Here is a 55135-nt window from a genome sequence, read left to right as displayed (position 1 = left end):
CAGGCCTTCCACTCGACCACCAAGTCCATGTGGAACCCGCCGGGTTCGGGCGGCTGTGTCAACATGCGGCCGGCCGACGCGAAGGCGTACTGGAACCTCCTCAGGAACGGCGACGACGTCTTCGTCTACGGGCGCAAGCCGGGAACCTGACCCCGGCTGTCAGTCCCCTGCGGTAGCTTCCCTCTCACCGGCACCGAACGGGTGCCGGTGAGGGGTGAGTGGGGTGTGGACCCGATGAGTGACGCCGCGACCGCGACGACCGACGAACTCGACAAGTACCGCAGGGAGCTGACCGGTTACTGCTACCGGATGCTCGGATCCTCCTTCGAGGCGGAGGACGCGGTGCAGGACACCATGGTGCGGGCCTGGAAGGCCATCGAATCGTTCGAGGGCCGCTCCTCGCTGCGGTCCTGGCTCTACCGCATCGCCACCAACGTCTGCCTGGACGCGCTGAACGCCGGCAACCGGAGGGCACGGCCGATGGACCTGACCTCGCCGACCCCGGTCGCGCAGGCGCAGCTCGTCAAGCAGCCGGAGATCACCTGGCTGGAGCCGATCCCCGACGGGCGCGTGCTGCCCTCGGTCGCGGACCCGGCGGAGACGGCCGTCTCCCGGGAGACCGTGCGGCTCGCGTTCGTCGCCGCGCTCCAGCACCTGCCGCCCAAGCAGCGGGCCGTCCTCATCCTGCGCGAGGTGCTCGCCTGGAAGGCGAGCGAGGTCGCGGAGCTCCTCGACACCACCGTCGCCTCGGTCAACAGCGCCCTCCAGCGGGCCCGCGCGACCCTCGCCGAGCAGGCGCCCGCCGCCTCCGACACGGCGAACCCACTGGACGAGGAGCAGAAGGCCCTCCTGGAGCGTTACGTCGCGGCCTTCGAGGGCTACGACATGAAGGCGCTGACCGCGCTCCTCCACGAGGACGCGACCATGTCCATGCCGCCGTACGACCTCTGGCTCCAGGGGCACGACGACATCGTGGGCTGGATGCTGGGCGTCGGCGACGTGTGCCGGGGCTCGAAGCTGGTCGCCACCGTGGCCAACGGCTCGCCGGCCTTCGCGCACTACCACCCGACCTCGGACGGCGGTTTCAGCCCCTGGGCGCTCATCGTGCTGGAACTGCGCGACGGCAAGGTCGGCGGGATGGACTTCTTCCTGGACACCGAGCGCTGGTTCCCGCTCTTCGACCTGCCGGCACGACTGGAGGCCTAGGGTCTGTCGTCACGACAGGCCCTAGAGCTCCAGGGTGCCGTCGAGTCCGGTGAGCAGGAGCAGGGCCCGCAGCTCGGGGCCCGCTCCGTGGAAGCGGATGCGGTGGCCCCGGCGGGTCGCGGCGAGTTTCAGCCGGGCCAGGGCGTCGACGGCGGCGAGATCGGCGCACACGAGTGCGCCGATCTCGCAGACCACCTCACCGGGCTGGGCGGCACCCAGCTCGGCACAGAGCAGCGCCACCTCGCCCCGGGAGGGGCGGGCGGTCAGGGTCACGACAAGCGGTTGAGTGGTGTCCACGTGCGTTGAGACCGGGCGGGAGCCCGGAACTCATCGCGGGGCCGCCGTCCCGCCTCGCAGCACCGGCACCGCGCCCCGGCACCGGCACCGGCACCGGCACGCCGAACGGGACCGGTGGGGGTCCACCGGTCCCGTTCGCCCGAAGGTGTCAGCGGTCCACGGCCCTGCTCAGGCGATGCGGTCCAGGACGATCGGGTTCGGGGTGAAGGTTGTGCCCTCGGCCGCGATGTCCCAGGCCGAGCCCAGCGACTTCAGGGCGTAGTCGAACTTCTCCGGGGTGTCCGTGTGCAGGGTCAGCAGCGGCTGGCCCGCCGTCACCGTGTCACCGGGCTTCGCGTGGAGCTCGACGCCCGCGCCCGCCTGCACCGGGTCCTCCTTGCGGGCACGGCCCGCGCCCAGCCGCCAGGCGGCGATGCCGATGTCGTAGGCGTCGAGGCGGGTGAGGACACCGGTCGACGGGGCCGTGACGACGTGCTGCTCCCGGGCGACCGGGAGGGCCGCGTCCGGGTCGCCGCCCTGGGCCGCGATCATCCGCCGCCAGTGGTCCATCGCCGAGCCGTCGGCGAGCGCCTTCGCCGGGTCCGCGTCCTTGATGCCGGCCGCCGCGAGCATCTCGCGGGCGAGCGCGATCGTCAGCTCGACGACGTCCGCCGGGCCGCCGCCCGCCAGGACCTCGACCGACTCGCGGACCTCCAGGGCGTTGCCCGCGGTGAGGCCGAGCGGGGTCGACATGTCGGTGAGCAGGGCGACCGTCTTCACGCCGCTGTCGGTGCCGAGGCCGACCATCGTGGAGGCCAGTTCACGGGCGTCCTCGATGTTCTTCATGAAGGCGCCGGTGCCGACCTTGACGTCGAGGACCAGGGAGCCGGTGCCCTCGGCGATCTTCTTCGACATGATCGAGGAGGCGATCAGCGGGATGGCCTCGACGGTGCCGGTGACATCGCGGAGCGCGTACAGCTTCTTGTCGGCGGGGGCGAGCCCGTCGCCCGCCGCGCAGATGACCGCGCCGGTGGTGTCGAGGACGTGCAGCATCTCCTCGTTGGAGAGCAGCGCCCGCCAGCCGGGGATGGACTCCAGCTTGTCGAGGGTGCCGCCGGTGTGGCCGAGGCCGCGGCCGGAGAGCTGCGGCACGGCCGCGCCGCAGGCGGCGACGAGCGGGGCCAGCGGCAGGGTGATCTTGTCGCCGACGCCGCCGGTGGAGTGCTTGTCGGCGGTCGGGCGGGAGAGCGAGTCGAAGTTCATGCGCTCACCGCTGGCGATCATCGCGGCGGTCCAGCGGGCGATCTCCGTGCGGTTCATGCCGTTCAGCAGGATGGCCATGGCCAGGGCGGACATCTGCTCGTCGGCGACCGCACCGCGGGTGTACGCGTCGATGACCCAGTCGATCTGCTCGGGGCTCAGCTCGCCCTTGTCCCGCTTGGTGCGGATGACGGAGATGACGTCCATGGTGGTGCCTCTTTCTACGCGCATAGAGGGGGAAAGGGGGAGCGACCCTTCCCATCGTGCCGGAAGGGCCGCTCCGAGGATTACTTCGACAGGTGCTCCGGGCCGAAGGCCTGCGGGAGCATCTCGGCCAGGGTCAGGAACCCCGCCGGGGTCTCCAGTACGAGGTCGGGGCCGCCGAACTCGTACAGGAGCTGCCGGCACCGGCCGCACGGCACCAGGGACTCGCCCCGGCCGTCCACACAGACGAAGTGCGTCAGCCGGCCGCCGCCGCCCGCCTGGAGCGCCGAGACCAGCCCGCACTCGGCGCACAGGCCGAGGCCGAACGAGGCGTTCTCCACGTTGCAGCCGGAGACCGTCCGCCCGTCGTCGACGCGGGCCGCCGCGCCGACCGGGAAGCCCGAGTACGGGGCGTAGGCGCGGGACATGGCCTCGCGGGCCGTGACCCGCAGGGCCTCCCAGTCGGCCTCGGCCAGGCCGCCCGTCACTTGCCCTGGCCCTTGCGGTACGGCAGGCCGTCCGCCTTCGGCATCCGCAGGCGCTGCGCCGAGAGGGCGAGCACCAGCAGGGTGGTGATGTACGGGGCGGCGTCGACGAACTGGCTCGGGACCTCGTCGGTCAGGAAGTACCAGAGGAAGAAGGCGGCGGAGAAGGCGGCGGAGACGACCGCGACCACGTACTTCTTCTTGTACAGCTGCCACAGCGCGGCGATCACCAGGAGCAGCGCGACGAGCAGCAGCAGCGCGTGGACGTTCTCGGCGCCGCCGCGCAGCTTGAGGCTGTCGGTGAAGCCGAAGAGGCCGGCGCCGAGCGCCATGCCGCCGGGCATCCAGTTGCCGAAGATCATCGCGGCGAGACCGATGTAACCGCGGCCGCCGGTCTGGCCCTCCTGGTAGATGCCGGTGGCGACGATCGCGAGGAACGCACCGCCGAGGCCCGCGAGGGCGCCGGAGGTGGTGACGGCGATGTACTTGTACTTGTACACGTTCACGCCGAGGGACTCGGCCGCGACCGGGTTCTCACCGCAGGAGCGGAGCCGCAGGCCGAAGGACGTGCGCCAGAGCACCCACCAGGTGGCCGGGATGAGCAGGGCGGCCACGATCGTCAGCAGCGACAGGTTGGTGACCAGGCCGCCGAGGATGCCGGCGATGTCCGAGATCAGGAACCAGTGTTTCTGCTGGAGATCCATCAGCCAGTCGGAGAGCCCTGGGATGGTGATGTCGGTGATCGGATCGATGCGCGGGGACTGCTTGGAGGAGCCGCCCTCGGCCTCGGCGAAGGTGAAGTTCGACAGGTACTGGGTGAAGCCCACCGCGAGGATGTTGATCGCCACACCGGAGACGATGTGGTTCACGTTGAACGTGACGGTGATGATCGCGTGCAGGAGGCCGCCGAGCGCGCCGCCGAGCAGACCGAAGAGGACGCCCACCCAGGGGCCCCACTGGTAGCCGGCCCAGGCACCGAACCAGGTGCCGAGCACCATCATGCCTTCGAGGCCGATGTTGACGACGCCCGCGCGCTCGGCCCACAGACCGCCGAGACCGGCCATGGCGATCGGGACGGCGAGCTGGAGCGCGCCGGAGACCTGGCCCACGGAGGTGAGGTCGTCGGCCCCGGAGACGACCCGGACCAGCGAGAAGAGCACGAGGCCGGCCGCGACGATCAGCATGATCCAGGGCCAGGTGAGCTTGCGGCGTCCGCCCTTGGGCGCGGCGCTCGGCTTGGCAACGGTGGTGGTGCTCATGCCGCCACCTCCTTGTCGGTCTTGATGGCGCCGCCGGCGGCGAGTTCCTCGCCGACCTTCTGCTGCTGGCGGCGGATGCCGTAACGACGGACGAGCTCGTACGAGACCACGACGGCGATCACGATGATGCCCTGCATGATCTGCGTGATCTCCTTCGGGTATCCCGCGACGTCGAGTGTCGAGGACGCCTTTTCCAGGAACGCGAAGAGGAGCGCGGCGAAGAGGATGCCGACCGGGTGGTTGCGGCCGAGCAGGGCGACGGTGATGGCGGTGAAGCCGACGCCGACCGGGAAGTCGAGGCTGTACGTGTGGGTCTCGCCGAGCAGCGTCGGCATGCCTGCCAGACCGGCGAGGGCGCCCGAGAGCAGCATCGAGGTGAGGATCATCCGCTTGGCGTCGACGCCGCTGGCCTGCGCGGCGGACTCGCTGGCGCCGGTGGCGCGCAGGTCGAAGCCGAAGCGGGTGCGGTTGAGGACGAACCAGTAGACGACGCCGAGGGCGAGCGCGACGAAGGTGAAGCCGTAGATGACTCCGTTGCCCTCACCCATGTCGATGCCGGGGAACCACCCGGACTCCGCGATCTTGCCGGTGGTGAGGTTGTTGGAGCCGGGCGGCTGGACGCCGAAGTTCTTCGGCAGGATCAGCCAGGCCACCAGCGAGGTCGCGATGGCGTTCAGCATGATCGTCGAGACGACCTCGGAGACACCGCGGGTGGTCTTCAGGATGCCCGCGATGCCGGCCCAGAAGGCGCCGGTCAGCATCGCGACGAGCACGATCACCAGGATGTGCAGCGGGCCGGGCAGCTCGATCGAGGCGCCGACCAGGGCCGACACCATCGCGGCGAGCCGGTACTGGCCGTCGACACCGATGTTGAACAGGTTCATCCGGAATCCGATGGCGACGGCCAAGCCCGCCAGGTAGAGGATTCCGGTGTAGTTGACGATCAGGACCTGGGTGTCCGAGTACCCGGCGTTCTCGATCATCAGCCGGATCGGCTCGATCGGGTCGAGGCCCGTCGCGAGCAGCACCAGCACGGTGAGCACGAACGAGGCGACCAGCGCGAGCACCGGACCGGCGGCCCCGATGATCAGCTTGTCCTTGTCGATCTTCATCATCGGGCGTCACCGTCTTCGGACTGCTCTTCGGTGCCCTCGAGTCGGCCGGTGGCCGCGCCGGTCATGGCGGAACCCAGCTCCTCGGGCGTGATGGTGGCGGGGTCGGCGTCCGCGACGAGCTTGCCGCGGTACATCACCCGGAGGGTGTCGGAGAGGCCGATCAGCTCGTCGAGGTCGGCGGAGATCAGCAGCACCGCGAGGCCCTCGCGGCGGGCGTCCCGGATCGCGTCCCAGATCTGCGCCTGCGCGCCGACGTCCACACCGCGGGTGGGGTGGGCGGCGATCAGGAACTTCGGCCCGTGGCTCATCTCGCGGCCGACGATCAGCTTCTGCTGGTTGCCGCCGGAGAGGGAGGACGCGGTGACGTCGATGCCGGGGGTGCGGACGTCGTACTCGCGCACGATCCGCTCGGTGTCCTTGCGGGCGGCCTTCGGGTCGAGGATGCCGCGCTTGGAGTTGGGCGCCTCGGAGACATGGCCGAGGATGCGGTTCTCCCAGAGCGGGGCCTCGAGGAGCAGGCCGTGGCGGTGCCGGTCCTCGGGGATGTAGCCGATGCCGCCCTCGCGGCGCTTGCGCACCGAGACCTTGGAGATGTCCTGGCCGTCGAGCGTGATGACGCCCGCGTCGGGGGTGGACATGCCCATGAGGGTCTCGATGAGCTCGGTCTGGCCGTTGCCCTCGACGCCCGCGATGCCGAGGATCTCGCCCTTGTGGATCGTGAGGGAGATGTCGTCGAGGAGCTTGCGGCCCTCGACGGCCTCCTCGTGCACGGTGACCGCGCTCGACGGGTCGGCCGGGGCGGCCGTGGTGAGCGGGGCGCCGGCGGCGCCGCTCTCGACCAGCGTCAGGTTCTCGACCCGGAGCATGGGGACCTCGGTGACCGTGGACTCGCGGGTCTCCGGCGAGGGCAGCTCGCTGCCGACCATCAGCTCGGCGAGCTGCTTGGTGGTGGCGGTCTTCGGGTCGGCGGTGCCGACCGTGGTGCCCCGGCGGATGACGGTGATGTCGTCGGCCACCTTCAGGACCTCGCCCAGCTTGTGCGAGATGAAGATGACGGTCAGGCCCTCGGCCTTGAGCTCGCGCAGGTTGTCGAAGAGCGCGTCGACCTCCTGCGGGACGAGCACGGCGGTCGGCTCGTCGAGGATGAGGATCCTGGCGCCGCGGTAGAGGACCTTGAGGATCTCCACGCGCTGGCGCTCGGCGACGCCGAGGTCCTCGACGAGGGCGTCGGGGCGGACCCCGAGGCCGTACGCGTCGGAGATCTCCCGGATCTTCTTCCGCGCCTTGGCGCCGATGCCGTGGAGCTTCTCGCCGCCGAGGACGACGTTCTCCAGGACGGTGAAGTTGTCCGCGAGCATGAAGTGCTGGTGCACCATGCCGATGCCGCGCGCGATGGCGTCACCGGGGCTGGAGAAGGTGACCTGCTCGCCGTCGACGGCGATGGTGCCCTCGTCCGGCTTCTGCATGCCGTAGAGGATCTTCATAAGGGTCGACTTGCCGGCACCGTTCTCGCCGATGAGGGCGTGCACGGTGCCCTTGCGGACCGTGATGGCGATGTCCCTGTTGGCGACGACGCCGGGGAATCGCTTGGTGATGCCGTGCAGTTCTACGGCAGGGGGGCTGGACGCGTTGATGACGCACTCTCCTTGGCCGGAAGGAGTGGGAGCGGGAGGGCAGGGCGGGGCGAAGTTATCGTGCCAGGGAGACATCTACACGCGTAGCGCTGCCGAAAAATGAAAACCCGTACGGGAATGGGGCCCGGCCCCGGTGGGGGTCCCACCGGTGCCGGGCCTTGGGTCAGTGACCTGTGCGTCCTTACGGAGCGGTCTTGACCGTGATCTTGCCGTCGACGATGTCCTTCTTCGCCTTCGCCACGGCGGCGGTGACGTCGGTCATCGCCTTGTACGCCGGGTTGGAGTCGGCCAGGCCGACGCCGTCCGTGGCGAGGCCGTAGCGGATCTCACCGGTCTGCGGCTTGCCGTCCTTGACCGACTTGATCAGGTTGAAGACGGAGTCGGAGACGTCCTTGGTGACCGAGGTCAGGATCTGGGCCTTGTACTTGGCCAGACCCGCCTGGTTGTACTGGTCGGAGTCGACGCCGATGGCCCACTTGCCCGCGGTCGAGGCGGCCTCGATCGAGCCGGAACCGGCGAGACCGGCGGCGGCGTAGATCACGTCGGCGCCCTTGTCGAGCTGGCCCTGCGCGGCGGCCTTGCCCAGGTCGGGCTTGGAGAAGCCGTCGAAGTTCGGCGGCTGGGTCAGGTACTGGACGAGCACCTTCGCCTTGGGGTTGGTGTCCTTGACGCCCTGCGTGTAGCCCGCCTCGAACTTCTTGATCAGCGGCACCTCGACGCCACCGATGAAGCCGACCGTGCCGGTCTTCGAGGTCTTGGCGGCGGCGACGCCGGCCAGGTAGGAGCCCTGCTCCTCGTTGAAGACGAGGTTGGCGATGTTCGCGCCGGTCACCGACGTGTCGTCGATGATGCCGAAGGTGGTCTTCGGGTAGGCCTTGGAGACCTTCTCGATCGCCGGGGCGTAGGCGAAGCCGACACCGATGACCGGGTTGTTCCCGGCGCGGGCCAGCGCGGTGAGGCGCGCGACCTTGTCGGCGTCGCCCTCACCGGCGGAGGGCTCGGCCTCGGCGCCCTTGACGCCGAGCTCGTCCTCGGCCTTCTTCAGACCCGCGTAGGCGGCGTCGTTGAAGGACTGGTCGCCGCGACCGCCGATGTCGTACGCGATGGCGGCCTTGGTCGCCTTCGAGTCCGAGCTCGGGCTGGAGCCGGCGTCGTTCGAGGACTTGCCACACGCGGTGGCGGAAAGGGCGAGCGCGGCGGAGGCGATGCCCACGGTCGCGATCCTGGTGATCCGGCGCAAGAGGAGGGTCCCTTCGAGACTGACCGAAAGCGCCTCTTCCGGCGCTGGTTTCGCGGCGATCGTAACGCGCGTAGATGTCAGTTAAAGACCCGTTCATGAGTCGTTATCGGATCGTCGCGAACCGGCCAGCCGAGGCGACCGGGGGCGTTCGGCCCGGCACAGCCGGTTATACCCCCTGGAAGAACCGCTCGACAGGGCATTCGAGAGGACACGCCGGGCGTGTGGGCCGGACGGCCGAGGGCACCTTCCGGCACCCGTCGCCCGGCCCCCGCCGTACGAATTCCGTTCCCCCGGCCCCGCGTCGTACGGCTCCCGTTCACCCGGCCCCGCCGCCCCGCTCCCGTTCGTACGCCCCGCGCTCAGGTCTTCCGTGCCGCGTCGAGCAGGGCGGCGGCCGTGAACAGCTCCACCCCGGCCTCGATGCACCGCTCGTCCACGTCGAAGTCTCCGGCGTGCAGATCGCGGACCCGCGTGTCGCCGGGGGTGCGGACCCCGAGGCGGGCCATGGCTCCGGGCACGTGCTCCAGGTACCAGGAGAAGTCCTCGCCGCCGAGGCTCTGCTCGGTGTCCTCGATCGCATGCGGTCCGCGCCGGGCCGTCATGGCGTCGCGGAGGAGTTCGGTGACGACCGCGTCGTTGACGACCGGGGGGACGCCCCGGACGTAGGTGACGGTCGACTTGGCGCGGTGCAGGGTCGCGATCTCGTCGATGGCGGCGTGGACCTGGTCGGGCGCGTCCCGCCAGGTGGGCAGGTCGAGGCAGCGGACGGTGCCGGACAGCTCGGCGTGCTGCGGGATGACGTTGCAGGCGTGACCGGCCTCGATACGGCCCCAGGTGACGGAGAGTCCCGAGCGGGCGTCGACGCGGCGGGCCAGTACGGCGGGCACGTCGGTGGCGACCCGGGCGGCGGCGGTCACCAGGTCGGTGGTGAGGTGCGGGCGGGCGGTGTGGCCGCCGGGCCCGTCCAGGGTGACTTCGAGCCGGTCGCAGGCGGAGGTGATGGCTCCGGGCCGCAGGCCGATCGTCCCGGCGTCGACCCTGGGGTCGCAGTGCACGGCGATGATCCGGCCGACGCCGTCCAGGACGCCGCACTCGACGAGGTCGGCGGCGCCGCCGGGGAGGACCTCCTCGGCGGGCTGGAAGATCAGCCGCACGGCGGCGGGGAGGAGGCCCTGCCGGTCGAGTTCGGCGAGGACGAGTCCGGCGCCGAGGACCGTGGTGGTGTGGACATCGTGTCCACAGGCGTGGGCGCGGTCGGCCACGGTGGAGCGGTAGGAGACCGTCTTGACGTCGGGGATGGGCAGCGCGTCGATGTCGGCGCGGATCGCGAGCATGGGCCGGTCGCGGTCCGGGGTGCCGATGTCACAGATGAGCCCGGTGCCGGCCGGAAGGACCTTCGGCGCGAGGCCGGCCGCCTCCAGGCGGGCCTTGAGCGCGGCGGTCGTACGGAACTCCTGGTTCCCCAGCTCCGGATGCATGTGCAAGTCCCTGCGGAAGGCGATCAGTTCGACGCGCAGGGATTCGGACAGCGTTCCGGGCAGGGTGGCGGAGCCTGGCTCACGGGACTTCAACTGGTTCACCCTTTGAAGGGTAGGCCTCCCGGGAGGTCAACTGCCCGTTGATCACGAAAAGTTCAGCCCGTTAGGGGAAAGAATCTCGGTTTTCCAGGTATGAAGGCCGTTCCATATGGGTAGGCTCAGCCGAATTCGAGCCGGTCGGTGCCGTTCGCCGCACGCGTGGTGAGCCGGTCGACCTCGTGGGCCGCCGTGCCCGCCACCCCGGACAGGAAGCCCTGCGCCCGCGGTGAGGCGCTCTCCCGCAGCCACTCGGGCGCGATCTCGCAGACCGCGACCCGCACCCCGGTGCCCGCCAGGGCCAGCGGCAGGGTGTGCACGACCGTGGACGGGAAGCTGACGACCGTACGGCCGATGGGGCCGCGCCGGGCGATCAGCTCCAGCGGCAGATCGGGCCGGACCACCTGGAGCCCCGTCTCGACCGCGATCCGGTGCAGCTTCTCCGCGCTCTCCCTGCGGTGCGCGAAGTAGCGGGTGGCGCCGTGGGCGCGGGCCAGCTCGGCCACCACCCGGTCGTAGTGCTCGGCGTCGACCACGCCCGTCTCCACCAGCGAGGTCCCCACCAGGTCCGCGCCGCCGGTGAGCAGCGGCGGCCCGAAGCGGGACCGGGTCCAGGCGAAGGAGTTCTCGGTGACCGTGACGCCCTCGGGCGCCTCGACGGGCAGCGAGGTGAAGATCTCGACCGTACGGCCCCGGCTCGGGGCGAGCCGCCGCCGGGCCAGCGAGGTCACCGGGGCGAGGACCAGCTCGCGCGGGCCCAGGCTGCCCTTGCGGTGCCAGCGGACCAGGCGTTCGCCCCGGCTGAGCTGGGCGGCGAACTCCATGGTGGCGGTGCCGTCGTCGACCACCGTGAGGTGCCGGGGGCCGAAGAGGGTCAGGAGCAGCTGGACGTACCGGGAGAACGGGTCCCCGATGATGACCCGCTCCGCCGAGCGCAGCGGCGGGGCGAGCTGCCGCAGGGTGCGGACGAGCGCGCCCCGGCCGCCGCGGGCCTCCTGCCAGCGGACGGTGAGGCCCTCGTCGCGGGCCAGCTGGGCCATCCGGCGCAGCTGGCCACGCGACATGGGGTCGGTCGGCGAGAGGACGACGACCGTGAGATCGGGTGCGGCCTGCGCCGCCCCGGGGGCGGTGGCGTCCGTCGGCCGGAGCGCCCGCGCGGCGGACCCGCCGACGGTCGCGGGGCCGGACGCCGTGGTGGGCGCGGCGTCCGCGCGGCCGGGCGCCCCGGTGGGCGCGCCGGCCCGCGCGGCGGAGGGCGTGCCCGTGGCCGCGGCCCGGGTGTGCGCCCATTCCAGGACGTTGAGGAGCTGGACCGGGCTCTCGACGAACGCCAGCTGCCCGGTCATGCGGCGACGAGCCCCTGGACCCGGCGGAGCTTCTTCATCGGGCCGAGCTCCGACTCGTAGACCTTCTTGACGCCGTCACCGAGGGCGGTCTCGATGGTGCGGATGTCGCGGACGAGGCGCTGGAGGCCCTGCGGCTCGACGGAGGCGGCCTGGTCGGAGCCCCACATGGCGCGGTCGAGGGTGATGTGGCGCTCGACGAAGGTGGCGCCGAGGGCGACGGCGGCCAGGGTGGTCTGGAGGCCGGTCTCGTGGCCGGAGTAGCCGATCGGGACGTTCGGGTACTCGTCCTGGAGCGTCTGGATGACGCGCAGGTTGAGCTCCTCGGCCTTGGCCGGGTAGGTCGAGGTGGCGTGGCAGAGCAGGATGTTGTCCGAGCCCAGGACCTCGACCGCGTGGCGGATCTGCTTCGGCGTCGACATGCCGGTGGAGAGGATGACCGTACGGCCGGTGCCGCGCAGCGCGCGCAGCAGCTCGTCGTCGGTGAGGGAGGCAGAGGCGACCTTGTGGGCGGGGAGGTCGAACTTCTCCAGGAAGGCGACGGCCTCGGTGTCCCACGGGGAGGCGAACCAGTCGATGCCGCGCTTCTCGCAGTGCTCGTCGATGGCGCGGTACTCGTCCTCGCCGAACTCCACGCGGTGGCGGTAGTCGATGTACGTCATCCGGCCCCAGGGGGTGTCGCGCTCGATGTCCCACTGGTCGCGCGGGGTGCAGATCTCGGGGGTGCGCTTCTGGAACTTGACGGCGTCGCAGCCGGCCTCGGCGGCGATGTCGATGAGGGCGAAGGCGTTGTCGAGCTCGCCGTTGTGGTTGATGCCGATCTCGCCGGTGATGTAGACCGGCCGGCCCGGACCGGCGGTCTTGGAGCCGAAGGTGCGGAGTCGGGTGCTGCTCATGGTGCTGTTCCTTAGGAGTTGGGGGTGTTGAGCTCGGGTCCGAGGAGCCAGGCGGCGATCTCGCGGATCGCGCCGGAGCCGCCCGGGGTGACGGTGACCGCGCGGGCCGCGGCCCGTACGGAGTCGTGGGCGCTGCTCACCGCGACGGGCCAGCCGACGAGGTGGAAGCAGGGGAGGTCGTTGACGTCGTTTCCGGCGTAGAGCACGCGCTGCGGGTCGATGCCCTCCGCGTCGCACCACTCCTTGAGGGCCCGGTCCTTGCGGTCGATGCCGTGCAGGACGGGGATCTTGAGCTTGCGGGCGCGGGCGGCGACGACGGCGTTCTGCTCGGTGGAGAGGATGAGGACCGGCAGTCCGGCGCGGCGCAGGGCGGCGATACCGAGGCCGTCGCCGCGGTGCGCGGAGACGAACTCGCGGCCCTCGGCGTCCAGGTGGACCCGGTCGTCGGTCTGGGTGCCGTCGAAGTCGAGGACGACGGCGTCGACGTCGGCGAAGCCGGGGGTGGCCGGGGTGTCGAGGAGCGGCGCGAGGGCGCGGGCGCGGGCCAGGTCGTGCGGGTCGTCGATCTCCAGGACCCGGGCGGGGTCGGTGACGACGAGCGCGGTGCGGCCGAAGAAGCGGTGCTTGTGGGTACGGAAGCCGGCCGCGTCCATCGCGTAGACGGCTCCGGTCTCCAGGTACTCCGGCTCCCGGTCCTGGCGGCGGGGGCGGTGGGCCTTGTCGTGGTTGACGCCGGTGGCGCCGTCCTGGACGGTCTCGCGCCAGAGGAAGCCGTGCGTGGGAGCCGCGGTGAAGGCGGTGTCGGCGGCGCCCGAGGTGATGCGCTCGACGGTCTCGGCGACCTCGGCGGAGCTGAGGAAGGGGCTGGTGCACTGGACGAGGAGGACCACGTCGACGGGGCGGCCGTGGGCGGCCTCGAAGGCGTCCATCGCGTGCAGGACGGCGGCCTCGCTGGTGGCGGTGTCCCCGGCGATCTCGGCGGGGCGCTGGACGGCCTCGGCCCCCGCGGTACGGGCGGCAGCCGCGATGCCGGCGTCGTCGGTGGAGACCACGACGTGGGTGACGGGGCGGGCGCCGAGGCAGGCGTGGACGGCGCGGGCCACCAGGGGGACTCCGGCCACCGGGGCGAGGTTCTTGGCGGGGACGCCCTTGGAGCCGCCGCGCGCGGGGATCACGGCGAGCACGGTGGGTGCGGTGGCGGGGGCTGCGGCCGGGGCGGCGGTGGCCCGCTCGGCGGGCGTGGCGGTGGCGCTCATCAGAGTTCTCCCAGGCGGCGGATGACGGGGGCGACGCGTTGCACGCCGTGGCGGTACGCGCCCCGCGCGGCCTCCCGGACGACCCGGCGCACTCCGCTCTCACGGGGCTCCGGCGCGGTGACGTCCAGGCGGTGGCGGGCGAGGATCCCGGGCAGGTAGCCGGGGGCCGTCTCCGCGGTGTAGTAGGGGGTGATCGGGGGCAGCGCGGGGAGCGCCAGGAGGGCGGCGACCCGGTCGCGGGCGGCGTCGAAGGCCGACTCGTACGGGCTGTCGGAGGCGACGCCCTGCCGGCCGAGCCAGGTCTCGTCGGGCGTCGGCGCGAGCCCCTTGTCGAGCCGGTCGAAGGAGGCGAGCAGCCCGGAGCCGACGAAGTGGTGGTTGCCGAGCGCCTCGCGGACCCCGAGGTCGGTGAGGATCGCGGTGGGGATGCGCCGGTGGAGGGCTTCGAGCGCGGCCGTGGAGGAGACCGTGACCAGGAGGTCGGTACGGTCGAGGACCTCGCCCATGTGTCCGTACACGAGACGGAAGTTGGGCGGCGGGTCGAGTTCGCGGACCAGCTTCTGGAACGGGAACTCCTCCAGGTGCGTGGTGTGTTCGCCCGGCTTGGAGCGGAGCTTGAGGAGGACCTCGCGGCCCGGGTGGAGGCGGGCGTGCTCGATGAGGCGGCGGAGCACGTAGGCCCGTTCGGTCCGGGTGGCGGGCACGGACGGCTGGGCGGCGAAGACCAGGGTGTCGCGGCCTGTCTCGGGGGTGTGCGGGGCGCCGCCGAGAAAGGGCAGCGCGGCTTCGACGACCGAGTCGGCGCCCGCGCCCACTCCCTCGTACACGGCGCGGAAACGCTCGGCGTCGTGGCGGGAGTTGGCGAGGACGACATCGGCGCCGTGGCGCAGCAGGAGTCCGTCGGTGAGCTTCTCGTAGACGACGCCGACATAGCCGGTGACGATCACGGGGCGCCGTTCGAGCTCCAGGTCCGCGAGGCCCTGGAGGACGGCCCGTACGGTGCCTCCGACCAGGGCGAGCACCACGAGGTCGTACGCCTCGCCGCGCGCTTCCGCGTCCCGTATCGCGCGCAGGAACTCCGCGCCCGTCACCTCGCTCGGGGTGGTCGTGGACACCCCGGTCTCGGCGAGTTGCCGGGCGGTGGGGGTGGCCCGTCCGCGCAGGACGAATCCGGTGGGTTCGGCGGTCGCCGTGGTGATGCGGCGCGCCGTGAGGGCGCCCCATTTCCACCGGGTGTCGGAGTCGGCGAGTACGGCGACCCGTATCGCTTCTCTGGTACTTGCTGGCACGCCGAGGACGCTAGAAGGGCATTCCGCTTTTCGGCCCAACTGAGCCACAACAAACGGTGAACAGCGCCTCTCCGCCTGCTGAAGTGGGTCGGCATCCGGACGCGGGGCGGCTGATTCCCCTTGCGGGGAAAGGCGGTTAAGCGGCCCGCCGCCTGGTGTTCACCGAACAGCTGCCCACCGGTCGGTGGGAATGCCGGGTCGGCGCCTAGCGTCGGCCGGGTGGTCAAGCTCTCCGTCGTCGTGCCGTTCTTCAACGTGCAGACATACGCCCCCGACACCCTCACGAGCCTGCGGTCCAACGCCCGCGAGGACTTCGAGTTCCTGCTCGTCGACGACTGCTCGTCGGACGGGACCCCGCAGCTCCTCGAACGTGCCGCGCGCGAGATCCCGGGTGCCGTACTGATCAGGCACGAACAGAACGAGGGCCTCGCCACGGCGCGGAACACCGGGCTCGACGCGGCCCGGGGCGAGTACATCGCCTTCCTCGACGGGGACGACTGGCTCGCCCCCGGGTACTACGCCCGCCTGGTCGCCGCCGCCGAGGAGCTGGGCTGCGACTTCCTGCGGACCGACCATGTCTCCGTCACCGGCCGGAACCGCTCGGTCCGCCGGGCGCCGGTCCCCCGGCGCGGGGAGGTCCTGAACCCCCGGGACGCGATCCTGCCGGCGCACCGGACGACCTCGGTCGACTATCCGTACGCCTGGGCGGGGATCTACCACCGGCGGCTCGTGGACCGGGGGCTGCTGCACTTCACGCACGGGCTGCGGACCGCCGAGGACCGGCCGTGGATCTGGAAGCTGCACCGTGAGGCGGAATCGTTCGCGGCGATCGGTGAACTCGGTGTGTTCTACCGGCGCGGGGTGGCGACCTCGCTCACCCAGATCGGTGATGTGCGGCAATTGGATTTCCTTCGCGCTTTCGACCAGGTGATCGAGGAAACGGCGAAGGACGCGGACGCGGATCTTCTTCTCCCGAAGGCCGTCCGCACGTATTGCGCGGTGATTTCCCATCACATCGGATCGATCGAACGATTCGAACCCGAGGTGGCCCGGCAGCTGAAGGCGATGAGCGCGGGCGCGCTGCGGCGGATGCCGCAGGACGTGCTCGACGAGGCGCTCGCGGCGATGGGCGGGGACCGCGCGACGATGCTGCGCAGGCTGCGCCGCCGCCGCCCGGCACCACCGCCGGCACCGGGTCCGGGGGCAGGTCCGGGGTCGGGTCCGGCCACCGGCCCGGGTCCGGCGACGGGTCCGGCCGCCGCCTCGACGTCCGCCTCCGCCTCGGCCTCCCCGGAGGTGGCCGCGTGAGCGCCCGCCGTACCACCCAGATCTTCTGCGCCTCCACCCTCTACGGCGCGGTGACGCTCGCCGCCGCCCTCGACAGCGGCTGCTTCCGGCCCGCCGGCCGGCGCATCCTCCTGGTCACCAACAACGCCGCCGTCCCCGAGACCACCCCGCCCCTCGACGAGGCCGAGGGTTTCGCGCGGCTGCGTGGCCGCTTCGACTCCGTCCTCTCCTGGAACGAGACGATCTCCCCGCTCCACCCGGCCGGCTGGACCCCCCGGCCGGGCGACCTCCCGATGCTCCAGCGCCATCTGCGCAAGCTCTGGGACCTCGGCGACGACCACGTCGAACTCGCCCTGGAATCGCTCCAGGTGACGCCCGCGCTCGCCATCGCCCAGCTGCTGCCCGACGCTCCGGTCACCGTGTACGCGGACGGTCTGATGAGCTACGGGCCGACCCGCAACAAGATCGACCCGCTGATCGGCGGGCGGGTCGGACGACTGCTCCACCTGGACCTCGTCCCCGGGCTCGCGCCGCTGCTCCTCGCCGAGTTCGGGGCGGAGCCGGAGCCCGTACCGACCGAGGCGTTCACCACGTGCGTCGACGAGCTGACCGGGCCCGCCGCCGGGCCCGAGGACAGGCCCGCGCTGCTCCTCGGCCAGTACCTCGCGGCGATCCATCTGATGACCGCCGCCGAGGAGGAGGAACTGCACCTGCGGATGGTCCGGGGCGCGGTCGCCCGGGGCCACCGCCGGCTCGTCTTCAAGCCGCACCCGACGGCCCCCGACGCCTGGTCGAAGGCGCTGGTGCGCGAGGCGGAGGCGCTCGGCGCCGAGCTGACGGTCGAGGACCGGCCCGTACTCGCCGAGGTCCTCTACCGGGAGCTGCGGCCCGCGCTCGTCGTCGGCTGCTTCTCCACGGCGCTGCTCACCGCGAAGACCTTCTACGGGCTGCCGGTCGCCCGGGTCGGGACGCGCGCCCTGCTGGAGCGGCTCACCCCGTTCCAGAACAGCAACCGCATCCCGCTCACCGTCGTCGACGCGGTCGTCCCGCCCCTGGAGGACGGCGGGGAGGACGGGGACACGGTCGGTACGGCGGAGCTGAACGACCTGGTCGCGGCGGTCGGCTTCGCCATGCAGCCGAAGATCCGCCCGGAGCTGCGCGAGCCCGCGGTGCGGCACCTTTCGGGACCGCTCGCCGAGCGCACCCGGCACCACTTCACCCGCCGCCGCCTCACCGTCCTGAACCTGCCGGGCGGCATCCCGCTCCCCCGCCACCCGAGGGTCCGCCGCCTGGCGCGGCGGGCGCTGCGGCTGCGGAAGGCGCTGAAGAGGTAAGCGGACCGGCCGAAGAACGGCGGGCCCGGGAACCCGTGCGGGGGTCCCGGGCCCGCAGGCGCGAGGAGGCTCAGTCGCGGACGATCGGCTCCTGGATCTCGGCGACCCAGCCGGCCGGGTCCTCCGGGCACTCCAGGTACAGCTCACGGGCGTAGCCGGCCGAGCGGTAGCCGTTGGTGTCGATCCAGGCGGCCAGGGTCTGCACGGTCGGCAGGATCCCGTCCATCGAACCCCGGTGGACGATGGTGGCCGCCTCCTCGATGCCGGGCAGGACGTGCACCTCGACACCTTCCGCGGCCGTGCCCTCCGGCACGGTCGTGGCGGCGTGCACCCGGACCGAGCCGTCCCCCTTGCCCGCGTCCTCGTAGTACGCGACGGCCGGGCCGAAGCCGGTGACGCCCGCGGACTCCAGCCGGCCGCACAGCTCCTCGTACAGCGGTCCGATGACCGGGGTGATGTCCTCCGGGCCGAAGCTCGCGGCGACCGCGCTCAGCTCGGCGACCCGGACGGCGGGAACCTTCTTCACGACGACGTCCTGCGTGGACATGCGTCCCTCACTCTCGATGGCTCGGAGCCGCGCGCCGACCTGGGCGAGCCGTGCCCGCGCCGCTTCCAGGGCCGCTTCCAGCTCGGCCCGGCGCAGACGCAGCATGCCCCGCAGCTCGTCCGCGTCGATCCTCTCGTCGAGGATGGCCCCCACCTGTTCGAGGGTGAAGCCGAGGTCCTTGAGCGCGATGACGCGGTTGAGCCTGGCGAGCTGGTCCGCCGTGTAGAAGCGGTAGCCGGTGTGCGGGTCGACCCGGGCCGGGCGCAGCAGTCCGACGGCGTCGTAGTGACGCAGCATCCGGACCGACACCCGCCCGTGCCGGGCGAAGTCTCCGATGGTGAACATGACGACTCCTACGGAACGGCCTCACACGGTGTGAGGGTCAAGCGGACCGGCCGGAGAAGCCGTCAGGCGCTGCTGAGGGAGAGCTTCGCGGCGAAGCCGAGGAAGAGGGCGCCGGCGGCGGAGGTCGCTCCGGCGGAGAGGCGCCTGCGGCGGCGGAACGCGGAGGCGAGGCGGGTACCGCCGAATATCAGCATCGTCAGGTAGAGGAAGCTGCCGATCTCCAGCAGGGTGCCGAGGACCAGGAAGGAGAGGGCCGGGTAGGCGTACGACGGGTCCACGAACTGCACGAAGAAGGAGATCAGGAAGAGGATCGCCTTCGGGTTGAAGAGGCTGATGACGAGGGCCCTGCGGTACGGGTTCTCGCCCGGCGCCGCCAGTACCGGCTCCGGCTCGTCGGTCACCGTCTCCGCGCGCGAGCGCCACATCGCCCAGGCGGACCGCAGCATCCCGTACGCCATCCAGGCCAGATACCCGGCGCCCGCGTACTTCACGACCATGAAGAGCAGCGGCGTGGTCTGGAGCAGCGAGGCCGCACCGAGCGCGGCCAGCGTCATGAGGACCGCGTCGCCGGTGAACACCCCGGCGGCGGCCTTGTATCCGGTCCGGGTGCCCTTGCGGGCGGCGACGGACAGGACGTACAGCGAGTTCGGCCCCGGCAGCAGGATGATGAGGACGAGGCCCGCGAGATAGGTCGGAAGATCGGTGACACCCAGCATGGGCGGAGTGTCGCACACGGGTGCGACACTCCGCTGTGACCTGCGTCTACGGCCCTGGAAGAACTCGGGGAACGAAGGACTAGAACGCGTCGGTCGGGACGTACGTGCCCCAGACCTCCCGCAGCGCGTCGCAGACCTCGCCGACCGTCGCGCGCGCCTTGAGGGCCGTCCGCATCGGGTACAGGACGTTGTCCGTCCCCTCGGCCGCCTTCTTCAGCTCGACGAGCGCCGCGTCCACGGCCGACCGGTCGCGTTCCTGCCGGAGCTTCGCCAGGCGCTCGGCCTGCTGGGCCTCGATCGCCGGGTCGACGCGGAGCGGCTCGTAGGGCTCCTCGACGTCGATCGTGTAGCGGTTGACGCCGACGACGACCCGCTCGCCGCTGTCGGTCTCCTGCGCGATCCGGTAGGCGGAGCGCTCGATCTCGCCCTTCTGGAAGCCGCGCTCGATCGCGCTGACCGCGCCGCCCATCTCCTCGACCCGGCCCATCAGCTCCAGGGCCGCGGCCTCGACGTCGTCCGTCATCTTCTCGACGACATAGCTGCCGGCGAAGGGGTCGACGGTCGCGGTGACGTCGGTCTCGTACGCCAGGACCTGCTGGGTGCGCAGGGCGAGGCGGGCGGACTTGTCCGTCGGCAGGGCGATGGCCTCGTCGAAGGAGTTGGTGTGCAGCGACTGGGTGCCGCCGAGGACGGCCGCGAGGCCCTGCACGGCGACCCGCACCAGGTTGACCTCGGGCTGCTGGGCGGTGAGCTGCACGCCGGCCGTCTGGGTGTGGAAGCGGAGCATCAGCGACTTGGGGTTCTTCGCGCCGAACTCCTCCTTCATGACCCGCGCCCAGATCCGGCGGGCCGCCCGGAACTTGGCGACCTCCTCCAGGATCGTCGTACGGGCCACGAAGAAGAAGGAGAGGCGGGGCGCGAAGTCGTCCACGTCCATGCCGGCGGCGACGGCGGTCCGCACGTACTCGATGCCGTCGGCGAGGGTGAACGCGATCTCCTGCGCGGGCGAGGCACCGGCCTCGGCCATGTGGTAGCCGGAGATCGAGATGGTGTTCCACTTGGGGATCTCGGTCCGGCAGTACTTGAAGATGTCCGCGATCAGCCGCAGCGAGGGCTTCGGCGGGAAGATGTACGTCCCCCGGGCGATGTACTCCTTCAGCACGTCGTTCTGGATGGTGCCGGTCAGCTTGTCGGCCGGGACGCCCTGCTCCTCGCCGACGAGTTGGTAGAGCAGCAGCAGGAGGGCACCGGGGGCGTTGATGGTCATCGACGTGGAGACCTTGTCCAGCGGGATGCCGTCGAACAGGACGCGCATGTCGTCGATCGAGTCGATCGCGACGCCGACCTTGCCGACCTCGCCGGAGGCGATCGGCGCGTCCGAGTCGTGGCCCATCTGCGTCGGCAGGTCGAAGGCGACGGAGAGCCCCATCGTGCCGTTGGCGATGAGCTGCTTGTAGCGGGCGTTGGACTCGACGGCGGTGCCGAAGCCCGCGTACTGCCGCATCGTCCACGGCCGGCCCGTGTACATCGACGGGTACACACCGCGCGTGAAGGGGTACGCGCCCGGCTCACCCAGCTTCTCGGCGGGGTCCCATCCGTCCAGGGCGTCCGGTCCGTAGACCGGCTCGACGGGCAGCCCCGACTCCGACTCGCGCGCCATGCGTTGTGCCTCCCGATAGCTGTGTACTCAGCGGTACCGACCCTCGCGACGGACTGTAGCGGCGGGTGTCCGGGCGATGGAGGGCAGCGCGCTGGGACCTTCCTCACAGCATGCGCGGTCCGCCTCCCGGGAGCGCAACCGCACACGCGCGGGAAGCATCCCTAGCTACACACGACTCGTCCCGGGGGCAACGATGAAGCGGTCTTCTTCCGTCATACGCAGAGCGGTACTGGCAGCGGCCTCGGTGGCCCTCGCGGCGGGCTGTACGGCCCAGGCGGCGGGCGGCGGAGGCTCCGCGGGTCCGACGAAGGCTCCGGCACGGACATCGGCCCCGGCCGCGCCGAGCGCGACCGGCACCCCGGGCGACGACGGCAAGGCCCCGTCCCCCACCGCGACGACCGCCCCGCCCACCGGGTCCGCCACCCCCACCACGCCCGCCACCGGGAAGCCGGGGTCCCGGATCCTGATGGACGACGGCGACGAGAGCGCGCAGGTCCGTGAGCTCCAGGCGCGACTGCGGCAGCTCGACCACTTCGACCGGGCGCCCACCGGGTTCTACGGCACGATGACGGCGAACGCGGTCAGGGCCTTCCAGAAGCGGCGGGGGCTGCCCGCGACCGGCACGGTCGACGAGACGACCTGGCGGCGGCTGCTGGACGTGAGCACGAAGCCCACCGCCGACGAGCTGAAGCCCGCGACCACCAACAAGCTCGACACCCCCGACCCCCGGTGCATGACCGGCCGGGTGCTCTGCATCAGCAAGGAGAGCCGGACCCTGGCCTGGATGATCGACGGCAGGGTCGTCTCGTCGATGGACGTCCGCTTCGGCTCGGAGAACACCCCGACGCGCGAGGGCGTCTTCACCGTCGAGCGCAAGGTCCGCCAGGACTGGTCCCGGCTCTACCACACGCCGATGCCGCTCTCGATGTACTTCAGCCGCGGCCAGGCCGTGCACTACTCGGCGGACTTCGCGGCCCGCGGCTACAACGGGGCCTCGCACGGCTGCGTCAACGTCCGGGACCGGGCCAAGCTCACGGCCCTCTTCGACCAGGTGAAGACCGGCGACAAGGTCGTCGTCCACTGGTGATCCGGGTGGAGGAGGAGAGGGCGCGGGTGGGACCGGGGGAACGTGTCCCACCCGCGCCGGGTGCGCGGAGCCGAAGGTACGGGGGGAACCCCGGCTCTCTGCGCGGCCGATGACCAGTCGGCATTCAGTACTGCGTCACCGGGCCCGGAAGTGTTACACCGAGGGCGCCGGGCGTGCGGTGACGGCGATGTCGAGGGGGATCACGGCGGTGAGACCGGCGGCCGTTCCGGCGGCGCGGCCACTGTTGCCGCTGCTGCCCTTCCCGCCGTTCCTGTCGCCGTTGCCGCCGTTGTCGCTGTTGCCGCTGTTGCCGCCGCCGGACGAGTCCTCGTCCGTGTCCCTGCCCTTGTCGCCCTTGTCGCCCTGGGGGTCGTCCTTGGGGTCGTCCTTGGACCCGTCCTGGCCGCTCCCCGCGGCCGTTCCGGTGCCGCCGCCGAGGATCCGGTCGCAGTAGCGGCGCAGGCTCTCGCCCTTGCGCAGGCTGCCCGCGAGCTGGGTCCGGCCGGTGGCGTCGAGCTTCCCCGAGCGGTACGCCCGGCAGGCCTTGACGGCCTTGTCCCGGGCGACCGTGCTGCCGGGGTCCGTGCCCGTGCCCTTGTCCTTGCCCGTACCGCCGGAGTCCTTGCCCGCGCCCCCGGATTCCTTGCCGGTGCCCGCCGTGGTCCCGCCGGCCGCCTGGGTACCGCCGGTGCCCCGCCCGTCCGGGCCTCCGGTCGGCGGCGCCGTGGTGCTCGTACCCGTACCGGCCGAGGGGGACGCGCCGGACGAGCCGTCGCCTCCGCCCGGTCGTGCCGGGGGCGCCCCGGGGTCCTCGGGTATCCCGGGGTGCGAGGACACGAGCGGGTCGGCGCTCTCCCCCGCCGTGACGGAGCTGGCCGGCGCGGGGCCCACCAGCGGCAGCATGCCGGTGCCCGCGGCGACGGCGACCCCGCCGACCGTGACGGCGGCGACCGCGGCGGCGAGCCCGTACCGCACGGAGCGTCCCCAGCGACGGGCCGGGGCCGTGACGGGCGAGAGCCGTACGTGTCCCAGATCGGCGTGGTCGGCGCGGTTCGCCCGGTCGGTCCTGGCGGTCGTGGCTCCGGCCTTCGCCGCGGCGGACCGCGCGGCGGCGGTCTTCCGGAAGGCGGCGAGCGCGGCGGCCTCGCCGGGGAGTTCGGTGCGCACGGCCGACGGGAGGTCCGGGGTGCGGGCCGTGTCGAGGGCCTTGGCCAGGCGTTCGGCCTGGCGCCGCGCGCGGTCGTCGACCGTGTCGACCGGCTCGCCGCGGAGCAGCCGCTCCGCGGCCTCCTGGTCGAGCCACTGGTACCGCTCGTCGGCCATCACATGTCCTTCTGCGTACGCGGACGTGATTGCGTCACACCGCCGGGGGCCACGGCGCCGAGACCACGGCCACGTTGCGGAGGCACACCGTCCAGCGATACGGCGGGCTCGCCGGCGCCGTCCGGGCCCGCCGCGCCGTCGTCGACGCCGAGGAGTTCGGCGAGCTTCTTGAGACCGCGGTGGGCGGCGGTGCGTACGGCGCCGGGGCGTTTCCCCAGGGCGTCGGCGGCGCTCTTGGCGTCCAGGCCGACGACGACCCGGAGGACGACGGCCTCGGCCTGGTCCTGCGGCAGCTGGGCGATCAGATCCATGGTGTGGCCGGTGGCCAGCGCCTCCAGGGCTTCGCCCGCGGTGTCGGACGCGGCGGGCTTGTCGGTCAGCTCGGTCTCGTCGCCGCCGACGACAGGCCGCCTGCCGCGCATCCGGATGTGGTCGAGGGCGCGGTTGCGGGCGATCCGGGCCGCCCAGCCGCGGAAGCGGTCGGCGTCGCCGTCGAAGCGGTCGAGGTCGCGGGTTATCTGGAGCCAGGATTCCGAGGCGACGTCCTCCGCGTCGGCGTCGCCGACCAGTGTGCGTATGTAGCCGAGCAACCGTGGATGCACGGCGCGATACACAGCACGGAAGGCGTTCTCGTCCCCGTCCTGCGCAGCGAGCACCGCGGCCGTCAGCTCCGCGTCGTCCCCCAGCACTCCCCAAACCCTGTTCGTCGGTCGCGTCGTCGCTTCATCGCGGCTGGTCACCACCGCCACGCTGCCTCGCGCATCTGCACGCTACGTCGTGTCCCGGCGCCACGTCCACGCGATCCGTGCCCTTCGTGCAACTTGCAGCCTTCGGGCGGGGTGCGCGGTGTGACAGAAATCGTGGCCCCGGCGCTGAAAGGAGTACGGAGCCGTGCTGCGGCTCCGTGGATGACGACCGGGGCCTCTCCTGTGGGGGGTGGCGGCCCCGGTCGTCTCCCATTTCCCCCTTCTTCCTCACGCGTCTCTCCTGCCCAGGGCGTATTGCACCTTCCCGCCGTCAACTGACGGTTGACAGTGGGAAGGTGTCAACCTAGGGTTGCGCTCATGACGAATCCAGTCGGTCTGCAGGTGCCCGTCCGTCTCGACGAGCTCATCGAAGCGATCAAGAAGGTCCACCCCGACGCCCTGGAGCAGCTCTCCGGCGCCGTCATCGCGGCGGACCACCTCGGCGATGTCGCCGACCACCTCATCGGCCACTTCGTGGACCAGGCCCGGCGCTCCGGCGCCTCCTGGACCGATATCGGCCGCAGCATGGGCGTCACCCGCCAGGCGGCCCAGAAGCGCTTCGTGCCCAAGGAGCCGGACGCGGAGAAGATGGACCCGAACGCGGGGTTCAGCCGCTTCACCCCCCGGGCGCGGAACGTGGTCATGGCCTCTCAGAACGAGGCCACCGCCGCCGGGAACGACGAGATCCTCCCCGCCCACCTGGCGCTCGGCCTGCTGGCCGAGCCCGAAGGGCTCGCGGCGCTCTGGATCGCCTCCCGGGGCGTGAGCCCGGAGCAGGTCCGGGAGGCCTTCACGGCGACCCTGCCGCCGGCCGCCGCCGAGGCGCCCGCGCTCGTCCCGTACGACGCCGCGGCGAAGAAGGTCCTGGAGCTGACGTTCCGCGAGGCCCTGCGCCTCGACCACAACTACGTCGGCACCGAGCACATCCTGCTCGCCCTCCTGGAGCACGAGGACGGCGAGGGCGTCCTCACCGGCCTCGGCCTCGACAAGGCGACGGCGGAGCGGGAGATCGCCGAGACGATCGCCTCGGCGACGATCGCGGCGCCGGAGGACGGTTCCTGAGGGTTCAGGCGGTACGGGCCCGGCGCGAGACGACCGCGCGCAGCACCCTGCCACCCTCGACGGACAGCTCACGGGCCCGGCGCAGTCCGGTCGGGCCGTGGGCGACCGATTCGAGGACGGCCCGCTGACGGCGGAGCTCCCCGGCGAGCAGCGGGCCCGCGCCCTCGGCGTCCCCGGCCCGGCAGCGCTCGACGAGGCCGTCGGAGGCTCCGGCGGCGTCGTACCGCGCGTGCAGGGCGAGGGCGGTGACGGAGCATCCGCCGGCCCAGGCGCGCAGGGCGTCGGCGGTCCAGGCCGCCGGGGCGTCCGCGAGCGTTCCGCGTACGGCCCCGGCGTCCGCCGAACCGTCGGCGTCGAGCTCCACGCGGGCCTTGGCGACGGCCTCGCCCCAGGCGTCCCCGTCACCGCGGGCGACGGCCGCCCAGACGGGGCGCAGGGTGTCGGACCGGTCGGCGGCGAGCAGGGGCAGACAGCGATCGAGGCAGGCGAGCCCGGCCGCGGCCAGGCCTCGCTCGTCGGCCCCGTCGATCAGTTCCAGCAGGCTCCGGCCCGTTGCCGAACTCACGGACGTCATCGACGCCTCCTCGCCACCCGATACGGACGCAGTACTTCCACTACTGCGCCGAGGGGCGCTTTTACGTCACTGCGCGGCCGGAATCATGCCAGTGGCCCTGGCGTGCTGCATAGAGGTTCGACGGCGCCCTATCGCAGCCCCAGGGCCTTGTCGTTGAACACCTCGACCGGACACTTGGCCCGGGTCGCCCGCGCGCCGTCCCGGATCCGGCCGTCACTGGTCACCAGCGGAACGTCGTACCCCTCGGCGAGCGCCACGTACGTGGCGTCGTAGGCGCTGAGGTTGGCGAACAGTTCACGCACCCGGGGCAGCAGCGGGAGATGCTCCGTTCTGCGCAGTGGCAGCTCGGCGAACGCCGCGCAGGCGTCGTCCACCTCGCGCGCGGTCAGCTTGCCGCCCCGGTGCCGGCCCAGAAGCGCCGAGGTCACCTCGATGTCGACCAGAAACGGGGCCAGCAGACGCTCCCCCTTCACCCGCTCCCGCAGCGCGGCGCCGACCGGACCCGCATCGGCCAGCAGCATGACAAGCGCGCCCGCGTCCATGACGATCACTCGCGCCGCCTTCCCCGGTCGATCTCGTCGAGCACGTCGTCCGTCGACAGACGGGCCGTGACGCGCCCCTGGATGCGGGCGATCACATCCTCCAGCGAGGGCGTCGCCGCTTCCTGCTCCAGCAGCGTCCGCGCATACGCCTGGAGGGACTGCCGATTACGGGCGGCCCTTATCTTCAGCTCGGTCAGCGCTTCCTCGGACAGGTCCCGCACATAGAGAGTGGCCATGCGACCATTCTAGTCGCACCGCTAGCAGAATGCTGGCGACCTTCTCCCGCTCAGCGCACCTTCGCCGCCAGCGTCCTGAACTGCTCCCAGGTCAGCGATGGTTTCGCCGGGTCCCAGACCTTCTGCGCGAGCGCCGTCAGCGGCATCCGGATGCCGTCCGCGACCTGGGCCTGGGTCTGGGCCTTCGACAGGTCGCACCAGACGGCGAAGCGGGCGCCGAGGATCTGGGAGTCGTACCGCGCGGGGACGGGACTCGTGCCGCGCACGACGAGCGGTGTCCACTGCTCGTAGATGCGGCGGCCGGTGGGGTACGTGAAGTCGTTGGGCTGGCCGAGGACGTAGTAGAGGTACTCGTCGTTGAGGTTGACCAGCTTCCGGCCCGCGCTCAGATACGGGACGGGCGGCCGGGCGCCGATCTCCTTGCCCGTCCAGTACTCGACCTCGATGTCACCGGCCGCGCTCACCACCCCGCCGGGGAAGAAGCCGTCGTTCCAGGCCTTGAGGGTCTTGCCGGTGGGGCGGACGACGGCGGCGCGGTCGTTGAGCCAGCCGGTGGCCAGGTCCTGGACACGCGCGTCCGCCCCGTACTTCGCGCGGGCGGCGCGGGCGAGCTGCGGGTAGGTGGCCTCGGGGTCCTTGGCCATCAGGGCGACGTACTCGTCGGCCCCGAGGTGCCAGTACGCCCCGGGGAAGAGCTGGGTGTACTCGCGCAGCAGGTCGTCGACGATCTTCGCCGAGGCCGGGTTCGCGATGTCGACGGCCCCGCGCGGTGTCCGGCCGCCCGCGCTGCGCAGCTGGAGGTCCGGGTGGGCGGCGATGACGGCGCCGAGGTGTCCCGGGGAGTCGATCTCGGGGACGACGGTGACGTGCCGGCTCGCGGCCAGGGCCAGGATGCGGCGGACCTCGGCCTTGGTGAGGTGCTGGGCGGAGACGATCTCGGGGTGGCTGTCGGAGGCGATGCGGAAGCCCTGGTCGTCGGAGAAGTGCAGTCCGAGCTGGTTGAGCTTGAGGTCGCCCATCTCCCGGATGCGGTCCTCGATCCAGCCGGCCGTGAAGTACTTGCGGGCGATGTCGACGTTGAGTCCGCGCTGCGGCTTCGCGGGCCGGTCGGTGACGGTCCCCTCGGGCATCGCGCCGGTGGCCTTCACGGACTGCTTGAGGGTGCGGGTGCCGTAGAAGACGCCCGCCTCGTCGGGGCCGCTGATCCGGACCCGGTCGTCGCGGACGGTCAGGACGTACGACTCGGGGGCGCCCTTCCCGCCCAGGGCCAGTTCGACGTCGCCGGGCCCGGCGGCGGTGGCGCCCCGGTACGGGACGCCGAGTTCCCCGGCGAGCAGCTTCGCCTCGTCGGCGAGGCCCTCGCTGTTCGCGGCGAGGACGACCCCGGCCGTGGGCGCGGGCTTCCAGCCGGGGCCGCGGGCGGCCTCGTGGGAGCGGACCGCGGGCACCGTGCGGGGCGCCGTGGAGAGGGGGTAGGTCCGGGTCGGCGTGGGCTTCGGGCTGGGCGGCGCGCTGGTGGGCGCGGCGCTCGTGGCCGTGCTCCCGGTGGTGGAAGGGGACGGCGCTCCGGAGGGGGAGCCGTTCGAACAGGCCGCCACGGTGACCAGTGCCACCGCGGTCGCCAGGAGTGCGGGGCCCTTGTGGGGCCCTCGTATGGAGTACCGCATCATTCGGAATCCTCCCGTACGGCGGGCGGTCCGGCCAATCGGGGGACGGGCCGGGGACGGTGCGGAGCGACGACCGGAACCCTTTCGTCCATCATGTGTTCCGAAACTCTCCCTTCCGGGTGAAATTCGCGCATCCGTCGGACACTTCCCTCGTCCCGTCGATAACGTTGCGTCACACCCACCCCATCGCGCCCGTCCCGCGCGCGATCCGCCCCACCCGTCCCGGAGTACCGGAGCCCACGCTGACCAGCGACACCCACGTCCCCTGCCGGAAGCCGGGCTCCACGGACACGTCTGCCACCCCCGCGATACCCGCCCAGGTCAAGGGCCCCTTCCACGGGCTGACCCGCTTCAACGCCGCCTCCCCCGCCGAGGCCGAGGCCCTGCTCCTCTCCTGCTGCCACAGTCACCGCTGGGCCGAACGGGTGGCGGCGCACCGCCCGTACCCGACGGTGGACGCCCTGCTCGCCGCCACCGACGAGGCCGGGTACGACCTGTCCCGCGCCGATCTCGACGACGCCCTGGCCGCCGAGTCCTCGGCCCTGCCGCACCCCGACGCGCCGCCGGCGGCGCGCACCGCGCTGCGGGCCGCCCATGCCGCGTACGAGAGCAGCTTCGGACACGCGTTCGTGATCAGCCTCGACGGAGTGCGCCCCGGGGAGCGTCTCGACCAGGTATTGGCAGGCATCCGGTCACGTCTCGGCAACGAACCGGAGGAGGAAAGGGTGATCGCGGCCGAGGAACTGCGGCGGCTCGCCCGCGCCCGCCTGGCCTTCCGGCTGGCCGAAGGACTCACACCGCGACACTCCGCACCGTGATTTCGTCCGAAATGCGGTGTTTCCGGCCTGTGCGATAGCCCGTCCGTGCCTGTTTGATCACACCGATGGACCCCGCGCGAGCGAACCGACAAGTCGTCGCTACGATGACCGGGGCCGGTGGACCGTACCCGGCCGGGTCGAACCGACAGAGAAGCCGGCCGACCCTGATCCCCGCTCCCGGAGGGTTTTTCCGTGCCGGCTGGAACGCTGTACCGCGGCCGGGAAGGAATGTGGAGCTGGGTGGCTCATCGAGTCACCGGCGTCCTCATCTTCTTCTTCCTGTTCGTACACGTGCTGGACACCGCTCTCGTCCGCGTCTCCCCCGAGGCGTACGACGAGGTCGTCGCGACCTACAAGACGCCGATCGTCGCTCTTCTGGAGTACGGCCTCGTCGCCGCCATCCTCTTCCACGCGCTGAACGGTCTCCGTGTCATCGCCGTGGACTTCTGGTCCAAGGGCCCGCGCTACCAGAAGCAGATGCTCTGGACCGTCGTGGGCATCTGGGTCGTCCTGATGGCGGGCTCGCTGTACCCCGTCCTCGGCCACGCCGCACGTGAACTGTTCGGGAGCTGACGCCACTCATGTCTGCTGACACGACCTCCGCCGCGATCGGCCCCGTCGAGGGCGGCGCCCACTACGACGTGGACAACCCCGCGCCGTACATCGAGGCCCCGCGCAAGCGCACCGGCAAGACCCCGCGCGCGACCCGCGGCAACTTCGAGATGGCCGCGTGGCTCTTCATGCGCCTCTCGGGCATCGTGCTCGTCGTCCTGGTCCTCGGCCACCTGCTGATCCAGCTCTTCCTGGACGGCGGCGTCTCCAAGATCGGCTTCGCCTTCGTGGCCGGCCGCTGGGCGTCCCCGTTCTGGCAGGTCTGGGACCTGCTGATGCTCTGGCTCGCCATGCTGCACGGCGCCAACGGCCTCCGTACCGTCATCAACGACTACGCGGAGCGGGCCAACACGCGCCTGTGGCTCAAGGGCCTGCTGTACACCGCCACGGTGTTCACCATCCTTCTGGGCACGCTGGTGATCTTCACCTTCGACCCGAACATCCGCTAGGCACGGGGCTGAGGTAATCCACTCATGAAGATCCACAAGTACGACACCGTCATCGTCGGCGCCGGTGGCGCCGGCATGCGCGCGGCCATCGAGTCGACGAAGCGCAGCCGCACCGCCGTGCTGACGAAGCTCTACCCCACCCGCTCCCACACGGGCGCCGCGCAGGGCGGCATGGCCGCCGCGCTGGCGAACGTGGAGGAGGACAACTGGGAGTGGCACACCTTCGACACGGTCAAGGGCGGTGACTACCTGGTCGACCAGGACGCCGCCGAGATCCTGGCGAAGGAGGCCATCGACGCCGTCCTCGACCTGGAGAAGATGGGCCTGCCGTTCAACCGCACCCCGAACGGCACCATCGACCAGCGCCGCTTCGGCGGCCACTCCCGCAACCACGGCGAGGCCCCGGTCCGCCGGTCCTGCTACGCCGCGGACCGCACCGGCCACATGATCCTCCAGACGCTGTACCAGAACTGCGTCAAGGAGGGCGTGGAGTTCTTCAACGAGTTCTACGTCCTGGACCAGCTCCTGGTCGAGGAGGACGGCGTCAAGAAGTCGGCCGGCGTGGTCGCGTACGAGCTCGCCACCGGCGAGATCCACATCTTCCAGGCCAAGGCCGTCATCTACGCCTCCGGCGGCACCGGCAAGTTCTTCAAGGTGACCTCCAACGCCCACACCCTGACCGGTGACGGCCAGGCCGCCTGCTACCGCCGCGGTCTGCCCCTGGAGGACATGGAGTTCTTCCAGTTCCACCCGACGGGCATCTGGCGCATGGGCATCCTGCTGACGGAGGGCGCCCGCGGTGAGGGCGGCATCCTCCGCAACAAGGACGGCGAGCGCTTCATGGAGAAGTACGCGCCGGTCATGAAGGACCTCGCGTCCCGTGACGTCGTCTCCCGCTCCATCTACACGGAGATCCGCGAGGGCCGCGGCTGCGGTCCCGAGGGCGACCACGTCTACCTGGACCTGACGCACCTCCCGCCGGAGCAGCTGGACGCCAAGCTCCCGGACATCACCGAGTTCGCCCGTACGTACCTCGGCATCGAGCCGTACACGGACCCGATCCCGATCCAGCCCACCGCGCACTACGCCATGGGCGGCATCCCGACCAACGTCGAGGGTGAGGTCCTCAGCGACAACACCACCGTCGTCCCGGGCCTGTACGCGGCCGGCGAGGTCGCCTGTGTCTCCGTGCACGGCGCCAACCGTCTGGGCACGAACTCGCTGCTCGACATCAACGTCTTCGGCAAGCGCTCCGGCATCGCCGCGGCCGAGTACTCCGCCAAGCACGACTACGTCGAGCTGCCGGAGAACCCGGAGTCCCTCGTCGTCGCGACGATCGAGAAGCTGCGCAACTCCACGGGTCACGAGCGGGTCGCCGACATCCGCCGTGAGCTCCAGGAGACGATGGACGCCAACGTGATGGTGTTCCGTACGGAGCAGACCATCAAGACGGCCGTCGAGAAGATCGCCGAGCTGCGCGAGCGCTACGAGAACGTGTCCATCCAGGACAAGGGCAAGCGCTTCAACACGGACCTCCTGGAGGCCATCGAGCTGGGCAACCTGCTCGAACTGGCCGAGGTCATGGCCGTCTCGGCCCTGGCGCGCAAGGAGTCCCGCGGCGGTCACTACCGCGAGGACTACCCCAACCGCGACGACGTCAACTTCATGCGCCACACCATGGCGTACCGCGAGGTCGGCGAGGACGGCTCCGAGACCGTCCGTCTCGACTACAAGCCGGTCGTCCAGACCCGCTACCAGCCGATGGAGCGTAAGTACTGATGGCTACCCCCGTACTGGACAAGGTCGAGGCGGAGTCCGCCGCCTCCCCGTACATCACGGTCACGATGCGGATCCGCCGCTTCAACCCCGAGGTGTCGGACGCGTCGGTCTGGGAGGACTTCCAGATCGACATCGACCCGAAGGAGCGTGTGCTCGACGCCCTCCACAAGATCAAGTGGGACGTCGACGGCACGCTGACCTTCCGTCGCTCGTGCGCGCACGGCATCTGCGGCTCGGACGCGATGCGGATCAACGGCAAGAACAGGCTCGCCTGCAAGACGCTGATCAAGGACATCAACCCCGAGAAGCCGATCACGGTCGAGGCCATCAAGGGCCTGACGGTCCTCAAGGACCTGGTCGTGGACATGGAGCCGTTCTTCCAGGCGTACCGGGACGTCATGCCGTTCCTGGTCACCAAGGGGAACGAGCCGACGCGCGAGCGCCTGCAGTCCGCCGAGGACCGCGAGCGCTTCGACGACACCACCAAGTGCATCCTGTGCGCCGCGTGCACGTCGTCCTGCCCGGTCTTCTGGAACGACGGCCAGTACTTCGGTCCGGCCGCGATCGTCAACGCGCACCGCTTCATCTTCGACTCGCGTGACGAGGCGGGCGAGCAGCGCCTGGAGATCCTGAACGACAAGGACGGCGTGTGGCGCTGCCGCACGACGTTCAACTGCACGGACGCGTGCCCGCGTGGCATCGAGGTCACGAAGGCGATCCAGGAAGTGAAGCGGGCGCTGATCACGCGTCGCTTCTGACCTCCGGGTTCGGTGCTTCGGCCCGCTTCTGTACGCTGCGGCGTGCAGGAGCGGGCTTTTTCGTTGTGAAGGACGGGGATATGAGCGATCCGAACCCTTACAAGTCGGAGGACTACGAGTGGGGGCCGGGCCGGCAGGCGGGGACGCCGGGCTACGGCTACCCGCAGACTCCGCCGTACCAGCCGACCATGCCCGAGGGCGTGCCCGTCCCGCCGCAGCACCTGCCGGTGCCGCAACCGGGCATGGCGGGCGGGGGTGCGCCGCTGCTGAGCCTGGGTGACATCACCGTGGTCGGCGACCAGATCATCACGCCTGCCGGGGCGATGCCCCTGAAGGGCTCCGTGTGGAACGCGATGGACATGTCGCGGACCGAGGAGAAGATGCCCACGGTCGCGATCGTGCTGGCCGTCATCTTCTTCATCTTCTGCCTGCTGGGACTGCTGTTCCTGCTGATGAAGGAGAAGACGACGACGGGCTTCATCCAGGTCACGGTGACCAGCGGCGGTCGCCACCACGCGACGATGATCCCGGCGCGGGGCCCGGACACCATCCACTGGGTGATGGGCCAGCTCAACTACGCGCGGTCGCTGAGCATGTGAGTGAGGGTCGGAGCCAGGGTTCGCCCTAGGGGGCGGGCCCGGGTCGGGCCGGGGTCGTCCCCGATGGTGTGGGGGCGGGCCGCGCGGGAGTCTTGATCCATGACGAACTCATGGATGCGCAAGGCTCGTTGGTCGGCCACCGCGACGGCCGCGGCGCTGGTGGTGACGGGTGCGGCGGTGGTGCCGGCCTCGGCCGCCGCGCCTTCGGCGGGTGCGACGGTACGTGCTTCGGCGGCCGTGACGGTGCCTGCCGCCGCGGGCGACGCGGGCGGGGTCCGGAGCGGGCATGTCGATCCGGCCGCCCTGCGGGACGCGCTGGCCGGGCTGCCCGACGCGTCCGTGCGGGGTGCGATGGCGCGGGTCACCGGGCGTGAGGGGCGCTGGAGAGGGACCGCCGGGGAGTGGACGGCGCCGGTCGACGAGGAGTTCGCCGTCGGCAGCGTCACCAAGCTCTTCACCGCCGCGACAGCGCTCCAGCTCGTCGGCGAGGGACGGCTCTCCCTGGACGACACCGTCCAGGAGCTGCTGCCCGGCCTGTTGCCCGCCGCCTACGAGCCGATCACCGTCGGGCAGCTGCTCAGCCACACCAGCGGCCTCCAGAAGCCGCGTTGCGTGCGGCCGGGCACTCCCGCCGAGGTGGTGACCTCCGCGGTCTCCTGCGGCACCCCTACGACCCCGGGGGCCGCCGTCCAGTACAACGGCATCAACTACTTCCTCGCCGGCCTGGTGATCGAGAAGGTGACAGGCCGGTCGTACGCGGAGGAGCTCGACGCCCGGATCCTGCGCCCGCTCGGGCTGCGCCACACCTCACTGCCGGCCGAGGACTGGGCGTGGGCGGAGGGCGGGATCGTCTCCCGCGCCTCGGACCTGGAGCGCTTCTTCACCGCGCTGACCGGGGGACGGCTGCTGCGGCCGGCCGAGCGGGGGCTGTTGTTCGTGACGCCGGAGATACCCGGTGCCGCGTTCAGCTACGGCGGGCTGAACCGGGTCCGGCTGCCCGGCGGCGGGCCGACCGTCTGGGGCAAGACGGGCTCGAACCACGGCTACGCGAGCGGGGTGTTCGCGACTCCGGACCTGGGACGGGTGCTGGTGTACTCCATGCTGCCGACCGGCACGGACCCGGAGGGGGAGACGGCCAGAGCCGTGCGGATCGCGGGCGCCGCGTTCGCGGGGGTGTCGTCGTAGGCGGCCTGGGCGGGGACGGCCTGGGCCGGGGCGTCAGCCGTGCCAGGTGTGGGGTGGTTCGGTGGACTCCGCCTCGATCATGATCCGGCGGAGCATGTCGTTGAGGAGGGTCCGTTCCTCGGGGGTGAGGACTCCGAGCAGGCGGTACTCCTCGTCCCCCAGGACGTCCATCGCACCGAGCCAGGTCTCGCGGCCGGTCCCGGTGAGTTCGACGACGACCCGGCGGCGGTCGGTGGTGGACGGGGTGCGGCGGACGAAACCGCGCTTCTCCAGGGCGTCGAGACGGCCGGAGACGGAGGCGGGGGCCAGGTCGAGGTCCTGGGCGAGTTCGGAGGGGGCGGCGCTGCCGCCGCGGCCGGCGATCTTGTGCAGGGTGTCGAACTCGTGGCGTTCCAGGTCGAAGTCGACGAGGGACTGCTCCCTGACCCGGCGCAGATGGACGGAGAGCTTCTTCATCCGGGTGACGGCTCCTTCGACGACGGGGTCGAGGCCGGGCAGGACGGGCTGCCAGCGGGCGACGTGCCCGTCGGTCCAGTCGCGCCGCGCGGGGGTCGCCTCCGGGGGGTCGGTCGCTTCCGTCGGCTCCATGGCCCGATCGTACGTCGCCGCTCCCGCTCATCCACCTCGAACTACTTCGGTACCGAATATTTTCATTGACGAGTCATTCGGTTCCGAAATATCTTTCCGGCATGACCGCTGCTCCCGCCACGGCACCCCTACCCGTCCCGCACCCCCTGCGCACCCGCTCCTTCCGACTGCTCTTCACCGGCCGGGCGCTCTCCCTCCTGGGCGACGCCGCCATCCCCGCCGCCCTCGCCCTCGCCGTCCTGGAGGCCACCGGCTCCACGACGGCGCTCGCCCTGGTCCTCGGCTGCGCGATGGTCCCCAAGCTGCTCCTGCTGCCGCTGGGCGGGGTCGTGGGCGACCGGTTCGACGCCCGGACGGTCGCGCTCACCACCGACCTCGTCCGGTGCGTCACCCAGCTGGTCGTCGGCGTCCAGCTGCTCGGCGGCGCCCCGAGCCTGGCCGTGCTCGCGGTCGCCGAGGCGCTCGGCGGCGCGGCGGGGGCGTTCGCGATGCCGACCAGCTCGCCGCTCGTGAAGGGGACGGTGCCCGCCGAGTCGCTGCACCGGGCCAACGCGGCGATGAGCGTCGCCCAGAGCGCCGGACGGCTGGGCGGGCCGGCGCTCGCGGGCACCCTCGTCCTGACCGTGGGGCCGGGCTGGGCGTTCGTGCTCGACGCGGCCACCTTCGCCGCCAGCGCCCTGCTCCTGACGGCGGTGCGGGTGGAGCGGGTGCCGATCCCGCGCAGCTCGCTCCGGGCCGATCTGGTGGAAGGCTGGCGGGAGGTCCGCTCCCGGGACTGGTACTGGAGCAGCCTCATCGGCCACAGCGCGTGGAACGGCGCGGCGGCCGTCCTGATGACCCTCGGCCCCGCCGTGGCCGTGCAGCGGCTCGGGGGCGGCACCACCTGGGTCGTCCTGCTCCAGGTCGGCGCCGTCGGCTTCCTCCTGGGGGCGCTGCTCGCCGACCGGTTCAGCCCCCGGCGCCCGGTCCTCGTGGCGAACCTCGGGCTCGCCACGTACGCCCTGCCACTGGTCCTGCTCGCGGTCGCGGCGCCCGCCCCGGTGACGATCGCCGCGTACGGCCTCGCGCAGGCGGGGCTCGGCTTCCTCTCACCCGTGTGGGCGACCGCCGTGCAGCGGGAGGTGCCCCCGCACGCGCTGGCCCGGGTCACCTCGTACGACTGGCTGCTCTCGCTGGCGGCGATGCCCCTGGGGTACGTGCTGGCGCCGCTCGCCGCTTCGGCGTGGGGGCCCGGAGTGCCGTTGGCCGCCGCCGCGGTGGTGGTGGGCGGCTGCTGCCTGGCCACGGTGCTCGTGCCCGGGGTGCGCAGACTCGCCTGAGCGCTGTCGGTGGCGTCGTCTACCGTCGGACCATGGTGGGGATCACAGGCCCGGGAAGCGGCCTTGACGAGGCGGTCGAGCGCGAGCGCGAGCGGACGGACGGGGCGGGCGCGCTCGGGGAGTTCCTGGAGTCGCTGGACACGGCGGGGCGGCGGGAGGCGGCACTCGTCCTGCACCGGCGCGTCTGCCGGCGCTCGGACGAGGACGTGGCGGGACCCGCGCTGGCCGCCCTGGCCGGGCAGGAACTCGGCTGGTCGACCGCCGAGTCCGACGTGCTGTTCGCCCGCCTCCTCGGCAAGGACGCGGAGGTCGCCCCCCACGAACTGCGGCAGTCGTTCCGGTCCTTGGTACCGATCGCGCTGGCGGCGGCGGAGCAGTCCGGGGAGTTCGACCGGCCCCGGGTGCGGTCGCTGCGCGCGGCGGCCGAATCGCTCCGGGTCCACCGGAGCGACGAGTTCGCCGCGCTCCGGGACCGGATGGACGTCCTGCTGCGGCAGGCGGTGCGGTTCCGTCCGGGTCGGCTGCCCCGCCATGTCCTGGACGCGCTCGACGACTACGGCCCGGCGATGCGCGCGGCGCACGGGGCGCTGCTCACGGGCGCGGGGGTGCCGGAGTTCCTGAGTCACTGCGGCACCCTTGAGCAGCCCCGGGCCACGCGGAGCTGGCGGAAGCGGTCGGCGGAGCTGCTGGCGACGGCCGCGAACGGGGCGGAGGTGGTGCGGGGCCTTCTCGGGGGGATCGTCGCCCAGCCCGCGCACCGGGTGAGCGAGCCGAATCCGTGGGGAGCGGACATTCCGACGCTCGCCGCGAGCACCAACACCTCGCTCGTCCGGGGCCTGTTGTGGGCGGCGCTCGACGTGGACGCCGAGTGGGTGGTGCCGATGGCGGGTGCCGTCGCCCTCCACGCGGGCACGGGGCTCGGGGGTTCCGGCGGGATGTGCCGCAGCCAGCCGCTGGCCACGGCGGCGGTCGCGGTGCTCGGGGCCTGTGAGGGCGCCCGGGGCGAGGAGGCCGTGCAGTGGCTCGGGCGGCTGCCGAAGAAGGTGCGCAACCGCACGGTGGCCAAGGGGATCGCCAAGGCCCTGGAGACCGTCGCCGCCCGCTCCGGGGTGACGCCGTCGATGCTCCGGGAGCGCGGGGTGGCGACGCTCGGGCTCGACGGGCGGGGGGTCAGGGAGGCGCGGCTCGGCGCGTTCACGGCGGAGCTCTCGGTACGGGAGCCGGGCACGGCCCTGCTGTCGTTCCGGGGCCCCGAGGGCCGGCTCCTGAGGACCGCGCCGAAGGAGGTCCGGGAGGCGTACGCCGAGGAGTTGAAGGAGGTCAGGGGGGCGTTCAAGGAGACGCAGGCCCTCCTCGCCGCCGAGCGCGCCCGGCTGGAGGAGCAGTTGGCGGCCGGGACGACCTGGCCGGCGGAGGACTGGCACCGGTACTACGTCGACCACCCGGTGACGGGGGCGGTGGCCCGCGCGCTGCTGTGGGAGGCCACGGCGGACGGCGGGGAGCGGTGGACGGCGGGCCTGCCGGAGCGCACGGGCGGCGGCTGGGCCCTCGCCGGTGCGGACGGGACCGCGTGTCCGGTGGGGCCCGGGGCCCGGCTGCGGCTGTGGCATCCGCTGCGGGCCGGGGACGAGGAGGTGGCCGAGTGGCGGGCCGCGGCGCCGGAGGGGGCGGAGCGCGGGCCGTTCAAGCAGGTCTTCCGCGAGGTGTATCCGCTCGCCCCGGAGGAGGTGGCGGCCGGCGCGCACGCGCACCGGTTCGCGGGCCGCGTGCTGCGGTACGGGCAGGCGCGGGCCCTGATGGCCGAGCGCGGCTGGACGGGGAACCACCTCGGCTACTTCTCGGACGGCTGGTCCGCGGAGATGGCACGGGAGTTGCCGGTGCCGGGGGACGTTCCGGTGGACGAGGCGACCTGCTGGCGGGCGCGGCTCCTGGTGGAGCTGGTGGACGAGGGGGCGAGCGGTGACGGGGTGGCCCGGCTCTGCTCGACGGGCCCGGTGCGGTTCGAGCGCCGTGCCGGTACGGCGGGGGCGCGCGGCGCCTGGTCGGAGGCCGCGCTGTCCGACGTACCGGCACTGCTGGTGTCGGAGGCACTCCGGGACGTCGATCTGTTCGTGGAGGTGGCGGCGGAGGGGCCGGACCCGCGCTGAGGGGTACGGTCCCGGCCCGCCGGGAGGGTGACGACAGGCCCTAGACGGTCTCCGCCAGGAAGGCCGTGAGGAGGCGGGCGGTCTCCTCCGGGCGTTCCAGGGCGGGGAGGTGCCCGGCCCAGTCGAGGTCGAGGCGGCGGGCGGCGGGGAGCAGCCGGGCGAGGTCGTCGGCGACGGCCCGGAAGTCGGGGAGGTCGTGGCCGCCGACGGCCACGAGGGCGGGGGCCTCGATCCCGGCGAGTTCGTCCCGGGTGACCTCGGGGTCGACGGGGTCGAACTCCTCGGGGGCGGCGAGCTGGACGTCGAAGGCGTGGCGCTGCATCGCGCGGACGAGGGCGCGGGCCTCGGGGCCGGCGTCGGGGCCGAGCCAGGTGTCGACGTTGAGTTCGACGGCGGCGTCGAGGTCGCCGGCGTCGAGCAGCTCGTCCTCGCGGGCGCCCCAGGCGCGCAGTTCGTCGCCGGGCGCGAAGCCGGGGATGCCGGAGCCCAGCAGGGCGAGGGCGGAGACGCGGCCGGAGTGGCGGGCGGCGAACTCCAGGGCGACGCGGCCCCCGAAGGAGGAGCCGACCACGGCGGCGCGGTCGACGCCGAGGTGGTCGAGGAGGTCCCGGACGTCCTCGGCATGGGTGTGCCGGGCGTCGACGGGGCTGTCGCCGAAGCCGCGGAGGTCGCAGCGGACGACCCGGTGTCCCGCCTCGGCGAGCGCGTGGAACTGCCCGTCCCACATCCGGCGGTCGCAGACCCCGGAGTGCAGCAGCAGGACGGTGGAGGGGCCGGGTCCGGCCAGGTCATGAGAGAGAGTCACCCGCCGACCCTAGGTCCTGCCCCGGGGGGCGGCCAACGGGTTTCCACAGACGACTTGAACGCGTTCAAAGAGAGGTCTACAGTCAGGACCGCCAGCTTTTGAACGTGTTCAAGGGAGGGTGGGGCATGGACCTCACTGTCATCGCGTACATCGTCTACCTGCTGATCAGCGTGGCCCTGACCATCTGGGTCGCGCGCACGCTCAGCCGCAACGGAAGGATCTTCCTCGCGGACGTCCTGCACGGGAACGAGAAGCTCGCCGAAGCGGTCAACCACCTCCTGGTGGTGGGCTTCTACCTCGTCAACTTCGGCTTCGTCGCCCTCTATCTGAGCCAGGACGACGCCGTCCTCGACGCCCGCGCACTCTTCGAGGCGCTCTCCGTCAAGCTCGGGGTGGTCCTGCTGGTCCTCGGCGTCATGCACCTCGGGAACGTGTACGTGCTCAACAAGATCCGGCGCCGGGGCGTCATGGAGCGCGAGCAGGTGCCGCCGGTCGGCCCGCAGGGCTGGACCACGACCCCCAAGGCCGGCCCCTGGGCCCCGCCCGCACCGCAGGGCTGAGCCGCCGTGCCGACCCCCGTGGGACAGCTGACGGTGCTGTACGACGCCGACTGCCCGCTCTGCGTCCACCTCAGGCACTGGCTGCTGCGCCAGCGGCAGCTCGTCCCGCTGGACCTCGTACCGGCCGGTTCGCAGGAGGCCGGACGCCGCTTCCCGGCCCTCGACCACGCCGCCACCCTGCGGGAGATCACCGTGGTCGCGGACCGGGGGCAGGTCTACCGGGAGACCGCCGCCTGGATCGTCTGCCTCTGGGCGCTCGCCGACCACCGGGCCAAGGCCCACTGGCTGGCCACCCCCACCGGGCAGCCCTTCGCCCGGATGACGGTCCTCGCCGCGGCGAGGTGGCGCGAGGCCCTCAAGGGGCCCGGCGCCGGGGGCGGGCCCTGCGAGGACGGGCGCTGCGAGGTGCCCGGTCCGCCCGGCTAGGCTCGGTCCCGTGAAGGACGTGAAGGAAGAGAAGCAGGCCGACGAGAAGAAGGCCCCGAAGAGCGAGCAGACCCGCACGCTCATCCTCGAAACCGCGCTCCGGCTGTTCAAGGAGCGCGGTTACGACAAGACGACGATGCGGGCCATCGCCCAGGAGGCCGGGGTCTCCGTCGGGAACGCGTACTACTACTTCTCGTCCAAGGAGCACCTCGTCCAGGGCTTCTACGACCGGATCGCCGAGGAGCACCAGGCCGCCGTCGAGTCCATCCTGACCGGCGGCGAGAAGGACCTCACGGCCCGCATCCGCGGGGTCTACCTGGGCTGGCTCGACATCGCGGAGCCGTACCACGAGTTCGCGTCCCAGTTCTTCAAGAACGCCGCCGACCCGGACAGTCCGCTCAGCCCGTTCTCACCCGAGTCGGAGGGTCCGCGCGAGGCCGCGATCGAGGTGCACCGGCGGGTCATCGCCGGGGCCTCCGTGAAGGTCGATCCAGAACTCGCCGAAGCCCTCCCGCAGTTGCTGTGGCTCCAGCAGATGGGCCTGGTGCTCTTCTGGGTGTACGACCGCTCGGAGGGCGCCGCCAACAGTCGCCGCCTGGTGGAGCGGCTCGCGCCGGTCACGGCCCGCGCGATCTCGCTCTCCCGGTTCCGCGTCCTGCGCCCGCTGGTCAAGGAGACGCACGAGCTGCTGTCCGACTTCATGCCGACGGCAGCCGGAATGGCGGCCTCGGGCAAGCCCAGGAAGCGGGCCGACCCGAAGCCGCCGGAGACCACGTGAGAACGGGGCCCGAGGCCTGTCCGACCATTCGGCGTCGGATCGGGCCCTAGATCCAGCTGAGCTCCCACAGGCGCCAGATGCCCGTACCGTCCGTGAGGTACTGGGAGCCGGCGACCGCCTCGGCGGAGAGGACGTAGTCCTTCTTCTGCCACAGCGGGACGAGCGGGACGTCGGTGGCGACCTCGCTCTGGATCGCCTTGAAGTCGCCGGTCGCCCGCGACCGGTCGCTGTACTGCTGGGTCGACGAGATCAGCCCGTCGATCCGCTTGCTGGAGAACGTGTTGTGCAGGGTGTTCTCGGTACCGACGAGCGGCGCGGTGAAGCTGTCGGAGTCGGGGAAGTCGGGGAGCCAGCCGACGGTGTACGCGTCATAGGTGCCCTTCGCGTACGCCTTCTGGAACTCCGTCCACTTGATCTCCACCGTCTCGACCTCGAAGAGGCCGGTCTCCTCCAGCTGCCGCTTGATCTCGGCGGTCTCGGCGGCGTAGGTGGCGTCCTTGCGGAAACCGAAGGTGAACTTCACCGGGGTCTCGATCCCGGCGGCCTTCAGGAGCTTCTTCGCCGTCTTGACGTTCGGCTCCGGGTAGGCGTCGTAGAAGGCGGTGCTGTGCCCGACGAAGCCCTGCGGGATGAGCGAGTACAGCGGCTCGACCGTGCCCTTGTACGCGCCCGTGGTGATCTCCGGGCGGTCGAGGACCGCGGCGACCGCCTGCCGGACGGCCTTGTCCGCCATGGGCGTGCCCGGCCGGACGTTGAAGACCAGGTTGCGGATCTCCGCGCTCTCCGCCTCGGTGACGCGCGTCCCGTCCTTGCTGTCCAGGGACGAGAGGAAGTTCGGCGGGAGCTGCCGGTGCGTCACCTGGACGTCCTTCGACTTCCAGGCGTCGGCGAGGTCCTCGGACTGCCCGAAGTACTTCACGAGTACCGGGCCGCCCTTCTTGACGACGGCGCCCCTGTAGTTCGGGTTGGGCTCCAGGAGCGCGGACTCGCCCTCCTTGTACTCCTTGAGGACGTACGGCCCCGAGCCGTCGACCGCCGCGCCCGAGCGCAGCTTGTTCGCCGGGTACTTGTCCTTGTCGACGATCGAACCGGCACCCGTGGCCACCTTCAGCGGGAACGTGGCGTCCCGGGCACTCAGGTGGAAGGTGACGGTGCGGCCCTCGGCCGAGACGCTCTTCAGCGTCGGGAAGAGGGGCTGCGGACCGACGTCCGTCTTGATGCGCAGCATCCGCTCGAAGGAGTACTTGACGTCCTCGACGGTGACCTTGCGCCCGTCGGAGAACGAGAGGTCGTCACGGAGCGTGCACTGATAGGTCGTGAGCTTGGTGCCCACGAACTTGCAGCTCTCGGCGGCGTCCGGCACCGGGGTCGTGAACCCCGGCTTGAACGTCAGCAGAGACTGGAAAACGTTGCTGTACATGGCCCAGGAACCGGCGTCGTACGCGCCGGCCGGGTCCAGTGAAGTGACCGCGTCGGTTGTGCCGACGCTGATCGGGTCGGTCCTGCCGGTATCGGAGGGCAGGAGTTGCCAGCCCCCGACCCCGGCGGCCACCAGTACTCCACAAGTGATGAGGATCCGCAGACGGACCGTCGACCGCATTGCCGTGCTTCCTTTTTTCGTCCACCCCAGCTGCGACGGCCCCCCGAATCGTCGCGATGGCGTCATCCCATCACACCGATTTCACAAGTGGAAGAGAAAACTTTCACACCACAGGTATATGTCCGGGAAATGCGAATTTAAGCCGATGAGCAGCACGTATCGGTCTCGCAGCAGGGAGTGACCCTGCCCCGATTACGCCTGTTTCGAGGCGAGTTCGACGATCGTGATGTCGGAGGGCGCGCCGACCCGGACCGGAGGGCCCCAGGCCCCCGCGCCCCGCGAGACGTACAGCTGGGTGTCCCCGTAGCGTTCGAGCCCGGCGACGGTCGGGTTGGCCAGTTCGGCGATGAAGTTGCCGGGCCAGAGCTGACCGCCGTGGGTGTGGCCGGAGAGCTGGAGGTCCACGCCGTGGCGTACGGCGTCGTGGACGACGATCGGCTGGTGCGCCAGGAGGACGGCGGCGCGGGCCCGGTCGCGGTCACCGAGCGCCCGTCCGAAGTCGGGACCCCGGCCCTCGCTCTCCCCCGCGACGTCGTCGACGCCGGCCAGGTCGAAGCCGGCCGCGATCTCCACCCGCTCGTTGCGCAGCGGGTGCAGGCCCAGCTCGCGGACGTGGTCGACCCAGGCGTCGGCGCCGGAGAAGTACTCGTGGTTACCGGTCACGAAGAAGGAGCCGTGGCGGGCGCGGAGCCGGGCGAGCGGCTCGGCGGCGGAGCCGAGGTCCTGGACGGTGCCGTCGACGAGGTCGCCGACGACGGCGATCAGATCGGGCTGGGCGGAGTTGATCGTGTCCACGATGCGCTGGGTGTGGGCGCGGCCCAGGATCGGTCCGAGGTGGATGTCGGACACGACGGCGATCCGGTAGCCGTGCGCGGCGCGCGGGATCTTGGCGAGCGGGACGGTGACCCGCTTGATCCGGGGCCCGCGCAGGACGCCGTACGTGCCGTAGCCGACGGTCCCGACGGCGACGGCGGCGGCGGTCCCGCCGACGACCCGGGAGACGAAGAGCCGCCGGGAGACGTCGGAGGGTGCATCGGGGGCGGGGGCCTCGGGGGCGGGGGCCTCGGGGAGCGCCTCGGGGGCGGGTGCTTCGGCGGGTGCTTCGGCTGCGGGTACGGCGTCCGGGACCGGCGCCGAGGAAGGTACGGGCGTCCCCGCCGGCACCGTGGCCCTCGCGTCTCGCCGGGCCAGCCAGGCGCGCAGGACGGGCCGGACGGCCTCGCCGACGAGCAGGGCCAGGGTCACGTACAGCAGCAGCGCGAGCCACAGGAACCCCGGCCAGGCGACCGCCTGCTGGAGCGTGAAGGGCACTCCGGCGCGGGAGGAGACCAGGGCCGCGACGGAGAGCAGCGGCAGCGCCACGACCGCGGCCGTGCCCAGGCGGCGCGGCAGGCCGCCGCACGCCGTGACGTCACGCACGAGGCGCTGCCACACGTACCGGTGGACCGCGACGAGCAGCGCGAGCACCACGATCAGGACCAGCAGGAAGACGACCACGCCCCGGACCCCCCCTCTTCTTACCGCTCGGACGGTTCTAGCCGTTTTCGCGGCGCGCGGCGCGCACCCCACGCAACCCGAGCACCCCGATCACCGTCCCCAGGACAAAGGACGTGACGGCAAGCAGCAGATGAACCCAGAAGTAGGCGGTCGGGTCGCCCGCGTCGTCGAAGGCGAGACCGCTCCCGTCGTTCCAGAGGTTCTTGACGAAAGTGATCCAGATGAACCAGCTCCACACCCCGAACGCGAGCAGGAACCAGGAGACGCGGCCGCTGAGCTTCATGACCCCAGTATCACCGTGCGCCTCCGGGGCCCCGCGTCCGGGTGGACGGGCCCGGGCGAAGCGCCAGCCGGGGTTCGGATCACTCTTCCGTACCTGTACGTTCTCGACCGTGTCTGCTTCGAAGAAGACCGCTTGGGCGGTCGCCGCTGCTCTGCTCCTGCCTCTCGTCACCGCCGGGCCCGCCCACGCGGACCCCAAGGACGACAAGGAGAAGCAGCAGCCCAAGCCGCCCGCCGCGATGTCCTCGGTCGGCGGTCCCCTGCTCGGCACCCCCGGGACGCAGGTGAAGCTGGGGCCCGGCGCCCCGGTCCTGCCGAAGGAGCTGTCCGGCCGGTCCTGGATCGTCGCCGACGCGGAGAACGGCGAGATCCTCGCCTCGCACAACGCGCACTGGCCGCTCGCCCCGGCGTCCACCCTCAAGATGCTCTTCGCGGACACCCTGCTGCCGAAGTTCCCCCGCACCCAGAACCATCTGGTCGCCCCCGCGGACCTGGCCGGGATGGGCGAGGGCTCCAGCCTGGTCGGCATCAAGGAGAAGCAGACCTACAGCGTCCACGACCTGTGGCTCGGTGTCTTCCTGCGCTCCGGCAATGACGCCGTACACGTCCTGACCAGCATGAACAACGGTCTGCGGCAGACCGTGAAGGACATGAACGACCGCGCCGCCGAGCTCCAGGCGCTCGACACCCACGTGGTCTCACCGGACGGCTACGACGCCCCGGGCCAGGTCTCCTCCGCGTACGACCTGACGCTCATCGCCCGCGACGGCATGCAGAACCCGGACTTCCGCGAGTACGCCGCCACGCCCCGGGCCGCCTTCCCCGGCGAGCAGAAGCCGGGCAAGAAGCGCGAGACCTTCGAGATCCAGAACACCAACCGGCTGCTCACCGGTGACCTCGGGGTGGCCCCGTACCAGGGCATCGCCGGGGTCAAGAACGGCAACACCACCCACGCGGGCGCCACCTTCACCGGGGTCGCCGAGCGCAACGGCAAGGTGCTGCTCGTCACCGTCATGAACCCCTCGTCGAAGGAGCAGCACGCGGTCTACCGCGAGGCCGCCCGGCTGCTCGACTGGGGCTTCGCGGCGACCGGGAAGGTGACGCCGGTCGGCGAGCTGGTGCCGCCGAGGTCCGCCCGTACCCAGACGTCCGCCCCGGACGAGGGTTCCGCGCCCGCCCCCGGCAAGAACGCGCCGGACGGGGCCGTCCGGGCGGCGGCCGTGGAGAAGTCCGGCGGTGTCGGGATCGCCCTGGCCGTGGCGGGCGGCGTGCTCGTCCTGCTCGCCGGCGCGGTCTTCCTGGTCAACCGCCGCTGGCCGCTGGGCGGGGCTCGGGGACGGCGTCGTCGCTCGCCGCGGACTCCCGACGTGAATCCGTAGCCGTCCACGCGGCGCAGAACAGCAGCAGCTTCGCGGTGAAGTTGATCCACAGCAGCAGGGCGACCGGAACGCCGAACGCCCCGTACATCGACTTCGCCGCGACGCCCTTCATATAGCCGCCGAGCAGCAGCTTCAGCAGTTCGAAGCCGACGGCCCCCATCAGCGCCGCCACGACCAGCGCGCGGCGGGGCGGGTGCACGCCCGGCAGCAGCGTCAGCACGTACAGCAGGATCAGGAAGTCGGCGATGACGCCGACCAGGGCGGCCGCGGCCTGGAGGAGCACCCCGCCGGCCCCGTCGCCGGAGACGCCGATCCGGTCGGCGGACCAGCCGACGGCGGTGGAGCCGAGCCAGGACGCGGCGAGCGAGGCGAGGGCGACGCCGCCGAGGCCGATGAGGATGAGCCCGTCCTTGCCCTTGAGCAGGACCGGGTTGCCCTCGATGTCGTCGAGCCCCCACACCGCGCGCAGGCAGTCCCGCATGGAGCCGATCCAGCTGATGCCGGTGAGGAGCAGAATCGCTCCGGCGACGAGTCCGATGGTGCCGGCGTTGGCGACGAGCCCGCCGATGTCGAGCTGGTCGGAGATGCCGGGCACCTGTTCGCCGAGCTTGTCCTCGATCCGCTGGAGCCGGTCGTCGCTGAGCAGCGCGGCACCGATCGCGGCGGCCACGGTGATCAGCGGGAAGAGGGCGAGGAAGGAGACGAAGGTGATCGCGGCGGCGAGCCTGCTCCAGTGGGACTCGTCGAGGGTCTCGTAGGCGCGCCACGCGTGGGTCCGCATGAAGCGGGCGACCCATGGGCCGATGACGGGAAGCCTGGTCAGCCAGTCCATGTCGTACGCCTGCCCCTCGACCGGTCCATCTTCTGGGCCTGTCCCTCGTTCGGTGTACGGGCCCCCGGGTGCGGCGACCGCGTGACGGCCGCGCATCGGCCCCCGTACGAGAATCCCCCGGCGGGGCTCACAGTCCCACGAGCGACATCCCGTACATCGCCGCCCACGCGAGCCCGATGACCGCGAGCGGCCGGTCGCGCAGGACGACGTCCTCGGGGGCGCCCGCGGTACCCCGGTCGGCGAAGACCGCGTACCGCAGGACGCCGAGGATGAAGGCGACCATGGAGAGCTGACGCCACGGCAGGAACGCCTCCGCCGGGCTCGCCTCCAGGGCCCACAGGCAGTAGCCGAGGACGGCGGCACCGGCCGCGAGCTGCCAGACGAACCGCAGGTAGCCGGTGGTGTACCGGGTGAGCAGCGCGCGGGTGGCGCCCTCGGCGCCCTCCATCCGCACGGCCTCGGAGTACCGTTTCGCCGCGACCATGAAGAGCGCGCCGAACCCGGTCGTGATGAGGAACCAGCGGGACAGCGGGATGCCGAGCGCCACCCCGCCGATCATCGCGCGCATCAGGAAGCCGGTGGCGACGACCGCGAGGTCGACGACGAGGACGTGCTTGAGCCGCACGCAGTACGCGACCTGCATCACGAGGTACGCGGCGAGCAGCGCGGCCGTCATGGCCCCGCAGAGCAGTGCGGCGGCGACGGCCGCCCCCAGGCCGAGCAGCACCCCGGTGACGGCGGCGAGGCCCGCCGGGACCTGCCCGGCCGCCACCGGGCGGTGGCGTTTGACGGGGTGGGCGCGGTCGGCCTCGGCGTCGCGCGCGTCGTTGAGGAGGTAGACGGCGGACGCGGCGGCCGTGAACAGGGCGAAGACCAGGGCGAGTCGGGCGCCGGTCTGCCAGGAGTCGAGCCGCCCGGCGGCGACGGGCGCGGCGAGCACGAGGACGTTCTTGACCCACTGGCGGGGCCGGGCGGTCCTGAGCAGCCCGAGGGCGGGACCGAGCGGGGTGCGGGCCGGCCCGTCGTCCGGTACGGCGGTGGGCGCGGCGAGTACGGCGGCCCCGGCGCGCTCGGTCACGGCCGGACCTCCCCACGCGCGCGCGTGGCGGGGACGAGCAGTCGGCGGCCGGCGGCGGCGGTGGCCGCGCCGAGCAGGGCGCCTGCGGCGACGTCGGTCGGGTAGTGGACGCCGACGACGAGCCGGGAGACGCACATGGCGGTCGCGAGTGGGGCGGCGATCCGGCCGGCGGGCGGGCGGAGCACGCCGAAGGCGACGGCGGCAGCGGCGGCGGAGGTCGCGTGGGAGCTGGGGAAGGAGTGGCGGCCCGCCGTGCGTACGAGGGGCCGGTACGTCTCCGGGTCGGGCCGCGGCCTGCGCACCAGGCGTTTGACGCCCATGCTCGCGAGGTGCGCGGCGCCGATGAGGGCGGTGCCGCGCAGCCAGCCGGCGCGGCGGGGCGGGTCGAGGGCGGCGGCGGTCAGCCCGGCCGCCAGCCAGAGGGCGCCGTGCTCGCCACCGGACGAGAGCCCCCGGGCGAGCGCGGCGACAGGGGGGCGGCGCCCGCAGCCCCGCAGAGCACGCAGGACGCGCCGCTCGGCGAGGGCCCAGGGGGGCGCGGGGGCGGCCGAGCGGGCGGCGTCGGGCCCCGGCCCGGCGTCGGGCCGCCCTGTCCGCCCCTCACCCGTGTCGTCGGGCCGCCCCGTCACGGTCGGTCGTGCGTCGCGCATCCGTGTTCGTCCTCTGTCGGGCCTCGTCGTCCGGCTCGGTCAGGGCGACTGTGACGCGGGGCGCGGCCGAGGGCACGGGCACTCTTTCCTGACACTCCTTTAATCACCCATTTCGACGAACCGCCATGCAATACCGGCATAAGCGACAGAGGCGGCTATACGGTCACCCTCATGGCTGTCGACACCCGCGTCCTGGACGAGGACTGCGAAGCGATCACCGGCTGGGGACGCACTGCCCCGACCCTCGCGCGCGTGCACCGGCCCCGCGGCCACGCCGAGGTCGTCGCTGCCGTGGACGCCCTCCGCGCCGACCCGGCCCGCGGCACGATCGCCCGCGGCCTGGGCCGCGCCTACGGCGACGCCGCCCAGAACGCCGGCGGCACCGTCCTCGACATGACCGGACTGGACCGCGTCCTGGCCGTCGACACCACCGCCGGCCTGGTCGTCTGCGAGGCGGGCGTCAGCCTGCACCGGCTGATGACGGCGCTGCTGCCGCGCGGCTGGTTCGTGCCCGTCACCCCCGGCACCCGCTACGTCACCGTCGGCGGGGCGATCGGCGCCGACATCCACGGCAAGAACCACCACCTCTCCGGTTCCTTCGGCCGGCACGTCACCTCGCTCGAACTCCTCACCGCCGACGGGGAGATCCGGACCGTGCTGCCGGGCACCCCGCTCTTCGACGCCACCACCGGTGGCATGGGCCTGACCGGGGTGATCCTCTCCGCCACCCTGCGACTGCTGCCCGTCGAGACCTCGTACGTGTCCGTGGACACCGAGCGCGCCCGCGACCTCGACGACCTGATGGCCCGGCTGACGGCCACCGACCACCGGTACCGCTACTCCGTCGCCTGGATCGACCTGCTCGCCCGGGGCTCCGCCACCGGCCGCGCGGTCCTCACGCGCGGCGACCACACCCCGTACGACGCGCTGCCCCGCCGCCACCGGGCCCGCCGCGCCCCGCTCGCCTTCCGGCCGGGACGGCTGCCCGCCCCTCCCCCGTACGTCCCCGGCGGGCTCCTCGGCCGCGGCAGCGTCGGGCTCTTCAACGAGTTCTGGTACCGCAGGGCCCCCCGCCGGAGCACCGGCGCCGTCCAGTCGCTGTCCGCCTTCTTCCACCCGCTCGACGGCATCCCGCACTGGAACCGGATCTACGGCCGCGAGGGCTTCGTCCAGTACCAGTTCGTCGTCCCGTACGGGCGGGAGGAGGCCCTGCGGAGGGTGGTGCGGCGGATCGCGGACCGCGGCTGCCCCTCGTTCCTCGCCGTCCTCAAGCGCTTCGGCGCGGGCGACCCCGGCTGGCTCTCCTTCCCGCTCCCCGGCTGGACCCTCGCGCTCGACCTGCCCACCGGGCTCCCCGGGCTCGGCACCTTCCTCGACGCGCTCGACGAGGAGGTGGTGGGCGCGGGCGGCCGGGTCTACCTCGCCAAGGACTCCCGGGTGCGGCCGGAGACGCTGGCCGCGATGTACCCGCGGCTCGACGCGTTCCGGGCGCTCCGCGCCGACCTCGACCCCCGGTCCGTCTTCACCTCCGACCTCGCCCGCCGTCTCGACCTCTAGGAGTTCCCGTGAAGGACGCCTTCGGTGCCCCGCAGTCCCTGCTCGTCCTCGGCGGCACCTCGGAGATCGGGCTCGCCACCGCCCGCCGGCTGATCGCCCGCCGTACCCGTACCGTCTGGCTCGCCGGGCGCCCCTCCCCCGCGCTGACCGCCGCCGCGGACTCGCTGCGGGTACTGGGCGCGGAGGTGCGCACGGTCCCGTTCGACGCGCTCGACACCGAGGCGCACGAGGAGCGGCTCGGGAAGATCTTCACCGAGGGCGACATCGACATGGTGCTGCTCGCCTTCGGGGTCCTCGGCGACCAGGCGCGGGACGAGTCCGACCCGGTGGCCGCCGCCCGGGTCGCCCAGACCAACTACACGGGCGCCGTCTCGGCGGGTCTGGTGTGCGCGGGCGCGCTCCAGGCGCAGGGGCACGGTTCGCTGGTGGTGCTGTCCTCGGTGGCGGGCGAGCGGGCCCGCCGCGCCAACTTCATCTACGGCTCCTCGAAGGCGGGCCTCGACGCCTTCGCCCAGGGCCTCGGGGACGCGCTGCACGGGACCGGGGTGCACGTCATGGTCGTACGGCCCGGGTTCGTGCGTTCGAAGATGACGGCCGGGCTCGCCGAGGCGCCGCTCGCGACGACCCCGGAGGCGGTCGCGACCGCGATCGAGCTGGGGCTGCGGCGGCGCTCCGAGACGGTGTGGGTGCCGGGGGCGCTGCGGATGGTGATGGCGGCGGTACGACTCGTACCGAGGCCGCTGTTCCGGCGCCTGCCGGTGTGACCTACGGCTCTACGCCGTGGGGCTCGGTGTGTCGACCGGGCTGCCGCCCTGCGCCGGGACCGCCGAGATGGGCCGGCCGCTGCCGAACTCGTAGTCGTACAGCTTCCGCCAGACCCCGTCCGGGCCCTGCTCGTACAGCGCGAAGGAACGGCACGTCCAGGCCGCCTCGTAACCGGCGAGTTCCTCGTACGCCCGGTCCATCCCCTCCTCGGAGATGCCGTGCGCCACGGTGACGTGCGGGTGGTACGGGAACTGGAGCTCGCGCACCAGCGGCCCGGCCTCGTCCCGGATGCGGTCCTGGAGCCGGGTGCAGAGGGGCACGCCCTCCTGCACCTTCACATAGACGACCGGCGAGAGCGGCCGGAAGGTCCCGGTGCCCTTGAGGCGCACGGGGAACGGCTGGTGGTCGGCGGCGACACCCGCGAGGTGCGCCTCGATCTCCGGCAGCCGCTCCTCCGCGACCTCGGTCGGCGGGACCAGCGTGACGTGCGTGGGGATGCCGTAGGCGGCCGGGTCCCCGAAGCCGGCGCGCCGCTCCTGGAGCAGGCTGCCGTAGGGCTCCGGGACCGCGATCGAAACGCCGAGCGTTACGGTCCCCACGTCGTTCTCCTCCGTTGTCGGTCGACTTGTGCCGAGTGGTGCAGCCGCCAGTGTGCGGCCTGCACCACCCTTTGGGCCAGGGCCCTTGGTCTCGTGCCCGCTCAGTGCTTGGCGGGCAGGAGACCGATCCGGTCGTACGTCTGCGCCAGCGTCTCGGCGGCGACCGCGCGGGCCTTCTCCGCTCCCTTGGCCAGAACCGAGTCCAGCGTCTCCGGGTCGTCCAGGTATTCCTGGGTGCGGGTCCGGAACGGCGTGACGAAGTCCACCATGACCTCGGCGAGATCCGTCTTCAGCGCGCCGTACATCTTGCCCTCGTAGCTCTTCACCAGGTCGTCGACGGACGTGCCGGTGAGCGTGGACATGATGCCGAGGAGGTTGGAGACGCCCGCCTTGTTCTCCGGGTCGAACCGGATCACCGTGTCGGTGTCGGTGACCGCGCTCTTGACCTTCTTCGCGGTGACCTTCGGGTCGTCCAGGAGGTTGATGAGGCCCTTCGGCGTGGACGCCGACTTGCTCATCTTGATCGCCGGGTCCTGGAGGTCGTAGATCTTCCCCGTCTCCTTGAGGATGTACGGCGAGGGGATCGTGAACGTGTCGCCGAAGCGGCCGTTGAAGCGCTCCGCGAGGTCGCGGGTCAGCTCGATGTGCTGGCGCTGGTCCTCGCCGACCGGGACCTCGTCGGCCTGGTAGAGCAGGATGTCCGCGACCTGGAGCACCGGGTAGGTGAAGAGGCCGACGGTGGCGCGGTCGGCGCCCTGCCTGGCGGACTTGTCCTTGAACTGGGTCATGCGGGAGGCCTCGCCGAAGCCGGTGAGGCAGTTCATGACCCAGCCGAGCTGGGCGTGCTCGGGGACGTGGCTCTGGACGAAGAGGGTGCAGCGCTCCGGGTCGAGACCGGCGGCGAGCAGCTGGGCGACGGCGAGCCGGGTGTTGGCGCGCAGCTCCGCGGGGTCCTGCGGGATCGTGATCGCGTGCAGGTCGACGACCATGTAGAAGGCGTCGTGGGTCTCCTGGAGGGCCACCCACTGGCGGACGGCGCCGAGGTAGTTGCCGAGGTGGAACGAGCCTGCGGTGGGCTGGATTCCGGAGAGCACGCGGGGAACGTCAGAGGCCATGCACATCATTCTCTCAGGTGCGGGAACCGATCCCCGACTGCCCGTCCCCCACGCGTCGCGGGGACGGTCCGCAGTGAGACCGGGAACACATGGGTGCGTCCTGCGGGCCCCGCGCTCCCGGTCCACAGGAGCGCGGGGCCCGGCCCTCCGCTAGACCGGGAGGCCCGGGGCCGGGAAGTCGGCCATCAGGCCGGTGACCTCGGCGCGGACCGTGGCGAGGGCCTGCTCGTCGCCGGTGCCGGCGGCCGTCACGGCGCGGTCGATCCAGTCGGCGACCGCTGCCATGTGCTCCGTGCCGAGACCGCGGGAGGTGAGGGACGGGGTTCCGATGCGGATGCCGGAGGGGTCGAAGGGCTTCCGGGTGTCGTACGGGACGGTGTTGTAGTTGACGACGATGCCCGCCCGGTCGAGGGCCTTCGCGGCGATCTTGCCGGGGACCTGCCGGGACGTGAGGTCCATCAGGATCAGATGGTTGTCGGTGCCGCCGGAGACCAGGTCGAAGCCGCGCGCGAGGAGCGCCTCGGCGAGCGCCCCGGCGTTGGCGACGACGGCGTGGGCGTAGTCGCGGAAGGAGGGCTGGGAGGCCTCGTGGAGGGCGACGGCGATGGCGGCGGTGGTCTGGTTGTGCGGGCCGCCCTGGAGGCCGGGGAAGACGGCCTTGTCGAGGGCCTTGGCGTACTCCGCGCGGGACATCAGCATGGCGCCGCGCGGGCCGCGCAGCGTCTTGTGGGTGGTCGTGGAGATCACGTCCACGTGGCCGACCGGGGACGGGTGGGCGCCGCCCGCGATCAGCCCGGCGATGTGGGCGATGTCGGCGACGAGCACGGCACCGGCCTCGCGGGCGATCTCGCCGAAGGCGGCGAAGTCGATCGTGCGGGGCAGCGCGGTGCCACCGCAGAAGATCACCTTCGGGCGTTCCTTGAGGGCGAGGTCGCGGACCTCGTCGAAGTCGATGAGACCGGTGTCCTGGCGGACCCCGTACTGGACGCCCCGGAACCACTTGCCGGTGGCGGAGACGCCCCAGCCGTGGGTGAGGTGGCCGCCCATGGGCAGGGCCATGCCCATGACGGTGTCGCCGGGCTCGGCGAAGGCGAGGTAGACGGCGAGGTTGGCCGGGGAGCCGGAGTACGGCTGGACGTTGGCGTGGTCGACGCCGAAGACGGCCTTGGCGCGTTCGACGGCGAGGGTCTCGACCTGGTCGATGATCTGCTGGCCCTCGTAGTAGCGGCGGCCGGGGTAGCCCTCGCTGTACTTGTTCTGGAGGACGGTGCCGGAGGCTTCGAGGACGGCGGCGGAGACGTAGTTCTCGCTGGGGATGAGGCGCAGCGTCTCGGCCTGGAGCCGTTCCTCGGCGCCGACGAGGGCGGCCAGTTCGGGGTCGGCTGCGGTGAGTGCGGGGTGCTGTGGGGCGTTCACGACGGTGTCCTCCGGGCGTCGGTGGGTCCCGGGGCGCACGGCGTGAGAGGCGCGGCGCCACGCGGGACGTCGGTCCCGTGACGCCCAGGCGGGCGGCGTCTCGTGTGGTCTGCCGCGCACGGCTCCCCCGGGGTCGCTTCCCCGTACGCCAGTCGCCGTGCGTGTTTTCAGAGTAGCTGGCGCGCCGCGCGCGCGAGGTTTCCCGGCCCGGGTCGCGAGCGACGATAGAAAGCAGGGGCCACACCCCTTCGGCGGGTCCATCCCGCGAGCCGCAGGACGAACGGAGATCCCGTGTCGAGCACCCAAGACGCGATCGCTTCGGCGGAGGCGCACAGCGCTCACAACTACCACCCCCTGCCGGTCGTCGTCGCTTCGGCGGACGGCGCCTGGATGACCGATGTCGAGGGGCGCCGCTATCTCGACATGCTGGCCGGCTACTCGGCGCTCAACTTCGGGCACGGCAACCGGCGTCTCATCGACGCGGCGAAGGCCCAGCTGGAACGGGTGACGCTGACCTCGCGCGCCTTCCACCACGACCGCTTCGCCGACTTCTGCACACAGCTCGCGGAGCTGTGCGGCAAGGAGGCGGTGCTGCCGATGAACACCGGAGCGGAGGCGGTCGAGACGGCCGTGAAGACCGCCCGGAAGTGGGGGTACGAGGTGAAGGGCGTGCCGGACGGGCACGCGAAGATCGTGGTCGCGGCGAACAACTTCCACGGCCGGACGACGACGATCGTCAGCTTCTCCACGGACCACGAGGCACGGGACCACTTCGGTCCGTACACGCCGGGGTTCGAGATCGTGCCGTACGGGGACCTGACGGCCCTGGAGGCGGCGGTCACCGAGAACACGGTGGCGGTGCTGCTCGAACCGATCCAGGGCGAGGCGGGGGTCCTGGTGCCGCCGGCGGGCTATCTGGCGGGGGTGCGGGAGCTGACGCGCCGGCGGAACGTGCTGTTCATGGCGGACGAGATCCAGTCGGGTCTGGGCCGGACGGGGCGGACGTTCGCGTGCGAGCACGAGGGGGTGGTGCCGGACGTGTACATCCTGGGGAAGGCGCTGGGCGGCGGGGTGGTGCCGGTGTCGGCGGTGGTCGCCGACCGTGACGTGCTCGGGGTGTTCCGGCCGGGTGAGCACGGGTCGACGTTCGGCGGGAACCCGCTGGCCTGCGCGGTGGCCCTGGAGGTGATCGCGATGCTGCGGACGGGCGAGTTCCAGGAGCGGGCGGCGGAGCTGGGCGAACACCTCCACGCGGAGCTGGGCCTCCTGGTGGGCGGCGGCGCGGTGGAGGCGGTGCGCGGACGCGGGCTGTGGGCCGGGGTCGACATCGCCCCGTCGCACGGCACGGGCCGGCAGATCTCGGAGAAGCTGATGGAGCG

Annotated in this window: 54 protein-coding genes and 1 riboswitch (2 of these 55 cut by a window edge); of the genes, 22 read left to right on the top strand and 32 right to left on the bottom strand. The window is 72.0% G+C overall.

The window, feature by feature from the left end:
- Together V4Y03_RS21275 and V4Y03_RS21270 are read left to right on the top strand one after the other, a co-directional pair.
- Nucleotides 1-150, top strand: the 3' end of a protein-coding gene (locus tag V4Y03_RS21275) for a L,D-transpeptidase family protein (RefSeq protein ID WP_317875918.1). The gene continues 558 nt to the left of window position 1, outside the view; the window shows 150 of its 708 coding nt (coding positions 559-708); the start codon falls outside the window, past its left edge; its stop codon occupies nt 148-150.
- An 84-nt stretch (nt 151-234) separates the two neighbouring features.
- Nucleotides 235-1206 (top strand): sigma-70 family RNA polymerase sigma factor, encoded by a 972-nt coding sequence (locus tag V4Y03_RS21270; protein ID WP_332435918.1) that lies wholly within the window; start codon nt 235-237, stop codon nt 1204-1206.
- A gap of 21 nt (nt 1207-1227) precedes the next feature.
- Here V4Y03_RS21270 and V4Y03_RS21265 read toward each other — a convergent pair whose 3' ends face one another.
- From V4Y03_RS21265 to V4Y03_RS21210, 12 genes are all read right to left on the bottom strand, one after another.
- The gene (locus V4Y03_RS21265; protein ID WP_317875920.1) at nt 1228-1479 is read right to left on the bottom strand and encodes an STAS domain-containing protein; all 252 of its coding nucleotides are present in this window, start codon (nt 1477-1479) and stop codon (nt 1228-1230) included.
- Nucleotides 1480-1671: 192 nt separating this feature from the next.
- Complete coding sequence (locus tag V4Y03_RS21260; RefSeq protein WP_317875921.1) at nt 1672-2949, bottom strand: thymidine phosphorylase; 1278 nt, start codon at nt 2947-2949, stop codon at nt 1672-1674.
- 80 nt (nt 2950-3029) lie between these two features.
- The gene (locus V4Y03_RS21255) at nt 3030-3434 is read right to left on the bottom strand and encodes a cytidine deaminase (RefSeq protein WP_317875922.1); all 405 of its coding nucleotides are present in this window, start codon (nt 3432-3434) and stop codon (nt 3030-3032) included.
- Nucleotides 3431-4690, bottom strand: coding sequence for an ABC transporter permease (locus tag V4Y03_RS21250; protein WP_317875923.1), 1260 nt, complete (start codon nt 4688-4690; stop codon nt 3431-3433). The genes V4Y03_RS21255 and V4Y03_RS21250 overlap by 4 nt, the downstream gene beginning before the upstream one ends.
- Nucleotides 4687-5805 (bottom strand): ABC transporter permease, encoded by a 1119-nt coding sequence (locus tag V4Y03_RS21245; RefSeq protein ID WP_317875924.1) that lies wholly within the window; start codon nt 5803-5805, stop codon nt 4687-4689. The genes V4Y03_RS21250 and V4Y03_RS21245 overlap by 4 nt, the downstream gene beginning before the upstream one ends.
- A complete protein-coding gene (locus V4Y03_RS21240; protein ID WP_332435917.1) occupies nt 5802-7514 on the bottom strand; it encodes an ABC transporter ATP-binding protein in 1713 nt (570 codons plus the stop codon). The genes V4Y03_RS21245 and V4Y03_RS21240 overlap by 4 nt, the downstream gene beginning before the upstream one ends.
- A gap of 106 nt (nt 7515-7620) precedes the next feature.
- Nucleotides 7621-8679, bottom strand: a complete 1059-nt coding sequence (locus tag V4Y03_RS21235) for a BMP family lipoprotein (RefSeq protein ID WP_317875926.1) — start codon at nt 8677-8679, stop codon at nt 7621-7623.
- Nucleotides 8680-9038: 359 nt separating this feature from the next.
- The gene (locus V4Y03_RS21230) at nt 9039-10259 is read right to left on the bottom strand and encodes an amidohydrolase (protein WP_317875927.1); all 1221 of its coding nucleotides are present in this window, start codon (nt 10257-10259) and stop codon (nt 9039-9041) included.
- Between the two features lie 116 nt (nt 10260-10375).
- Nucleotides 10376-11599, bottom strand: coding sequence for a hypothetical protein (locus V4Y03_RS21225; RefSeq protein WP_332435916.1), 1224 nt, complete (start codon nt 11597-11599; stop codon nt 10376-10378).
- Nucleotides 11596-12492, bottom strand: coding sequence for an N-acetylneuraminate synthase family protein (locus V4Y03_RS21220; protein ID WP_317878949.1), 897 nt, complete (start codon nt 12490-12492; stop codon nt 11596-11598). Before V4Y03_RS21220 ends, V4Y03_RS21225 begins: the two co-directional genes overlap by 4 nt.
- Before the next feature lie 11 nt (nt 12493-12503).
- Nucleotides 12504-13748, bottom strand: coding sequence for an acylneuraminate cytidylyltransferase (locus tag V4Y03_RS21215; RefSeq protein WP_332435915.1), 1245 nt, complete (start codon nt 13746-13748; stop codon nt 12504-12506).
- Nucleotides 13748-15037 (bottom strand): DUF6716 putative glycosyltransferase, encoded by a 1290-nt coding sequence (locus tag V4Y03_RS21210; RefSeq protein ID WP_332435914.1) that lies wholly within the window; start codon nt 15035-15037, stop codon nt 13748-13750. The genes V4Y03_RS21215 and V4Y03_RS21210 overlap by 1 nt, the downstream gene beginning before the upstream one ends.
- Nucleotides 15038-15256: 219 nt before the next feature.
- Between V4Y03_RS21210 and V4Y03_RS21205 the strand changes: the two genes are divergently transcribed.
- Nucleotides 15257-16345 (top strand): glycosyltransferase family 2 protein, encoded by a 1089-nt coding sequence (locus V4Y03_RS21205; protein ID WP_332435913.1) that lies wholly within the window; start codon nt 15257-15259, stop codon nt 16343-16345.
- Nucleotides 16342-17658 carry an alpha-2,8-polysialyltransferase family protein gene (locus V4Y03_RS21200; protein WP_332435912.1) on the top strand — a complete coding sequence of 439 codons (1317 nt, stop codon included), beginning with the start codon at nt 16342-16344 and terminating at the stop codon, nt 17656-17658. Before V4Y03_RS21205 ends, V4Y03_RS21200 begins: the two co-directional genes overlap by 4 nt.
- Nucleotides 17659-17728: 70 nt before the next feature.
- Here V4Y03_RS21200 and V4Y03_RS21195 read toward each other — a convergent pair whose 3' ends face one another.
- The 3 genes from V4Y03_RS21195 to V4Y03_RS21185 all read right to left on the bottom strand — a co-directional run bounded on the left by V4Y03_RS21195 (nt 17729) and on the right by V4Y03_RS21185 (nt 20926).
- Entirely contained in the window at nt 17729-18550 is an 822-nt protein-coding gene (locus V4Y03_RS21195; protein WP_332435911.1) for a MerR family transcriptional regulator, read from the bottom strand.
- A 62-nt stretch (nt 18551-18612) separates the two neighbouring features.
- Nucleotides 18613-19266 (bottom strand): leucine efflux protein LeuE, encoded by a 654-nt coding sequence (leuE, locus tag V4Y03_RS21190; RefSeq protein WP_317877847.1) that lies wholly within the window; start codon nt 19264-19266, stop codon nt 18613-18615.
- Between the two features lie 79 nt (nt 19267-19345).
- The gene (locus tag V4Y03_RS21185) at nt 19346-20926 is read right to left on the bottom strand and encodes an acyl-CoA mutase large subunit family protein (RefSeq protein WP_332435910.1); all 1581 of its coding nucleotides are present in this window, start codon (nt 20924-20926) and stop codon (nt 19346-19348) included.
- A 193-nt stretch (nt 20927-21119) separates the two neighbouring features.
- On the opposite strand from V4Y03_RS21185, the gene V4Y03_RS21180 reads away from it, so the two are divergent.
- Complete coding sequence (locus tag V4Y03_RS21180) at nt 21120-22013, top strand: peptidoglycan-binding protein (protein ID WP_317877849.1); 894 nt, start codon at nt 21120-21122, stop codon at nt 22011-22013.
- A gap of 153 nt (nt 22014-22166) precedes the next feature.
- Here V4Y03_RS21180 and V4Y03_RS21175 read toward each other — a convergent pair whose 3' ends face one another.
- Both V4Y03_RS21175 and V4Y03_RS21170 read right to left on the bottom strand, forming a co-directional pair.
- Nucleotides 22167-23336: a hypothetical protein gene (locus V4Y03_RS21175; RefSeq protein WP_332435909.1), complete on the bottom strand. Its 1170-nt coding sequence runs from the start codon at nt 23334-23336 to the stop codon at nt 22167-22169.
- Nucleotides 23336-24025 carry an RNA polymerase sigma factor gene (locus tag V4Y03_RS21170; RefSeq protein ID WP_317878853.1) on the bottom strand — a complete coding sequence of 230 codons (690 nt, stop codon included), beginning with the start codon at nt 24023-24025 and terminating at the stop codon, nt 23336-23338. Before V4Y03_RS21170 ends, V4Y03_RS21175 begins: the two co-directional genes overlap by 1 nt.
- 375 nt (nt 24026-24400) lie before the next feature.
- Here V4Y03_RS21170 and V4Y03_RS21165 point away from each other — a divergent pair, with 375 nt between their 5' ends.
- Complete coding sequence (locus V4Y03_RS21165; RefSeq protein WP_317878854.1) at nt 24401-25144, top strand: Clp protease N-terminal domain-containing protein; 744 nt, start codon at nt 24401-24403, stop codon at nt 25142-25144.
- Nucleotides 25145-25148: 4 nt separating this feature from the next.
- Here V4Y03_RS21165 and V4Y03_RS21160 read toward each other — a convergent pair whose 3' ends face one another.
- The 4 genes from V4Y03_RS21160 to V4Y03_RS21145 all read right to left on the bottom strand — a co-directional run bounded on the left by V4Y03_RS21160 (nt 25149) and on the right by V4Y03_RS21145 (nt 28166).
- Nucleotides 25149-25709, bottom strand: a complete 561-nt coding sequence (locus tag V4Y03_RS21160) for a hypothetical protein (RefSeq protein WP_332437239.1) — start codon at nt 25707-25709, stop codon at nt 25149-25151.
- Nucleotides 25710-25846: 137 nt separating this feature from the next.
- The gene (locus V4Y03_RS21155) at nt 25847-26260 is read right to left on the bottom strand and encodes a type II toxin-antitoxin system VapC family toxin (protein WP_317874562.1); all 414 of its coding nucleotides are present in this window, start codon (nt 26258-26260) and stop codon (nt 25847-25849) included.
- Nucleotides 26261-26265: 5 nt separating this feature from the next.
- A complete protein-coding gene (locus tag V4Y03_RS21150) occupies nt 26266-26496 on the bottom strand; it encodes a FitA-like ribbon-helix-helix domain-containing protein (protein WP_317874559.1) in 231 nt (76 codons plus the stop codon).
- A gap of 50 nt (nt 26497-26546) precedes the next feature.
- Nucleotides 26547-28166, bottom strand: a complete 1620-nt coding sequence (locus tag V4Y03_RS21145) for a family 20 glycosylhydrolase (RefSeq protein WP_332435908.1) — start codon at nt 28164-28166, stop codon at nt 26547-26549.
- 239 nt (nt 28167-28405) lie between these two features.
- On the opposite strand from V4Y03_RS21145, the gene V4Y03_RS21140 reads away from it, so the two are divergent.
- From V4Y03_RS21140 to V4Y03_RS21110, 7 genes are all read left to right on the top strand, one after another.
- Nucleotides 28406-28981: a 2-oxo-4-hydroxy-4-carboxy-5-ureidoimidazoline decarboxylase gene (locus tag V4Y03_RS21140; RefSeq protein ID WP_443079880.1), complete on the top strand. Its 576-nt coding sequence runs from the start codon at nt 28406-28408 to the stop codon at nt 28979-28981.
- Nucleotides 28982-29173: 192 nt separating this feature from the next.
- Nucleotides 29174-29554 carry a succinate dehydrogenase, cytochrome b556 subunit gene (gene sdhC / locus V4Y03_RS21135; protein WP_015035721.1) on the top strand — a complete coding sequence of 127 codons (381 nt, stop codon included), beginning with the start codon at nt 29174-29176 and terminating at the stop codon, nt 29552-29554.
- 8 nt (nt 29555-29562) lie between these two features.
- Nucleotides 29563-30042 (top strand): succinate dehydrogenase hydrophobic membrane anchor subunit, encoded by a 480-nt coding sequence (locus tag V4Y03_RS21130; protein ID WP_148005861.1) that lies wholly within the window; start codon nt 29563-29565, stop codon nt 30040-30042.
- 24 nt (nt 30043-30066) lie between these two features.
- A complete protein-coding gene (sdhA, locus tag V4Y03_RS21125) occupies nt 30067-31821 on the top strand; it encodes a succinate dehydrogenase flavoprotein subunit (RefSeq protein ID WP_317874557.1) in 1755 nt (584 codons plus the stop codon).
- On the top strand, nt 31821-32579 hold the full coding sequence (locus tag V4Y03_RS21120) for a succinate dehydrogenase iron-sulfur subunit (protein ID WP_317874556.1): 759 nt from the start codon (nt 31821-31823) through the stop codon (nt 32577-32579). Before sdhA ends, V4Y03_RS21120 begins: the two co-directional genes overlap by 1 nt.
- Before the next feature lie 80 nt (nt 32580-32659).
- Nucleotides 32660-33178 (top strand): hypothetical protein, encoded by a 519-nt coding sequence (locus V4Y03_RS21115; protein ID WP_317874555.1) that lies wholly within the window; start codon nt 32660-32662, stop codon nt 33176-33178.
- A 99-nt stretch (nt 33179-33277) separates the two neighbouring features.
- Entirely contained in the window at nt 33278-34363 is a 1086-nt protein-coding gene (locus V4Y03_RS21110) for a serine hydrolase domain-containing protein (RefSeq protein WP_332435907.1), read from the top strand.
- A gap of 33 nt (nt 34364-34396) precedes the next feature.
- On the opposite strand, the gene V4Y03_RS21105 is transcribed toward V4Y03_RS21110, so the two are convergent.
- Complete coding sequence (locus tag V4Y03_RS21105; RefSeq protein WP_317874553.1) at nt 34397-34951, bottom strand: MarR family winged helix-turn-helix transcriptional regulator; 555 nt, start codon at nt 34949-34951, stop codon at nt 34397-34399.
- A 101-nt stretch (nt 34952-35052) separates the two neighbouring features.
- Here V4Y03_RS21105 and V4Y03_RS21100 point away from each other — a divergent pair, with 101 nt between their 5' ends.
- Both V4Y03_RS21100 and V4Y03_RS21095 read left to right on the top strand, forming a co-directional pair.
- Nucleotides 35053-36270 carry an MFS transporter gene (locus tag V4Y03_RS21100; RefSeq protein ID WP_332435906.1) on the top strand — a complete coding sequence of 406 codons (1218 nt, stop codon included), beginning with the start codon at nt 35053-35055 and terminating at the stop codon, nt 36268-36270.
- 32 nt (nt 36271-36302) lie between these two features.
- Nucleotides 36303-38417, top strand: a complete 2115-nt coding sequence (locus V4Y03_RS21095) for a DUF4132 domain-containing protein (protein WP_332435905.1) — start codon at nt 36303-36305, stop codon at nt 38415-38417.
- 40 nt (nt 38418-38457) lie between these two features.
- Here V4Y03_RS21095 and V4Y03_RS21090 read toward each other — a convergent pair whose 3' ends face one another.
- On the bottom strand, nt 38458-39222 hold the full coding sequence (locus V4Y03_RS21090) for an alpha/beta fold hydrolase (protein ID WP_317877106.1): 765 nt from the start codon (nt 39220-39222) through the stop codon (nt 38458-38460).
- A gap of 125 nt (nt 39223-39347) precedes the next feature.
- On the opposite strand from V4Y03_RS21090, the gene V4Y03_RS21085 reads away from it, so the two are divergent.
- The 3 genes from V4Y03_RS21085 to V4Y03_RS21075 are packed head-to-tail and all read left to right on the top strand — an operon-like array spanning nt 39348 to nt 40986.
- Nucleotides 39348-39782, top strand: a complete 435-nt coding sequence (locus V4Y03_RS21085; RefSeq protein ID WP_317877107.1) for a hypothetical protein — start codon at nt 39348-39350, stop codon at nt 39780-39782.
- 6 nt (nt 39783-39788) lie between these two features.
- Nucleotides 39789-40208, top strand: coding sequence for a thiol-disulfide oxidoreductase DCC family protein (locus V4Y03_RS21080; protein ID WP_317877108.1), 420 nt, complete (start codon nt 39789-39791; stop codon nt 40206-40208).
- A gap of 10 nt (nt 40209-40218) precedes the next feature.
- Entirely contained in the window at nt 40219-40986 is a 768-nt protein-coding gene (locus V4Y03_RS21075) for a TetR family transcriptional regulator (protein WP_317877109.1), read from the top strand.
- Between the two features lie 46 nt (nt 40987-41032).
- Here the strand turns inward: V4Y03_RS21075 and V4Y03_RS21070 are convergent, their stop codons facing one another.
- From V4Y03_RS21070 to V4Y03_RS21060, 3 genes are all read right to left on the bottom strand, one after another.
- Complete coding sequence (locus V4Y03_RS21070) at nt 41033-42586, bottom strand: ABC transporter substrate-binding protein (protein WP_332435904.1); 1554 nt, start codon at nt 42584-42586, stop codon at nt 41033-41035.
- A 192-nt stretch (nt 42587-42778) separates the two neighbouring features.
- Nucleotides 42779-44083 (bottom strand): metallophosphoesterase, encoded by a 1305-nt coding sequence (locus V4Y03_RS21065; protein WP_332435903.1) that lies wholly within the window; start codon nt 44081-44083, stop codon nt 42779-42781.
- Nucleotides 44084-44120: 37 nt separating this feature from the next.
- Nucleotides 44121-44366, bottom strand: a complete 246-nt coding sequence (locus V4Y03_RS21060) for an SCO4848 family membrane protein (RefSeq protein ID WP_317877112.1) — start codon at nt 44364-44366, stop codon at nt 44121-44123.
- A 109-nt stretch (nt 44367-44475) separates the two neighbouring features.
- On the opposite strand from V4Y03_RS21060, the gene V4Y03_RS21055 reads away from it, so the two are divergent.
- Complete coding sequence (locus V4Y03_RS21055) at nt 44476-45744, top strand: D-alanyl-D-alanine carboxypeptidase family protein (RefSeq protein ID WP_317877113.1); 1269 nt, start codon at nt 44476-44478, stop codon at nt 45742-45744.
- Here the strand turns inward: V4Y03_RS21055 and V4Y03_RS21050 are convergent.
- From V4Y03_RS21050 to V4Y03_RS21040, 3 genes are all read right to left on the bottom strand, one after another.
- A complete protein-coding gene (locus tag V4Y03_RS21050; protein ID WP_332435902.1) occupies nt 45668-46576 on the bottom strand; it encodes a YihY/virulence factor BrkB family protein in 909 nt (302 codons plus the stop codon). The two genes, V4Y03_RS21055 and V4Y03_RS21050, sit on opposite strands and share 77 nt — an antisense overlap.
- 127 nt (nt 46577-46703) lie before the next feature.
- Complete coding sequence (locus tag V4Y03_RS21045) at nt 46704-47654, bottom strand: decaprenyl-phosphate phosphoribosyltransferase (RefSeq protein ID WP_332435901.1); 951 nt, start codon at nt 47652-47654, stop codon at nt 46704-46706.
- Entirely contained in the window at nt 47651-48304 is a 654-nt protein-coding gene (locus V4Y03_RS21040) for a phosphatase PAP2 family protein (RefSeq protein ID WP_332435900.1), read from the bottom strand. The genes V4Y03_RS21045 and V4Y03_RS21040 overlap by 4 nt, the downstream gene beginning before the upstream one ends.
- Before the next feature lie 171 nt (nt 48305-48475).
- Between V4Y03_RS21040 and V4Y03_RS21035 the strand changes: the two genes are divergently transcribed.
- Nucleotides 48476-49861, top strand: coding sequence for an FAD-binding oxidoreductase (locus tag V4Y03_RS21035; RefSeq protein WP_332435899.1), 1386 nt, complete (start codon nt 48476-48478; stop codon nt 49859-49861).
- 8 nt (nt 49862-49869) lie between these two features.
- Nucleotides 49870-50625 (top strand): decaprenylphospho-beta-D-erythro-pentofuranosid-2-ulose 2-reductase, encoded by a 756-nt coding sequence (locus V4Y03_RS21030; protein WP_332435898.1) that lies wholly within the window; start codon nt 49870-49872, stop codon nt 50623-50625.
- 9 nt (nt 50626-50634) lie between these two features.
- Here the strand turns inward: V4Y03_RS21030 and V4Y03_RS21025 are convergent, their stop codons facing one another.
- From V4Y03_RS21025 to glyA, 3 genes are all read right to left on the bottom strand, one after another.
- Nucleotides 50635-51225, bottom strand: a complete 591-nt coding sequence (locus V4Y03_RS21025; RefSeq protein WP_317876937.1) for a 2'-5' RNA ligase family protein — start codon at nt 51223-51225, stop codon at nt 50635-50637.
- 101 nt (nt 51226-51326) lie between these two features.
- Nucleotides 51327-52340 (bottom strand): tryptophan--tRNA ligase, encoded by a 1014-nt coding sequence (gene trpS / locus V4Y03_RS21020; protein ID WP_317876938.1) that lies wholly within the window; start codon nt 52338-52340, stop codon nt 51327-51329.
- Between the two features lie 150 nt (nt 52341-52490).
- Nucleotides 52491-53756 (bottom strand): serine hydroxymethyltransferase, encoded by a 1266-nt coding sequence (glyA, locus tag V4Y03_RS21015; RefSeq protein WP_317876939.1) that lies wholly within the window; start codon nt 53754-53756, stop codon nt 52491-52493.
- 75 nt (nt 53757-53831) lie between these two features.
- Nucleotides 53832-53922, bottom strand: a riboswitch (ZMP/ZTP riboswitch).
- Nucleotides 53923-54047: 125 nt separating this feature from the next.
- Here glyA and rocD point away from each other — a divergent pair.
- On the top strand, nt 54048-55135 hold the 5' portion of the coding sequence (gene rocD / locus V4Y03_RS21010) for an ornithine--oxo-acid transaminase (protein WP_317876940.1). It continues 118 nt past the right edge of the window; 1088 of the gene's 1206 nt are visible here — the first part of the coding sequence; the start codon lies at nt 54048-54050; its stop codon lies beyond the right edge, outside the window.

It is taken from the genome of Streptomyces sp. P9-A4 (genome assembly GCF_036634195.1).
GTDB lineage: Bacteria > Actinomycetota > Actinomycetes > Streptomycetales > Streptomycetaceae > Streptomyces.
The sequence above is the reverse complement of the archived record's forward strand: the minus strand, read 5'-3'. Positions and strand labels throughout refer to the sequence as shown.

What these genes read in the sequence shown, in the direction of transcription:
- V4Y03_RS21270 (WP_332435918.1), top strand. Translation starts at nt 235, where the DNA reads ATGAGTGACGCCGCGACCGCGACGACCGACGAACTCGACAAGTACCGC.
- V4Y03_RS21260 (WP_317875921.1), bottom strand. Translation starts at nt 2,949, where the DNA reads ATGGACGTCATCTCCGTCATCCGCACCAAGCGGGACAAGGGCGAGCTG.
- V4Y03_RS21250 (WP_317875923.1), bottom strand. Translation starts at nt 4,690, where the DNA reads ATGAGCACCACCACCGTTGCCAAGCCGAGCGCCGCGCCCAAGGGCGGA.
- V4Y03_RS21245 (WP_317875924.1), bottom strand. Translation starts at nt 5,805, where the DNA reads ATGATGAAGATCGACAAGGACAAGCTGATCATCGGGGCCGCCGGTCCG.
- V4Y03_RS21240 (WP_332435917.1), bottom strand. Translation starts at nt 7,514, where the DNA reads ATGTCTCCCTGGCACGATAACTTCGCCCCGCCCTGCCCTCCCGCTCCC.
- V4Y03_RS21225 (WP_332435916.1), bottom strand. Translation starts at nt 11,599, where the DNA reads ATGACCGGGCAGCTGGCGTTCGTCGAGAGCCCGGTCCAGCTCCTCAAC.
- V4Y03_RS21220 (WP_317878949.1), bottom strand. Translation starts at nt 12,492, where the DNA reads ATGAGCAGCACCCGACTCCGCACCTTCGGCTCCAAGACCGCCGGTCCG.
- V4Y03_RS21215 (WP_332435915.1), bottom strand. Translation starts at nt 13,748, where the DNA reads ATGAGCGCCACCGCCACGCCCGCCGAGCGGGCCACCGCCGCCCCGGCC.
- V4Y03_RS21195 (WP_332435911.1), bottom strand. Translation starts at nt 18,550, where the DNA reads ATGTTCACCATCGGAGACTTCGCCCGGCACGGGCGGGTGTCGGTCCGG.
- leuE (WP_317877847.1), bottom strand. Translation starts at nt 19,266, where the DNA reads ATGCTGGGTGTCACCGATCTTCCGACCTATCTCGCGGGCCTCGTCCTC.
- V4Y03_RS21185 (WP_332435910.1), bottom strand. Translation starts at nt 20,926, where the DNA reads ATGGCGCGCGAGTCGGAGTCGGGGCTGCCCGTCGAGCCGGTCTACGGA.
- V4Y03_RS21180 (WP_317877849.1), top strand. Translation starts at nt 21,120, where the DNA reads ATGAAGCGGTCTTCTTCCGTCATACGCAGAGCGGTACTGGCAGCGGCC.
- V4Y03_RS21175 (WP_332435909.1), bottom strand. Translation starts at nt 23,336, where the DNA reads ATGGCCGACGAGCGGTACCAGTGGCTCGACCAGGAGGCCGCGGAGCGG.
- V4Y03_RS21165 (WP_317878854.1), top strand. Translation starts at nt 24,401, where the DNA reads ATGACGAATCCAGTCGGTCTGCAGGTGCCCGTCCGTCTCGACGAGCTC.
- V4Y03_RS21155 (WP_317874562.1), bottom strand. Translation starts at nt 26,260, where the DNA reads ATGGACGCGGGCGCGCTTGTCATGCTGCTGGCCGATGCGGGTCCGGTC.
- V4Y03_RS21150 (WP_317874559.1), bottom strand. Translation starts at nt 26,496, where the DNA reads ATGGCCACTCTCTATGTGCGGGACCTGTCCGAGGAAGCGCTGACCGAG.
- V4Y03_RS21145 (WP_332435908.1), bottom strand. Translation starts at nt 28,166, where the DNA reads ATGATGCGGTACTCCATACGAGGGCCCCACAAGGGCCCCGCACTCCTG.
- V4Y03_RS21130 (WP_148005861.1), top strand. Translation starts at nt 29,563, where the DNA reads ATGTCTGCTGACACGACCTCCGCCGCGATCGGCCCCGTCGAGGGCGGC.
- sdhA (WP_317874557.1), top strand. Translation starts at nt 30,067, where the DNA reads ATGAAGATCCACAAGTACGACACCGTCATCGTCGGCGCCGGTGGCGCC.
- V4Y03_RS21120 (WP_317874556.1), top strand. Translation starts at nt 31,821, where the DNA reads ATGGCTACCCCCGTACTGGACAAGGTCGAGGCGGAGTCCGCCGCCTCC.
- V4Y03_RS21115 (WP_317874555.1), top strand. Translation starts at nt 32,660, where the DNA reads ATGAGCGATCCGAACCCTTACAAGTCGGAGGACTACGAGTGGGGGCCG.
- V4Y03_RS21110 (WP_332435907.1), top strand. Translation starts at nt 33,278, where the DNA reads ATGACGAACTCATGGATGCGCAAGGCTCGTTGGTCGGCCACCGCGACG.
- V4Y03_RS21105 (WP_317874553.1), bottom strand. Translation starts at nt 34,951, where the DNA reads ATGGAGCCGACGGAAGCGACCGACCCCCCGGAGGCGACCCCCGCGCGG.
- V4Y03_RS21100 (WP_332435906.1), top strand. Translation starts at nt 35,053, where the DNA reads ATGACCGCTGCTCCCGCCACGGCACCCCTACCCGTCCCGCACCCCCTG.
- V4Y03_RS21095 (WP_332435905.1), top strand. Translation starts at nt 36,303, where the DNA reads ATGGTGGGGATCACAGGCCCGGGAAGCGGCCTTGACGAGGCGGTCGAG.
- V4Y03_RS21085 (WP_317877107.1), top strand. Translation starts at nt 39,348, where the DNA reads ATGGACCTCACTGTCATCGCGTACATCGTCTACCTGCTGATCAGCGTG.
- V4Y03_RS21070 (WP_332435904.1), bottom strand. Translation starts at nt 42,586, where the DNA reads ATGCGGTCGACGGTCCGTCTGCGGATCCTCATCACTTGTGGAGTACTG.
- V4Y03_RS21060 (WP_317877112.1), bottom strand. Translation starts at nt 44,366, where the DNA reads ATGAAGCTCAGCGGCCGCGTCTCCTGGTTCCTGCTCGCGTTCGGGGTG.
- V4Y03_RS21050 (WP_332435902.1), bottom strand. Translation starts at nt 46,576, where the DNA reads ATGGACTGGCTGACCAGGCTTCCCGTCATCGGCCCATGGGTCGCCCGC.
- V4Y03_RS21040 (WP_332435900.1), bottom strand. Translation starts at nt 48,304, where the DNA reads ATGCGCGACGCACGACCGACCGTGACGGGGCGGCCCGACGACACGGGT.
- V4Y03_RS21035 (WP_332435899.1), top strand. Translation starts at nt 48,476, where the DNA reads ATGGCTGTCGACACCCGCGTCCTGGACGAGGACTGCGAAGCGATCACC.
- trpS (WP_317876938.1), bottom strand. Translation starts at nt 52,340, where the DNA reads ATGGCCTCTGACGTTCCCCGCGTGCTCTCCGGAATCCAGCCCACCGCA.